The organism is Bacteroidota bacterium (assembly GCA_020161395.1).
In the GTDB taxonomy this organism is placed as follows: Bacteria; Bacteroidota; Ignavibacteria; order Ignavibacteriales; family Ignavibacteriaceae; genus UTCHB3.
Genome location: JAIUOE010000001.1, coordinates 1 through 57,671 on the forward strand (window position 1 = coordinate 1; position 57,671 = coordinate 57,671).

The 57,671-nt window shown below is 43.1% G+C and carries 51 protein-coding genes and 2 pseudogenes (1 of these 53 running past the window's edge); 27 read left to right on the forward strand and 26 right to left on the reverse strand.

Annotation, left to right across the window (positions count from 1 at the left end):
- Nucleotides 1-241: 241 nt before the first annotated feature.
- The gene (locus LCH52_00005) at nucleotides 242-1,126 is read right to left on the reverse strand and encodes a DMT family transporter (GenBank protein MCA0386854.1); all 885 of its coding nucleotides are present in this window, start codon (nucleotides 1,124-1,126) and stop codon (nucleotides 242-244) included.
- A 104-nt stretch (nucleotides 1,127-1,230) separates the two neighbouring features.
- Here LCH52_00005 and LCH52_00010 point away from each other — a divergent pair, with 104 nt between their 5' ends.
- Nucleotides 1,231-3,135 carry a T9SS type A sorting domain-containing protein gene (locus tag LCH52_00010; protein MCA0386855.1) on the forward strand — a complete coding sequence of 635 codons (1,905 nt, stop codon included), beginning with the start codon at nucleotides 1,231-1,233 and terminating at the stop codon, nucleotides 3,133-3,135.
- A gap of 7 nt (nucleotides 3,136-3,142) precedes the next feature.
- Here LCH52_00010 and LCH52_00015 read toward each other — a convergent pair whose 3' ends face one another.
- Nucleotides 3,143-3,577 (reverse strand): hypothetical protein, encoded by a 435-nt coding sequence (locus tag LCH52_00015; protein MCA0386856.1) that lies wholly within the window; start codon nucleotides 3,575-3,577, stop codon nucleotides 3,143-3,145.
- Nucleotides 3,578-3,922: 345 nt separating this feature from the next.
- Between LCH52_00015 and LCH52_00020 the strand changes: the two genes are divergently transcribed.
- The 14 genes from LCH52_00020 (at nucleotide 3,923) to LCH52_00085 (ending at nucleotide 16,536) form a co-directional block, all read left to right on the forward strand.
- The gene (locus LCH52_00020) at nucleotides 3,923-4,429 is read left to right on the forward strand and encodes a cytochrome c (protein ID MCA0386857.1); all 507 of its coding nucleotides are present in this window, start codon (nucleotides 3,923-3,925) and stop codon (nucleotides 4,427-4,429) included.
- A gap of 20 nt (nucleotides 4,430-4,449) precedes the next feature.
- Nucleotides 4,450-6,402, forward strand: coding sequence for a Sec-dependent nitrous-oxide reductase (nosZ, locus tag LCH52_00025; GenBank protein ID MCA0386858.1), 1,953 nt, complete (start codon nucleotides 4,450-4,452; stop codon nucleotides 6,400-6,402).
- Between the two features lie 65 nt (nucleotides 6,403-6,467).
- Nucleotides 6,468-7,046, forward strand: coding sequence for a hypothetical protein (locus LCH52_00030; protein MCA0386859.1), 579 nt, complete (start codon nucleotides 6,468-6,470; stop codon nucleotides 7,044-7,046).
- Nucleotides 7,043-7,483 carry a nitrous oxide reductase accessory protein NosL gene (locus LCH52_00035; protein ID MCA0386860.1) on the forward strand — a complete coding sequence of 147 codons (441 nt, stop codon included), beginning with the start codon at nucleotides 7,043-7,045 and terminating at the stop codon, nucleotides 7,481-7,483. The genes LCH52_00030 and LCH52_00035 overlap by 4 nt, the downstream gene beginning before the upstream one ends.
- A gap of 1 nt (nucleotide 7,484) precedes the next feature.
- Nucleotides 7,485-8,702: a nitrous oxide reductase family maturation protein NosD gene (locus LCH52_00040; protein ID MCA0386861.1), complete on the forward strand. Its 1,218-nt coding sequence runs from the start codon at nucleotides 7,485-7,487 to the stop codon at nucleotides 8,700-8,702.
- Entirely contained in the window at nucleotides 8,699-9,421 is a 723-nt protein-coding gene (locus LCH52_00045) for an ABC transporter ATP-binding protein (GenBank protein MCA0386862.1), read from the forward strand. Before LCH52_00040 ends, LCH52_00045 begins: the two co-directional genes overlap by 4 nt.
- Nucleotides 9,418-10,200, forward strand: coding sequence for an ABC transporter permease subunit (locus LCH52_00050; GenBank protein ID MCA0386863.1), 783 nt, complete (start codon nucleotides 9,418-9,420; stop codon nucleotides 10,198-10,200). The genes LCH52_00045 and LCH52_00050 overlap by 4 nt, the downstream gene beginning before the upstream one ends.
- 7 nt (nucleotides 10,201-10,207) lie before the next feature.
- The gene (locus LCH52_00055) at nucleotides 10,208-10,690 is read left to right on the forward strand and encodes an Rrf2 family transcriptional regulator (protein ID MCA0386864.1); all 483 of its coding nucleotides are present in this window, start codon (nucleotides 10,208-10,210) and stop codon (nucleotides 10,688-10,690) included.
- Nucleotides 10,691-10,704: 14 nt separating this feature from the next.
- The gene (locus LCH52_00060; GenBank protein MCA0386865.1) at nucleotides 10,705-11,253 is read left to right on the forward strand and encodes a DUF2249 domain-containing protein; all 549 of its coding nucleotides are present in this window, start codon (nucleotides 10,705-10,707) and stop codon (nucleotides 11,251-11,253) included.
- 1 nt (nucleotide 11,254) lies between these two features.
- Nucleotides 11,255-12,520: a hypothetical protein gene (locus LCH52_00065; protein MCA0386866.1), complete on the forward strand. Its 1,266-nt coding sequence runs from the start codon at nucleotides 11,255-11,257 to the stop codon at nucleotides 12,518-12,520.
- A gap of 7 nt (nucleotides 12,521-12,527) precedes the next feature.
- Nucleotides 12,528-12,833 carry a metal-sulfur cluster assembly factor gene (locus LCH52_00070; GenBank protein MCA0386867.1) on the forward strand — a complete coding sequence of 102 codons (306 nt, stop codon included), beginning with the start codon at nucleotides 12,528-12,530 and terminating at the stop codon, nucleotides 12,831-12,833.
- A gap of 62 nt (nucleotides 12,834-12,895) precedes the next feature.
- Nucleotides 12,896-13,213: a cupin domain-containing protein gene (locus LCH52_00075; protein MCA0386868.1), complete on the forward strand. Its 318-nt coding sequence runs from the start codon at nucleotides 12,896-12,898 to the stop codon at nucleotides 13,211-13,213.
- Between the two features lie 129 nt (nucleotides 13,214-13,342).
- Complete coding sequence (locus LCH52_00080; protein ID MCA0386869.1) at nucleotides 13,343-15,571, forward strand: TonB-dependent receptor; 2,229 nt, start codon at nucleotides 13,343-13,345, stop codon at nucleotides 15,569-15,571.
- Nucleotides 15,568-16,536 carry a DUF4249 domain-containing protein gene (locus LCH52_00085; protein MCA0386870.1) on the forward strand — a complete coding sequence of 323 codons (969 nt, stop codon included), beginning with the start codon at nucleotides 15,568-15,570 and terminating at the stop codon, nucleotides 16,534-16,536. Before LCH52_00080 ends, LCH52_00085 begins: the two co-directional genes overlap by 4 nt.
- 403 nt (nucleotides 16,537-16,939) lie before the next feature.
- On the opposite strand, the gene LCH52_00090 is transcribed toward LCH52_00085, so the two are convergent.
- A complete protein-coding gene (locus LCH52_00090) occupies nucleotides 16,940-17,344 on the reverse strand; it encodes a hypothetical protein (protein ID MCA0386871.1) in 405 nt (134 codons plus the stop codon).
- A gap of 208 nt (nucleotides 17,345-17,552) precedes the next feature.
- Between LCH52_00090 and LCH52_00095 the strand changes: the two genes are divergently transcribed.
- From LCH52_00095 to LCH52_00105, 3 genes are all read left to right on the forward strand, one after another.
- Nucleotides 17,553-17,972 (forward strand): DoxX family protein, encoded by a 420-nt coding sequence (locus tag LCH52_00095; protein MCA0386872.1) that lies wholly within the window; start codon nucleotides 17,553-17,555, stop codon nucleotides 17,970-17,972.
- Between the two features lie 201 nt (nucleotides 17,973-18,173).
- Nucleotides 18,174-20,264, forward strand: coding sequence for a T9SS type A sorting domain-containing protein (locus LCH52_00100; GenBank protein MCA0386873.1), 2,091 nt, complete (start codon nucleotides 18,174-18,176; stop codon nucleotides 20,262-20,264).
- Between the two features lie 77 nt (nucleotides 20,265-20,341).
- Nucleotides 20,342-20,911, forward strand: coding sequence for a hypothetical protein (locus LCH52_00105; protein MCA0386874.1), 570 nt, complete (start codon nucleotides 20,342-20,344; stop codon nucleotides 20,909-20,911).
- 8 nt (nucleotides 20,912-20,919) lie between these two features.
- Here the strand turns inward: LCH52_00105 and LCH52_00110 are convergent, their stop codons facing one another.
- Both LCH52_00110 and LCH52_00115 read right to left on the reverse strand, forming a co-directional pair.
- Entirely contained in the window at nucleotides 20,920-21,648 is a 729-nt protein-coding gene (locus LCH52_00110) for an esterase (GenBank protein MCA0386875.1), read from the reverse strand.
- 17 nt (nucleotides 21,649-21,665) lie between these two features.
- Nucleotides 21,666-22,349, reverse strand: coding sequence for a LytTR family DNA-binding domain-containing protein (locus tag LCH52_00115; GenBank protein MCA0386876.1), 684 nt, complete (start codon nucleotides 22,347-22,349; stop codon nucleotides 21,666-21,668).
- A gap of 254 nt (nucleotides 22,350-22,603) precedes the next feature.
- Here LCH52_00115 and LCH52_00120 point away from each other — a divergent pair, with 254 nt between their 5' ends.
- Nucleotides 22,604-24,901: a TonB-dependent receptor gene (locus tag LCH52_00120; protein ID MCA0386877.1), complete on the forward strand. Its 2,298-nt coding sequence runs from the start codon at nucleotides 22,604-22,606 to the stop codon at nucleotides 24,899-24,901.
- A 117-nt stretch (nucleotides 24,902-25,018) separates the two neighbouring features.
- On the opposite strand, the gene LCH52_00125 is transcribed toward LCH52_00120, so the two are convergent.
- Genes LCH52_00125 through LCH52_00145 form a run of 5 tightly spaced genes read right to left on the reverse strand, consistent with a single transcriptional unit; the run spans nucleotide 25,019 to nucleotide 30,756 of the window.
- A complete protein-coding gene (locus LCH52_00125) occupies nucleotides 25,019-25,513 on the reverse strand; it encodes an NADH-quinone oxidoreductase subunit I (GenBank protein ID MCA0386878.1) in 495 nt (164 codons plus the stop codon).
- 9 nt (nucleotides 25,514-25,522) lie between these two features.
- Entirely contained in the window at nucleotides 25,523-26,554 is a 1,032-nt protein-coding gene (gene nuoH, locus LCH52_00130; protein MCA0386879.1) for an NADH-quinone oxidoreductase subunit NuoH, read from the reverse strand.
- 16 nt (nucleotides 26,555-26,570) lie between these two features.
- Entirely contained in the window at nucleotides 26,571-28,241 is a 1,671-nt protein-coding gene (locus LCH52_00135) for a molybdopterin-dependent oxidoreductase (protein ID MCA0386880.1), read from the reverse strand.
- Between the two features lie 12 nt (nucleotides 28,242-28,253).
- Complete coding sequence (locus LCH52_00140; protein ID MCA0386881.1) at nucleotides 28,254-29,504, reverse strand: insulinase family protein; 1,251 nt, start codon at nucleotides 29,502-29,504, stop codon at nucleotides 28,254-28,256.
- 55 nt (nucleotides 29,505-29,559) lie between these two features.
- The gene (locus LCH52_00145) at nucleotides 29,560-30,756 is read right to left on the reverse strand and encodes an aminotransferase class I/II-fold pyridoxal phosphate-dependent enzyme (protein ID MCA0386882.1); all 1,197 of its coding nucleotides are present in this window, start codon (nucleotides 30,754-30,756) and stop codon (nucleotides 29,560-29,562) included.
- A gap of 201 nt (nucleotides 30,757-30,957) precedes the next feature.
- Between LCH52_00145 and LCH52_00150 the strand changes: the two genes are divergently transcribed.
- A complete protein-coding gene (locus LCH52_00150) occupies nucleotides 30,958-31,968 on the forward strand; it encodes an RNA ligase (ATP) (GenBank protein MCA0386883.1) in 1,011 nt (336 codons plus the stop codon).
- A 20-nt stretch (nucleotides 31,969-31,988) separates the two neighbouring features.
- The gene (locus tag LCH52_00155) at nucleotides 31,989-32,309 is read left to right on the forward strand and encodes a DsrE family protein (protein ID MCA0386884.1); all 321 of its coding nucleotides are present in this window, start codon (nucleotides 31,989-31,991) and stop codon (nucleotides 32,307-32,309) included.
- Nucleotides 32,310-32,429: 120 nt separating this feature from the next.
- On the opposite strand, the gene LCH52_00160 is transcribed toward LCH52_00155, so the two are convergent.
- The 7 genes from LCH52_00160 to LCH52_00190 all read right to left on the reverse strand — a co-directional run bounded on the left by LCH52_00160 (nucleotide 32,430) and on the right by LCH52_00190 (nucleotide 40,508).
- Entirely contained in the window at nucleotides 32,430-34,346 is a 1,917-nt protein-coding gene (locus LCH52_00160; protein ID MCA0386885.1) for a bifunctional serine/threonine-protein kinase/formylglycine-generating enzyme family protein, read from the reverse strand.
- 168 nt (nucleotides 34,347-34,514) lie between these two features.
- Entirely contained in the window at nucleotides 34,515-35,399 is an 885-nt protein-coding gene (locus LCH52_00165) for a hypothetical protein (protein MCA0386886.1), read from the reverse strand.
- Nucleotides 35,400-35,407: 8 nt separating this feature from the next.
- On the reverse strand, nucleotides 35,408-36,580 hold the full coding sequence (locus LCH52_00170; GenBank protein ID MCA0386887.1) for a serine/threonine protein kinase: 1,173 nt from the start codon (nucleotides 36,578-36,580) through the stop codon (nucleotides 35,408-35,410).
- An 18-nt stretch (nucleotides 36,581-36,598) separates the two neighbouring features.
- Complete coding sequence (locus LCH52_00175) at nucleotides 36,599-37,609, reverse strand: Stp1/IreP family PP2C-type Ser/Thr phosphatase (protein ID MCA0386888.1); 1,011 nt, start codon at nucleotides 37,607-37,609, stop codon at nucleotides 36,599-36,601.
- A 13-nt stretch (nucleotides 37,610-37,622) separates the two neighbouring features.
- Complete coding sequence (locus LCH52_00180) at nucleotides 37,623-39,230, reverse strand: VWA domain-containing protein (protein MCA0386889.1); 1,608 nt, start codon at nucleotides 39,228-39,230, stop codon at nucleotides 37,623-37,625.
- Nucleotides 39,231-39,281: 51 nt separating this feature from the next.
- A complete protein-coding gene (locus tag LCH52_00185; GenBank protein ID MCA0386890.1) occupies nucleotides 39,282-39,881 on the reverse strand; it encodes an FHA domain-containing protein in 600 nt (199 codons plus the stop codon).
- A gap of 186 nt (nucleotides 39,882-40,067) precedes the next feature.
- Nucleotides 40,068-40,508 (reverse strand): CoA-binding protein, encoded by a 441-nt coding sequence (locus tag LCH52_00190; protein MCA0386891.1) that lies wholly within the window; start codon nucleotides 40,506-40,508, stop codon nucleotides 40,068-40,070.
- 120 nt (nucleotides 40,509-40,628) lie between these two features.
- On the opposite strand from LCH52_00190, the gene LCH52_00195 reads away from it, so the two are divergent.
- The 4 genes and pseudogenes from LCH52_00195 to LCH52_00210 all read left to right on the forward strand — a co-directional run bounded on the left by LCH52_00195 (nucleotide 40,629) and on the right by LCH52_00210 (nucleotide 43,876).
- The gene (locus LCH52_00195) at nucleotides 40,629-41,156 is read left to right on the forward strand and encodes a hypothetical protein (GenBank protein ID MCA0386892.1); all 528 of its coding nucleotides are present in this window, start codon (nucleotides 40,629-40,631) and stop codon (nucleotides 41,154-41,156) included.
- 4 nt (nucleotides 41,157-41,160) lie between these two features.
- A pseudogene (locus LCH52_00200) lies at nucleotides 41,161-41,388 on the forward strand (hypothetical protein).
- Nucleotides 41,389-41,403: 15 nt separating this feature from the next.
- Nucleotides 41,404-41,661: pseudogene (locus LCH52_00205) on the forward strand (methylated-DNA--[protein]-cysteine S-methyltransferase).
- Between the two features lie 94 nt (nucleotides 41,662-41,755).
- Entirely contained in the window at nucleotides 41,756-43,876 is a 2,121-nt protein-coding gene (locus LCH52_00210) for a S46 family peptidase (GenBank protein ID MCA0386893.1), read from the forward strand.
- Between the two features lie 130 nt (nucleotides 43,877-44,006).
- Here the strand turns inward: LCH52_00210 and gatD are convergent, their stop codons facing one another.
- Nucleotides 44,007-45,395, reverse strand: coding sequence for a Glu-tRNA(Gln) amidotransferase subunit GatD (gatD, locus tag LCH52_00215; GenBank protein MCA0386894.1), 1,389 nt, complete (start codon nucleotides 45,393-45,395; stop codon nucleotides 44,007-44,009).
- Nucleotide 45,396: 1 nt separating this feature from the next.
- Nucleotides 45,397-47,316, reverse strand: coding sequence for a Glu-tRNA(Gln) amidotransferase subunit GatE (gatE, locus tag LCH52_00220; GenBank protein MCA0386895.1), 1,920 nt, complete (start codon nucleotides 47,314-47,316; stop codon nucleotides 45,397-45,399).
- 216 nt (nucleotides 47,317-47,532) lie between these two features.
- Between gatE and LCH52_00225 the strand changes: the two genes are divergently transcribed.
- Nucleotides 47,533-50,616, forward strand: coding sequence for a hypothetical protein (locus LCH52_00225; protein ID MCA0386896.1), 3,084 nt, complete (start codon nucleotides 47,533-47,535; stop codon nucleotides 50,614-50,616).
- Between the two features lie 5 nt (nucleotides 50,617-50,621).
- Here LCH52_00225 and trpA read toward each other — a convergent pair whose 3' ends face one another.
- The 7 genes from trpA to trpE all read right to left on the reverse strand — a co-directional run bounded on the left by trpA (nucleotide 50,622) and on the right by trpE (nucleotide 57,141).
- Nucleotides 50,622-51,404, reverse strand: coding sequence for a tryptophan synthase subunit alpha (trpA, locus tag LCH52_00230; GenBank protein ID MCA0386897.1), 783 nt, complete (start codon nucleotides 51,402-51,404; stop codon nucleotides 50,622-50,624).
- A 109-nt stretch (nucleotides 51,405-51,513) separates the two neighbouring features.
- A complete protein-coding gene (trpB, locus tag LCH52_00235) occupies nucleotides 51,514-52,704 on the reverse strand; it encodes a tryptophan synthase subunit beta (protein ID MCA0386898.1) in 1,191 nt (396 codons plus the stop codon).
- Nucleotides 52,704-53,330: a phosphoribosylanthranilate isomerase gene (locus tag LCH52_00240; GenBank protein MCA0386899.1), complete on the reverse strand. Its 627-nt coding sequence runs from the start codon at nucleotides 53,328-53,330 to the stop codon at nucleotides 52,704-52,706. The genes trpB and LCH52_00240 overlap by 1 nt, the downstream gene beginning before the upstream one ends.
- On the reverse strand, nucleotides 53,315-54,103 hold the full coding sequence (trpC, locus tag LCH52_00245) for an indole-3-glycerol phosphate synthase TrpC (GenBank protein ID MCA0386900.1): 789 nt from the start codon (nucleotides 54,101-54,103) through the stop codon (nucleotides 53,315-53,317). The genes LCH52_00240 and trpC overlap by 16 nt, the downstream gene beginning before the upstream one ends.
- A complete protein-coding gene (gene trpD / locus LCH52_00250) occupies nucleotides 54,103-55,119 on the reverse strand; it encodes an anthranilate phosphoribosyltransferase (protein ID MCA0386901.1) in 1,017 nt (338 codons plus the stop codon). Before trpD ends, trpC begins: the two co-directional genes overlap by 1 nt.
- Nucleotides 55,116-55,685, reverse strand: a complete 570-nt coding sequence (locus LCH52_00255) for an aminodeoxychorismate/anthranilate synthase component II (protein MCA0386902.1) — start codon at nucleotides 55,683-55,685, stop codon at nucleotides 55,116-55,118. Before LCH52_00255 ends, trpD begins: the two co-directional genes overlap by 4 nt.
- A complete protein-coding gene (trpE, locus tag LCH52_00260; protein ID MCA0386903.1) occupies nucleotides 55,666-57,141 on the reverse strand; it encodes an anthranilate synthase component I in 1,476 nt (491 codons plus the stop codon). The genes LCH52_00255 and trpE overlap by 20 nt, the downstream gene beginning before the upstream one ends.
- A 377-nt stretch (nucleotides 57,142-57,518) precedes the next feature.
- Between trpE and pepF the strand changes: the two genes are divergently transcribed.
- On the forward strand, nucleotides 57,519-57,671 hold the 5' end (the start) of the coding sequence (gene pepF, locus LCH52_00265) for an oligoendopeptidase F (GenBank protein MCA0386904.1). It continues 1,758 nt past the right edge of the window; the window shows 153 of its 1,911 coding nt (coding positions 1-153); its start codon is at nucleotides 57,519-57,521; its stop codon lies off the right edge, out of view.

The following is a 57,671-nucleotide window of genomic DNA, read 5'->3' on the forward strand; positions in this document are numbered from 1 at the left end:
ATTTTGGGCATCCTTTTGACTGTTTGTGTTGGTTGTTTAATGATACACAAATTACTGAATTTTAGTAATATGCAGCGAGGATGCCCCTTATTATTTTAAATTAACTTTTTAAACATACCTTCTCATAGCTTTTTCACATGTCGCCACAAGGGCTCAAAATCCAATCCGTGGAATCTGTGCTCAATCCGTGACATCCGTGGAACTATTCAAACCTCTGACATCAAACCTCAAACTTCAAATATTATCCCTTGCTCACAAACCAGATACCCGAAATGATCAGGATCAGTCCCCCGATGTGCATTACCGAGATCGTCTCACCATCCAGCAAGCCCCAACCTACAGCAACAATCGGTATCAGGTAAGTCACGGTGGATGCAAATACCGCTGAAGTTGATTGTATCAGTTTGTTGAACAGGATGAGCGACATGGCGGTTCCAACAATGGCAAGAATAACGACATATCCCAGTGATTGAAGAGCGAGTGGATGTGTCGTTACAGTACCCGCAAATCCCGACAAAACAAGAATAATGAAAGCTACAGGAAGCACGGTCATAAAGGATACTGCGGTAAGTGCTACAGGAGGAATTCCCATGAAATATTTTCTAAGGAAGTTGTTGCCGAGTCCGTAGAACATCGTAGCGAGCACGACAAAAAATGCATAGTAATTAATATCGCCGAGTCCCCCGCCACTGAAAAGAATCAACATCACTGAACCTGCTATTCCCATTATAAGTCCGGCTGCCTGATTTACTTTGAATGGTGCGGCGAAAAAAATTATTCCGATTCCGAATGTAAATATGGGTGACATGCTGTTGAGAATTCCTGCGAGAGAACTTGATATCTGTGATTGTGCCTGTGCGAAAAGAATTGCAGGCAGCAGATTGGTCACACATGCGAAAAAGAGGAAGTGTTTCCAATACTTTTTAAGATACAAATGATAATGTTTCCAGGCTACAGGCAGTAAGACCAAAGCGGAAAGAACAACCCTGAGGGCACCAACCTGGATTGGCGAATACGCCTCAAGTCCCCTTTTCATTAAAATAAATGAACTGCCCCAAATGACTGCCAGAACAATAAGGGAGAGAAAAGGGAAAACTTTACTGTCGGTACTGAGATGTTTTTTCATTACACTTCTAAAATTTCAAAATGCAAAACTAACCATTTCGCCTTTTATATAGTGTAGAAATTTAGTATTTATACAGTCAATATTTTTTGAACCTTGGCGCCAAAATGAAATCCTTAAAATCCCTTAAAATTATCTTCCTGCTCTCACTTCTTTTTTTACCTGCATCACTTCGCTCACAAACACCCGGAAACTGGTGGAACGATGCTGTCTTCTATGAAATATTTGTAAGAAGTTTCTATGATGCAAACGGAGATGGTAAAGGTGATTTCCGTGGACTGATTCAAAAGCTCGACTACCTGAACGATGGCGACCCGAATACAAAAACCGATCTTGGGATCACCGGTATATGGCTGATGCCAATAAATCCTTCCCCAAGTTACCACGGCTACGATGTGAATGACTACAGGGGAATTGCCTCAGATTATGGAACAATGAACGATTTCAAGGAATTTCTTGTAAAGGCACACCAGCGGGGAATAAAAGTAATTATCGATCTGGTTATGAACCACACTTCGCGGCAAAATCCCTGGTTCGCAGCTTCAACCGATCCTTCCTCACCATACAGAAACTATTACATCTGGCGAAACACAAACCCGGGCTATACAGGTACCTGGGGACAGACTGTCTGGCACCCCTTCAACAGCTACTACTATTTTGGTATGTTCTCAAGCGGAATGCCCGACCTCGACTACAGCCATGCCCCCGTTAAAAATGATATGTTTAACATCGTCCGTTACTGGCTGGATACCCTGAATGTTGATGGATTCAGACTTGATGCCATTAAACACCTTTTTGAAAACGGACAGATTATGGAGCATGTGCCGGCAACATTTTCTTTTCTTCAGGAGTTCAGGACTTACTATAAAAGTGTAAACCCGAATGCTTTTGTGGTGGGTGAAGTGTGGTCTTCAACTGCCCAAATTGTCCCTTACTCAAACGGTACACGACTTGATGCGTGCTTCGAATTTGATCTTGCCACAGCAATCATCAATGCCGTAAAAAATTCCGCCCCTGCCGGACTCGCTAACAAGGTCTCTTCTGTTGTTTCATCGTATCAGCCATTGCAGTATGCTACATTTCTTAGCAATCACGATCAGGACAGGGTCTTTGGTATCCTCAATCAGAATGAGAAATGGATGAAACTTGCCGCATCGGTGTACCTTACACTTCCGGGAATTCCTTTTATTTATTACGGTGAAGAAATCGGTATGAATGGATACGGTCAGGATCAGAACAAAAGACGACCCATGCCGTGGACACCGGGTACAAACGGCGGATTCACAACAGGCACTCCCTGGTACGCCCTTGGGACACCCTACACAACAAACAATATTCAGACGATGTCTGGCGATCCGGGATCACTCCTTAGCCGCTACAGAAATTTGATCCATCTGCGAAACAAGGAGGAAGCTCTTCGCAGAGGTGGATACCGTGCCGGTACATCATCAAATGCAAATATTTACTCGTTCGGAAGAGACCTTGAAAACGAGGTTGTTTATGTAATCCACAATTTCAGCGATTTTCCTGTCTCAGGCTTTACTGTTTCGATGAATCAGTCAAACCTGGATCAGGGAAGTTTCTTTGTTTACGATCTCGAGTCAGGCGCAAGTCTTGGTCAGATAACCGTTAATTACCAGGGCGGTTTTGCAGGTCTTGCAATTCCTGGTGAGCTGGCAGGAAAGGGATCGATGATCATTAAACTTCAGACGAATCCTTCAGGCATCGAAGATGAATCGAAAAATCCCGGTTCCTTCAATTTATATCAGAATTTTCCGAATCCATTTAATCCTTCTACAACGATTAACTACACAATAGCCAGGCAGGCTTCAGTGGATGTGTCGGTTTACGATATCAGAGGAAATTTTGTTAAGCGACTCTTTGCTGATACTCAGGAGGCGGGAAACCATACAATTGAATTTACATCAAAAGATATGGCTTCCGGCATATATTTTGTAAGAGTAACTGCAGGTTCCGAGACAAAGACGATAAAAGCCACTCTTTTGAAATAAAAGAGAGTCAGGCGTCCTTATCTCTCATAAAGGCTTTTAACTGTCTTTCTTTGTTTTCCTGATTGCTCTCTGTGAATCTGATGATTACATAAGCCACGAGTCCAAAAAGAAATACGAAGAGAAGCATCCACGCATTTGCCTCGAGAGTACCCATTATCGCTCTGTAGATCTCGAGTGCCCACCTCTCATCGGTCAACAAATATGTGTATGCACCTGTTTTTTCGTTTGTGTTCAGATATTTTTCCAGATCCCAGATGCGAACTCCACCCGAGATACCAACCACAAAGATCGTAAAAAGAATGTACCTGCTCCATGCTATGTAGATGTCTTCTTTCACCAGCCGGTTGAAAATGGTATCCAATGGTTTCCTGAATGCATATGCAATGATCGCGCAGGTTAGAAAGCTGACGAGAAAATTGAAGATTAAAAGTGTGATGAACATTTTGTTTCTCAAAGGTTATTGAATTGTCTGTCGTATTTTACGGAAAACTATTGAATAATGTTCCATGTTTTAATCTAATAATGCAATAATTCAGTAATTCAATAATCCAAAAATCCCCCGCCTAAAAAAATATTTTAAATAATCCTTGACATTGGTAAACAAAAACCCTATATTTGAATCAGACTTTTTTATCTGATTATAAATTCAACAGGAGATTCTTTGAAAACAGCTCAAAAGATGAGAAATCAATTTCTGATTTTGTCGATTTCCTTCTTTACCCGATCTGTTTGAAAAAATTTTGAAGTATAATCAGACTTTTTTATCCGTTTTCATAAAGGAGACAACATGTCCACTAAATCAATTTACTCAGTATTCTTTTTCGTAATGTTTTTGGTAATAGTTTCAGGAATCACCGGCTGTGGTGGCGGAGATTCACAGGCTAAAAAGAAATCAAATGCTTCAGGAAGTGACGGAGCGGCTGCAACAAACACTTCGGGTCTTTCCGAATTTGAAATGGAGAATGGAATTGGGCCCATAAAGGAAAAACTCACCCTTGGAGAGTTGGACCTCGCAAAAGCCTCAAAAGGCGAAAAGATATTCAACGAAAAGTGTGCTGCATGCCACAAACTTGATGAAAAATATACAGGACCTGCCCAGCGGGATGTAACAAACCGCCGGACACCTGAATACATCGTAAACATGATGTTAAATCCCGAAGAGATGTTGAAGAAACATCCTGAAGCTCAGAAGATGCTCGCGGAATACATGACACAAATGCCTTCACAAAATCTTACAAAGGATGATGCCCTGGCAGTGCTGGAATACTTCAGATCAGTAAACAAACCCAAATAACTTTAACCGAAGGCAATATCATGAAAAAGATGATCCAATTTTTGCTGCTTGCAGCTTTTATCCTCCCGGTAATACTGATTACAGGTTGCGGGAAATCCTCATCAGCACTCGACACAGGCGATGCTCCTCAGCGTGTTTATGTAAAACCCGGTGAGTATGATGAGTTTTATACCTTCATGTCGGGCGGGTTTAGTGGCCAGGTTTCGGTGTACGGAATACCTTCAGGAAGACTGTTCAAAATCATTCCCGTTTTTTCCCAGAATCCTGAAACGGGATACGGTTATTCCGAAGAAACCAAAGCAATGTTGAATACCTCACATGGATTTATTCCCTGGGATGATGCCCACCACCCTTCACTCTCACAGAAAGAGGGAATGGCTGACGGCAAGTGGCTCTTCATCAATGCAAACAACACCCCGAGAATAGCCAGACTCGACCTGAAAGATTTCGAAACTGCTGAAATTATTGAAATTCCGAACTCAGCGGGCAACCATGGTTCACCTTTCACCACTGAAAACTCAGAGTATGTGGTCGCTTCAACAAGATTTTCACTTCCCATCCCTAATGAAGATGTGGATATAAAGTCCTACAAAGAAAACTTTAAAGGCACCATCTCATTCATTAAAGTGGCTCCCGAAAATGGAAGAATGAACCTTGAATTTCAAATTCTTGCTCCGGGATTCAACTATGATCTCGCCCGTGCAGGAAAAGGTCCTTCACACGGCTGGGCATTTTTCACTTCCTACAATTCTGAACAGGCAAACACACTGCTCGAAATCAATGCTTCCAAAAACGACAAGGATTTTATCGCAGCAGTAAACTGGAAAAAAGCGGAAGAATATCTGAAAGCCGGAAAAGCCAAAGATATGCCGGCTGACTACTACCACAACTTCGTTGATGAAAAAACAAGGGTTGCGAAGTCGGAAAACATAAAAACGGTAAAAATTCTCGACCCGAAAGACTGTCCGGGTATGATCTATTTTCTGCCGACTCCTAAATCACCTCATGGCGTTGATGTGGATCCGACAGGTGAATATATAGTAGCCGGTGGTAAACTCGCAACCGTTCTACCGGTTCATTCCTTCACAAAAATGATGGATGCAATCAATAACAAAAAGTTCGATGGCGACATCAACGGTATCCCTGTTCTGAAATATGCAGACATCAATGCAGGTGAAGTAAAAAATCCGGGTCTGGGACCTCTCCATACCGAGTTCGATGACAAAGGATTTGCCTACACTTCCGCATTTATCTCCTCTGAAGTGGTGAAATGGAAACTTGGCACATGGGAAGTGGTTGATCGTATACCCGTTTACTACTCGATCGGTCACCTTCTTGTTATGGGTGGCGATACAAAAAAACCATTCGGAAAATATCTGATTGCCCTGAATAAAATCACAAAAGACAGATATCTCCCCACAGGACCTTCGCTTACACAGTCGGCTCAACTGATCGATATAAGCGGTGACAAAATGAAATTGCTGCTCGACTTCCCCACCACAGGTGAACCTCACTATGCTCAAGGGATTGAAGCCTCGATACTGAGAAAAGACTTCATGAAAATTTACAAAAACGAGGACAACGGCAACCCTCACGCAACAAAGTCGGAAAAGGATGCCAAAGTCGTCAGGGAAGGAAACACGGTCAGAGTTTACATGACAGCTTCCCGAAGCCACTTTAATCCCGACAATCTCGAGGGAATAAAGGTTGGCGACAAGGTTTACTTCCATGTCACAAACCTCGAACAGGACTGGGATGTTCCTCACGGCTTCGCAATTAAAGGGATGACAAATTCCGAACTCCTTATCATGCCGGGAGAAACAAGAACGATACTGTGGGAACCAAAACAACCCGGAATCTACCCGTTCTACTGCTCTGATTTCTGTTCGGCTCTTCATCAGGAAATGTCGGGATATGCAAGGGTTTCGCCGCAGGGTTCGAATGTACCTTTGTCATTTGGAACAGGAAAATAAACTTCTCCGGGAGGAGTCAACTGACTTGTTAAGTTGTCTCCTCCCAAACTATTTAAGACATTACAATGAAAACTAAATCAAAATATTTATCAGCTTTCGCCTCACTGCTTCTTCTCGGGACTTTCCTTTTTCCGATCTGGAAGATTGACATTCAGGCTCCGCAGTATCCCGAGGGAATGGGGCTGTATATCTGGATAAATAAAATAACGGGTGAGGGACCCAACGATCTGAACACACTGAACGGACTGAATCACTACATCGGGATGAAAACCATAGATGAAGAGTCGATCCCTGAACTCCATATAATGCCTTACATAATCGTGATACTCACAATTTCAGGATTGCTCGTTGCATGGAAAGGCGGTTCAAAAACTCTCCTTTTTCTCTCGATAGCCATAATTCTGCTGGGTTTGGCAGGCATGTATGACTTTTACATGTGGGAATACGATTACGGACATGATTTGAATCCCAACGCACCGATTAAAGTGCCCGGAATGAGCTACCAGCCGCCATTAATCGGCAGCAAACAGCTCCTTAATATCAACGCCACTTCTCTCCCTTGGACAGGGTCACTTTTTATAGCAATTCCTTTGATTATGTTTGCATTTGTTATTTATTCAGAAAGAAAAGGCAAACTAAAATGAAATATGCAACACTCCTCCTGGCTCTCCTTTCCCTCGTTGTTTCGGGCTGCTCTGGAAAAGACCCTGAACCAATTAGTTATGGCAAAGACAACTGTACATTCTGCCAGATGTTGATTACCGACCACAGATTCGGAAGTGAACTTATCACCCCTAAGGGGAAGGTATTCAAATTTGACTCAATCGAGTGTCTCGTCGGATATTGTCAAATGCCGGGTAATTATGATGAAAAAGAAAGTGCTGTTTTTGTCACATCAATGATCGAGCCCGAAAAACTCTTTGATGCAAAAACCGGGATGTTCGTGGTAAGCAATGAAATAAACAGCCCGATGGGTGCACATCTCGCAGTCTTCAGATCACACGAAAAAGCCATTGCCACGGTCAAAGATAAAAACGCTGTTCACTACAACTGGGCAAAACTTTTGAAAGAGTTGAAATAAAATGATCAGACTATTCCTTTTTTTGGTTGTTTCTGTTGTCATCAACGCCTCTTCGATAGTTGTTTCGAAAGAGAATGGTATGAGTCTTGAAACAGCTCTCACCAAAACAAAAGCTGATACAATCGTGATAAAAAAAGGTGTTTATCATTGGCGAAATATAATTATATCCCGTAAAGTTGTCATAGTAGGCGAGGATCTGCCTGTCATTGATGCAGGTGGGAAGGGCTCCATTTTCTTCATCAGAGCCGGAAATGTCACCATAAAAGGTCTGAAACTGATCAATTCCGAAGTCAACTACAAATTCGAAAACGCTGCAATCCGTCTGGAAGAAGTAGCTGACTGCTCAATTGTCTCAAACGACCTTTACAACAACTTTTTTGGCATCTATCTGCAAAAAACAAACAGGATTACTCTCTCCGGAAACAAAATTCTCTCATTTGCGAAGCAGGAGACCAACTCAGGGAACGGAATCCATTTGTGGAATTGTAACTTTACCACCATTTCCGGCAACACTATCTCGGGTCACAGGGACGGGATCTACCTCGAATTCAGCAAAAACAACCAAATAGAAGGCAACTCTGCAAAGAAAAACCTCCGCTACGGGCTTCACTTTATGTTCTCTGACAGCAGCAGATACTATAAAAACAGGTTCTCTGAAAATGGTGCCGGTGTGGCAGTCATGTATTCCTCCCGAATCGAAATGACAGAAAACATCTTTTTCGACAACAAGGGACCTGCCTCCTTCGGATTGTTACTCAAAGACATTAACTCTTCAACCATTCGTAAAAACACTTTTTCCGGAAATACCAAAGGTATCTACCTGGAGGCGTCAGGCAGATCAATAATCGAAAACAACATTTTCGTAAACAACGGATGGGCTATTGAACTGCTGGCAAATTCGATGGACAACGAATTTACAGGAAACAATTTCTATACCAATAATTTTGATGTCGCCACCAATTCCCGACAAAATTTCAACAAATTTGCAGGTAACTACTGGGACAACTACAGTGGATATGACCTAAACAAGGATGGGTACGGCGATGTCCCGTATCCTCCCGTTTCTCTTTTTTCGGTGATTGTGACAGAGTATAAACCTGCACTTATTCTGATGAGGGGTCTCTTTACACGATTGCTCGATTTCGCGGAAAGAGTGTTCCCATCACTTACACCAAAGCAGCTTATTGATGAAAAACCGCGGATGAGGAGTTTGACATGATAAAAACCATTGGGCTTTCAAAGTTTTACAAAAAGCAGACCGCTCTTTCCGATGTCACACTCGAGATCGAAAAAAGAAGTGTAACTGCCATTGTTGGTCCAAACGGTTCGGGGAAAACCACCCTTCTGAAATCGATTCTTGGACTTGTCATCCCGAATGATGGTTCCATTCTTTTTGAGGGCACCTCTGTTAAGAACAACACAGACTACAGAAAAAAGATCGGGTATCTTCCGCAGAATCACGGTTTCCCTGCAAATCTTATGGTAAAAGAGTCAATCAGACTGTTGAAAGATCTTAGAAGCGATATTGAAGATTACGACCTTGAACTCTACGAAAAGTTCGGACTGGAAGAGCATCAAAACAAACAGATAAAGCAGCTTTCAGGTGGTACGCTTCAGAAACTTTCCGCAGCCATTGCATTCATGTTCAAACCGGAACTGTTGATTCTCGACGAACCTACTTCATCACTCGATCCGGTAGCATCAGGTATACTGAAAGATAAAATCCTGCAGGTTCACAAGGCAGGGACAACGGTCATCCTCACTTCACACATTATGCCCGAGGTGGATGAACTGGCAGATCAGGTAATTTTTCTTCTCGAGGGGAAAGTCAGGTACAGTGGCAGCATCGACAATCTGAAAATTTTGAACGACACACCCAGCCTTGAGAGAGCCGTGGCAAGTATCATGACAAAGGGATTTGTACCATGCACGATATGATTAAGATCTTTAAATATCAGATAAGAGATGTACTGAGATCGAGACTGGTAATTTTCTATTTCCTCTTTTTCCTCCTTTTCACTTCTTTGATTTTTCACTTTACGAGTGAACCATCAGGAGTAATAGCCAATATCCTGAGCATTAATGTTTCGTTTGTGCCCTTGCTTACACTCCTGCATGGCACCACTTTCTACTACAACAGCAAGGGATATATTCTCTTTATGCTTACACAACCCGTTCGCAGGATCAACCTCGTTACCGGAATATGGTTCGGTGTTTCCATTCCACTTGTACTTGCTCAGTTTCTCGGAATACTGATTCCATTTCTCCTGTTTTCTGATATTACGATGGCATTGGCGGCACCTCTCGGTTCACTTCTTGCTACGGGAGCATTTATCACATTCATTTTTCTTGCGATAGCTTTCTTAATCGCAATTTTTCAGGACGACAAGGCAAAGGGTTTTGGACTCTCTCTTTCCCTCTGGTTTTTGCTTGCATTGCTCTATGACGGAATCATTCTGGCAATTTCGGTTTACTTTGCCGACTGGCCTCTCGAACTTCCCCTGTTGATGATCAGTTCTTTCAATCCGATTGATCTCGCAAGAATTTTCTGCCTGATCCACCTCGATTCCGCCGCACTCATGGGTTATACAGGTGCGATATTTCAGGAATATTTCCAGTCGGCAACAGGAACAGTAATCTCTGCCTTTGCCCTCTGTTTGTGGATGGTGCTCCCTCTTGGTGCGGCACTTCTGAAATTTAACAGGAAAGATTTTTAGGTTAATTATGATTTTCTCAAAGAAATGCGAATACGGATTGCAGACTGTTCTGCTCCTCTCTACCCTTCCATCGGGAACGACAATATCCGCCGGAGAGATATCGGGCACCCTCAATATTCCAAAAGATTTCACGGGAAAAATCTTACAACAGCTTACCACATCGGAGCTGATTGATTCAAAAAGGGGAAATGGAGGTGGCTTCAGTCTTGCCCTTCCCGCTTCACAGATCAAAATGATCGATATCATCAATGCCCTCGACGGACTCGAGGTTTTCAACATGTGTGTCCTCGGATTCAACAGGTGCAATCCTGACGACCCCTGTCCTGTTCATCACCAGTGGAGCAACCTTCGGGCGACAGCTTATGAACTTTTCTCGAACACCAACCTTGAGGAGGTGAAGGAAAAATCGATCACAAAAATCAAAAATATATTCGACGATCAAATCAAACTCGCAATAATCCAAAAATCCAATAATGCAGTAATCCAATAATTTTGAGGCATAGAGTGTTAAACAATGAAATAAACGGGAATATCGTGGAATTTATAGCAAATTCCCCAAAACTTAAACTTGATGTAAGAGAGACTCTCGCAGGAGGTGTTGATCCTTTTCATCTGATTATGGACCACATTTCCATTCTGAAAGAGGGAGAAGTGTTTCACCTCCTCAACTCTTTTGAACCGATGCCTCTCTATACAGTACTTGCTAAAAGGGGCTTCGACCACTATACAGAGGTCCTCGATTCCGTCTTCCACATCTATTTTTTCAAGCCGGTTGATAAAGGGAACGCATCTGTGGATGACAACAAAACACCATCAGCACAAACAGAGCGCCCCGATGTGATCGAGATGGATGTGAGAGACCTTGAACCGCCTGAACCGATGATTAAAATACTCGGCAAGGTGAGAGAACTTGACGAAAAAACCATCCTCCTCGTTCACCACCACAGAGAACCAATGATGCTCTATGAGAAACTGGAGGAAATCGGTTTTCAGGCTGTCACGACAAAGATAAATGACAACTATTACAAAGTAGTTATCTCAAAGAAAGATTAGAATGGTTCCGGGTTTCGCAACAAAACTTTCGCCCTCTTTCAGACTTGTCTCGACCTATTTTATTACGGCAATTGTCTCTCTCATTGCAGTATGTATTATGCTGTTGTTGAGTTATGATGAAATCACAGGCCACCACTTCTCTCCAAAATTGCTTGCGATCACTCACATGACCATTCTTGGCTGGATTGCATTGACTATTTTTGGAGCCATTTTCCAGTTGATTTCGATCATTCTGAAGGTGAAACTCTTTTCGGAAAAACTTGCTTTTGCACAGTATGCTTTCCATATGTCGGGAATGATACTGCTCGTCTATTCATTTTGGGTATTTTCATTCGGTGCCCTAATGATAACTGGAGGATCACTGGTCGTGATATCGGTGGTTCTTTTTCTTATTAACATGGCAGTTACCCTGAGCAAACGAAAGAAAAACAACCTCACAGGGCTCTTTCTGATGGCTTCAAACATCCATCTGTTCCTTGTGGTGGCGCTTGGACTCCTTCTCGCTATAAATCTCGGTTTCCCCTTCATTCCGGGCGACCATCTTAGTCTCCTGACTGTTCATGCACATATCGGCATAGCAGGGTGGATCGGGATGGTAATTGCCGGTGTTTCATTGAAACTGATTCCGATGTTCACACTTTCCCATGGTTTTTCAGTAAAACCGGCATGGGTGGTGTTTATCCTTGTTAATTCAGGGGTTCTTGGTTTTTCACTTTTTAGGGTTGCAGGTTTCGGAAGTGCGGGTGACTATGTGTTTGTCCCCTTCCTTGCAGCAGGATTCATCCTTTTCTTTGTCCAGATCATTTTAATAATTAAAAAGAGGATGAAGAAAAATCTCGACCTCGGAATAAAATTTTCGATGTTTGCCTATTCTGCCCTCCTTATTGCTGTTTTGCTCAGTGCCACATTCTTTTTCGGACATTATGAAAGTGTCCGGAAGTTGAATTTTCCCGTTCTCTACGGTTTTATTTTGATCTTCGGGTTTATCACCCAACTGATTCTTGGGCAGATGTACAAAATTATCCCGTTTCTGATCTGGTTCCACTATTACAGCTCTCAGGTTGGTCTGAAGGATGTTCCCCTGCTGAAAGACCTTTACAACAGGAATCTCTCGAAAATGCAGTACTACATCACAAATTTTTCGATTCTTCTGATTGTTCCTGCTATTCTGATCAATTTACCATCATTGATTTTAGCGGGATTTTCCTTCTATTTCGTCGGGATAATCCTTTTTTCATACAATATTCTTTCAATCTACAAAAGGTGATGACTTGATACCATCCAATGAAGCCGTTCTAAAATCTTTGGAGAATGTAATTGACCCCGAACTCAATCTGAACATAGTTGAACTGGGGCTGATCTATGATGTGATCATTAGGGAAGATGTTATCCTCGTCAGAATGACCCTTACCACTCCCGGTTGCCCCATGCACGACAGTATTCTTCAATGGGTTGAAAGACAACTCCAGACAAGTTTCCCTAAATACAGAATATTCATAGACCTCGTTTGGGAGCCACAGTGGACCCCGAAGAGAATGTCTCCCGAGGCAAAAAACAAGCTCGACATGATGTTTGAGTGAATCCAATAATCCAATAATGCAGTAATGCAGTAATCCAATAATCCAGTAATTTGAGGCATAAAATGTTAAATATAGATATAAATGGTAATGTTTCCGGGTTGATTAACTACTCGGAAAAAGCGATTGTCAGCAGACAGTTGTTAAAAAATCCTTCCGGTAATGTCACCCTTTTCGCTTTCGACAAAGAGGAAAATCTGACTGAACACACCTCTCCTTTTGATGCTCTTGTTAATATAGTTGAAGGGAAAATGGAGATTAAAATTGGTGGTGAACCTTTCACTGTGGAAACAGGATCGATAATAAAACTTCCTGCGAATGTTCCTCACGGGCTGATTGCTCTCGAAAAAACCAAAATGATGCTCATTATGATTAAAGGATAATATTATTTCTACAAAAAAATATCAGCCAATTCCTTAATATTAGAGAAATAATTTGTCTTTTTATTGAACAACCGGTTGCGTTTTAATCATCGCAACCGGTTTACCGTTTCTCACAGAGGAGTTTTCCGTTTGAAATTTTTTCCTGTTCTGTTTCTGTTCTCTTCATTTCTTATTTTTTCACAAGCAAATCCCGAACCATACAAAGCCACTTTAAGAGGATTTGTCTCCGATTCCACAAACGGCGAGGCGGTCATCTACGCCAATGTGGTCATCAAGGGCACAACTACAGGTGCCACCACCAACACTTCGGGTTATTACATCATAACTTCTGTTCCTGATGGAAAACAGACCATTATATATTCGATGGTCGGCTACAAACCAAAGGAAATTACAGTCGATCTGCCTGCCGGTAAGATCACCCAAATAGATGTGAAACTGGTTCCGGCCTCTTATACTACCCAAACCCTTACCATTTACGGTGAAAAAACGGTCGAAGCGAATGCCACTGATCTCGGTCTCGAGAAAATTACCGCACAGGAGATAAAACTTCTTCCCAAGGGAGTGGAAGCCGATATTCTTCGTACCTTGCAATATACTGCCGGTGTCAGCACAACAGGTGATGTCTCTGCACGATACTTTGTCAGAGGCAGTGATAATGAACAGAATGTCGTTCTCCTGAACGGTGCCACCATTTACAATCCGTTTCACGCTCTTGGCATTTTTTCTGTCGTCGATCCCGAAATTGCCTCGGCACTCGAGTTTCATAAAGGGGGTTTTTCTGCCGAACATGGAGGAAGACTCTCCTCGGTGCTCGATATAATCACAAAAGACGGCAACAAGAACCACTTCAGTGCCGGTCTGAATGCATCGCTCCTTTCCGGAAAAGGTTTCCTGGAGGGACCGATACCGGGTGGAAGTTTTATTTTGACCGGAAGAAAGAGCTATTTTACAGAAACACTGAAGAAATTCCTGAACAACAAAACCTCCCCTTTCGATTTTTACGACTACTCTTTTAAGGTAAACTACAGCAATCCTGAGATTCTGGAGAACTCAAAATTTGTTTTCCACCTTTTTGGAAGTCAGGATGATCTGAAAAACAACAATCCTTTCAAAGAAGATTATTCCCTGAAAAACAATGTTCTCGGTCTGAACTGGTATCAGGTTTGGGCTGCTCCAATATTTTCTGAAATGACTTTTTCACTTTCATCTTTTGATGCTGCAGTCACTCCAAATCTTAGCAATGTGAAAGACAGGAAAAATTCCGTTACAGATTTCTCTTCGAAATGGAATTTCACTTACATTTTTGATTCAAGAGATGAACTTGGTGTCGGACTTCATACAACCATTTTCAATTCGACTCTCGATCAGGAAAATCTGCGCGGATCAAGGACCAAACTCGAGTCGAGTGGTGTCTCGATGAACATTTATCTCAAATACAAATTCCTCACCTTCGAAGATTTTGGACTTGATGTCGGTGCACGAATTCTGATGACTACCCTGACCAAAAACCGTGCAGGATTCATCGAACCCAGAATTAAATCGACTTACAAAGTAGCCGACTGGCTTACTCTAAAAGCCTCTTTTGGCAAGTATTCACAGGAAGTAACCACTCTTGTTGATGAAAATGACCTCCTTTCCATTTTTGAGCCCTGGATAGTTGTCCCCGATTATCTCACTACTCCAGAGGCTTATCATTACATCGCCGGAGTGAAAATCGCGCCACTTCCCGGAATTGTTCTCGAACTCGAAGGATACTACAAGGATATCAGGAACCTTACCGATTTTAATGACCGTAAATTCACTGCAGGTGACCCGGATCTGATTCAGTTAAATGGTGAATCATACGGTTTTGAAGCCGACCTGCTTATGCAGTCGGATATGTTTTACTTCAAAGCCGGTTATTCACTCGGATGGGCTTATAAGTTCAAGGATGGCGCCAGATACTCCCCAAGGTATGATACACGGCACTCACTTAATTCCATTCTTGGATTTAATCCGGGAGACGGCTGGAATATTTATCTCACCTGGAATTTCTCGACAGGAAGGCCCTACACACCACTCGCCGGATATCTCGACAGGTTTAGAATAGATGATTTTTGGACACAGTGGCTCGCTCTCGGGCAGTATGATCCCAAATCGCTCTATGGACTTCAGAATTCCGAGAGATTCCCTGTTTATCACAGGATGGATATCGGAGTCTCAAAAACACACTTTATCTATTATATGGCTTGCACACTCGATTTCAGCATAATTAATGTTTACGACAGAAGAAATATCTTCTATTTCGACGATAAAACGGGTGAACGGGTTGACATGCTCCCCTTCCTTCCATCCCTTTCCCTGAAGGTGCAAATATGAAAAATCTCTTTTTTAGTTTTACTGTGCTTGCTGTATTTCTTTTGTTCACTGGATGTGATTCTTCTTTCGATCCTAAAAAGAATTATGAGGAAAAGTACATTCTCAACCTGGTTATAAAAGGTGACTCTGTCAAACAGATTGCCATTGCCGCTAAAACCTATAATGTACCGGGATTTAACCCAAACGAAAATTCCGTCTCCCCGTTTATTTCCGGAGCTGCCATCTCCATCTACTCAAAATTTTACGATAATACATACACTTTTAAAGATTCTACAACCACAGCAATTGGACAAAAGTTTGGGGCACCGGCTCCTATCTATGTCCTGAATCAGATGAAAGCCCGTGTCAATGACACACTCACATTGACTGCTGTCATGCCCGATGGCAAGATTCTTAAATCGAAATGTGCTGTTCCTCGCGATCTGGATTTTAAGCTGTCAAAGAATTTTATCTCAACAATTACTCAAAATCCATCGGAAAAGGCTCTAACCATTCAATGGTCCGGTTCACCCGATAATATTTATGTTCCCAAGCTTGTCCTCTACTACGCTACCGATAAAAACGGTGTAGTTAAAGGTTATAAAAAGGAAATTCCGCTCAAGTTTGCTGATGTGTCGGGTACACAAAAGCCTTTGTACCCCGGGGTAACGAGAGATAAGATTTTAATTTATGAGTATGCGGCAATCAACAGGATAATGTCGGAGATTTCAGCCGGAGATCAGGACAAATATTCTTATGTTATTCAGGATGCCATACTCGAAGTGATGGTTATGGATAAAAACCTCGGTAACTATTACGGCTCGACCGAGGGATATCTCGATGACTTTTCAGTAAGGCTCGATGAGGTTATTTTCTCCAATATCGAAGGAGGCCTCGGAGTTTTTGGAGCTTACCTTGTGTCATCCCGAAAAATCAATGTGGAAGAAAATTTTGTGCAGTCGTTTGGCTACAGAAGCAGATTGTAAATTTTTTATATTATAATATACAAAATTTACAAAGTGGTCGTAACTTGTTTATTTTAAAAAAGTTATGAGTGTGATATAAGCGAGATTTCGTTAAAACAGATGTCGCCACAAGGGCTTTTTTGGTGATGGTTGCCATTCTTCTATCCATATGTCGCCCGGAGGGCTTTCTTGAGGTTGAGTATTTCTCCCCATATGTCGCCCGGAGGGCTCTAACAAAAAATCCATTTAATCCGTGGAAAATCCATGCCCTCTGTAACCATTTTCCCATCTGCGTTAATCCGCCAAATCAGCGTGCATCTGCGTCCTCTAAATAAAAAAACCGCCCTTGTTTAAGGGGCGGCACCGGGCTTGGCATTATTGAGGTAATGCGAAGGGGTAATGATTTATGCGAAATATCTTCTTTTTACTCTGCAGGTACTGAGTTTGTTCTGTCCATTTTGATTTGCTCGGTGATGGCATACATCATTCTGCGAGCCTGGTCGTCTTTTTCAATTTTTGCCATGGTCTCGATGACTCCCAGGAAATTTTCATCACCTGTTTTGAAGAGTGCAAGGGCTATCAGGATTTTGGTCGAAGGATCAAGTTCCTTTTTCATCTCTTCCGCAAGAAGTGGAGCGACTTCCTTTACTTCGTAGAGACCGGCCATATATATCGAGCTTTTCCTCAAGCCTGTGTTGTTCGAGGTGATACCGTTCTTTAACGATGTAATCGAATTCAAATTGAATCGATTTGTGCTCTGAGATTTAATCTCAGGTGTTGCTGCAATGAGCATTAAAACTACAACGATGGTGCTGGTTAAAGTTTTCATTGCTGTCTCCCGGTCGTTTGTGATTGAAAGTATTGTTAAATTCTGAGGTCAAGTTACTCCGCAAAATTGTAACATGTGCCACCGTCAGGTAAACCTTTGTAAAAGAATGTAACCGTTTTCGTTTTTTTGTTTTATTCCACGGGAACTCTTATAAAAAATTACATGTTATAACATATAATTCACACAACTTAAATACAGGAATAAAAAAATGAATGACTTAGGATTACTTCTCCTTAGAATTTTTGCGGGCGGTTTCATGGCATTTGGTCATGGTTACGGTAAATTTGTTAAGTTCTTTTCCGGGGAGGAAATAAAATTTCTCGATTTCCTTGGAATTGGTATGAAAGCGAGCTTTTTTCTCGCAATGTCAGCAGAGTTTTTTCTTGCAATATTCGTAATTCTGGGACTTTTCACCAGAACTGTAACAATTCCCTTGATTATTACAATGGTGGTTGCAGCATTTATTGCACACGGTGATGATCCGTTTCAGAAAAAAGAGATGGCTCTCCTCTACCTGACTGTCTTTGGAACTCTCTTCTTTACGGGTGGAGGGAAATATTCAATATCTGCACTTCTTGCAAATAAAATTCCTTCAGCTAATAAAGCAGTATCTTTTCTTGTAAAATAACAACCTGATACAGGTTATAAAACAAGATATCCCATGGTGGCGGAGAGTTGGATAGATAATTCAACCTCCGCTTTCTTTATTACACCTCCCTCTCGACATCTTCTTTCAATCAATGGTTAAATGTTTTGTAGTCTCCTCTCTAATGATTAATTTTAGATGCTGTTTATCTAATCATTGGATACAAACAAAAATGGAGAAACCATGAAAAATATCATCACAAAATTATCGTTATTCCTGTTTTTCCTCGGGCTTGGTGCATTAAACGCACAGGCACTCTCAGGAACATACTACATCCCGCAGGGAGCTAACCCTCAGGGTTATGCGACCCTTTCTGCTGCATGTGCAGCTATTTCAACAAATGGTGCAAACGGGGTTGTCACATTTATCATCGACGGTAACCTTACCGAAACCGCTCACTGCTTCATAAACAACAACACCTTTACTGCGACCAACAGACTGGTAATCAAACCTGCTGCAACAAAACAGCCTGTGGTCACCCTGACCGGTGTTAATGCCACGAATGAATTTTTTACTATACTCAACTCAAGCTATGTAACCATCGACGGTTCGAATGGCAACAACGCTGACGGCACAAGAGACCTTACATTCGAGGCAAACCTCGCAACCGGAAGATGGGCTCTCGAAGTACAGGATAATTCAGACTTTGTAACAATCCAGAATGTCAAAGTTCTTAATGTAAACAGCTCAAGAACCTTAAACACTGCGGGTATCGCAGTTGACGGATCAATTGGCACAGTAGGTCAGTGTCCTGACAATATCCTCATCTCCAACTGCCAGATCGGAAGTGATGCTTCTTCTTTTGAATCAGGTATTGGAATGTGGGGAAATGACCCTACATCACCCGTAACCGGAACGATTCAGGGATGCGACATCTACGCAGGCAGAAGAGCCATAACAACCTTCTACATTGCAAAGAATTACTATGTTGGTAACACCATCATAATTTCTGATCCAAGAGACCGTACATTCTACGCTGGTGTTTACCTTACAGGAAGTGTTACAAATGATACTACAGTAGTCGCAAACAACAAATTCCCCAAAATTGCCGTGAATACCGCTGCAAACAGATTCGCCGGTGCAATTGTGGTTTATGGAAATACCGGTGTTATCAATGTTGCAAACAACTTTATTGCTCCAAACTTCACAAATTCAGGCGTTTCCACAGCCAACAGATACTACGGTATCGTTTTCGGTTCGGCAACATGGAACGGAATCATCAATATTGGCCACAACTCTTTCAGAATTGATGCCCCTGCAACCACAGGTGTCAATGCATGCATCGGTTACGAATTAAACTCCGATGCTACAATGAATGTCGGTAACAACATTTTCCACCAGGGAAACAGCACTCCGAGCTCTTATCTTATCCATTTCCCGATGACAGCAAGTGCTACCAACATCATTAATTTCAACTGGAATGCCTACTATCTTGCCGGTATTGGTTCAAATTTCGGTTATTACGGGACCGGTGCTGTTGCAACTTTGAACGACTGGAAAACCGCAACTTCACAGGATCCACAGTCGATCTACAAAATGGTCAATTTTGTATCCAACACCGACCTCCACCTTACAGGTGCTTCAAACGGTGACTGGGATTTAAGAGGAATGCCGATGCCATCAGTAAAATTTGACATCGATGGCAATCCAAGAAACGCAATGTTCCCTTACAAGGGTGCTCACGAAGCTTCCATTTCACTTCCTGTGGAGCTGACATCATTTACCGCTATGCAGACAGGTGAAGCTGTGGTCCTTGACTGGACAACAGCCACCGAAACCAACAACCTCGGTTTCGAAGTTGAAAGATCAACAGACGGACTCGCATTCAACAAGATCGGTTTCGTAAAAGGTGCCGGTTCAACAACTGACAAACAGGCTTACAAATTTGTTGACAATTCGGCTCCAACAGGAACAATCTGTTACAGACTTCGTCAGATTGACCTCAACGGTGAATTTGCTTATTCAAACATTGTCGAAGTGGATGTCGCCGGTGTGAATTCTTTTGCATTGCAGCAGAACTATCCAAACCCGTTCAACCCTTCAACGACAATCAAATTCTCTCTTCCTGCAGCTTCCAGAGTTAACATCACTGTTTATGACATGATGGGTTCTGAAGTTACAAAGATTGCTGACAAAGATTTCGCAGCCGGTTCACACCAGTTGAATTTCAATGCATCAAACCTTTCCAGCGGAAGCTATATCTATACAATCACTGCCACCTCTGTTGACGGCAAATTGTATAAAGAAACAAGAAAAATGCAGCTTTTGAAGTAGCAATATTTCTCTAACGGGACGCGGACGCACTAAGATGTATCCGCGTCCCTTCTTTTTTTAAATTTATACACGACCCCATGACAGCAATTATTGATTACGGCGAGAGACCCGAATATCTTCTCTGGCAACTGGAGAAGCTTGGAGTAAACCTCAAATTTACATCTGTTGAAAGTGAAATACTGTCGGCAGAAAAAATCATCCTCCCCGATTGTCAAGACTTGAAAAAAGCCATCAAACGGCTCCACCTACTCAATCTTTTTTCGATGCTGCGCATGATCAAAAAACCGGTTTTGGGTATCGGGAACGGATTCTCGATAATGTGTGAAAACACTCATGAGGCTGGCAAAGCCGGGCTTGGGTTTTTCCCGCTGTCACTCACTGTTCCATCGGTGGCTCCACCACTTCCCGCAAAACTTAGTGCCGATATATGTGATACCGTGGTCTTTATGGATGCTGTAACTCTTGACGGGCTTTATTTCGAGAAGCTGTTTCTCCCCTCATCGAATGAATTTAACGCAGCAGTTCTCACTGATCACAATGAGATTCCTGCTGCATTCAAAAAGGGGAATTATATGGGCGTGGTTTTCAATCCTGCTTTTTCAGGGCAGGCGGGGAACCTGTTTCTCAATAAATTTATTGAGATCTGACCGTAAAATCAAAGTTTGCTGACAAAGTATGGAAGCATTTTTCTCCATGTAGGCCAGTCGTGCGGCATGTCGTGTCCCCAAATCTCAAGTTCATGGGGTATCCCTTTGCTCCGAAGAATATTGGAAAGATTGATTGACCCCTGTGGAGCCTCATATTCTCCCTGACCTGTAGCAATTATTATCCTCTTGTTGTGACGCATCTGATTTAACAGATTCTCGTCATTCAGGTTTGAGAGATAATCGACAGGTGAATTGAAATAAACATTCTCATCATAATACCCCTTTGTGTACGATTTGAGGTCATAATAACCACTCATCGGTATCGTACCGGCAAACAGGTCGGGTCTTCTGAAAAAGATGTTCGCTGCATGAAGTGCTCCAAGTGAAGCACCCGTAAGCATTATGGGTTGCAGTCCACCGCAGTTGTTGTGGATAAATGGCACCACTTCATCCGTAACATAGTAGTTGTATGTCATGTGTCGGAGTGCTTTATGGTGTGGCATCATCGAATTGTTCAACCAGCTCTCGTTGTTAATGCTGTTTATCGAGAAAACCTTGATCTTTCCCGATTCGATGTAAGGTGAAATGGCATTTATGAGTTGAAATCTTTCATACTCAAGGAAATCCGCACCGGCAGTGGGAAACATAAGCAACGGAATGCCCCAGTGCCCGTAAACAACTATTTCCATGTTCTTCTCCAGTCGCGGGCTCCACCATCCGTGTATTTCTCTTTTCATCTCTCTCTTTTTCCTTTTTATAATATGTTAAGTTTCTTTAAAAGATCATTTTTATACATCGCTCCAATGGGGATGATGTTTTTATCAACCATGAGATTGTTTTCCGTGATGTCGGCAATTCTGTCGATCCTGACAATAAATGATCTGTGAACTCTTACGAATTCCTTCTTGGGAAGTTTAGCCTCAATGTGCTTCATCGTCGAATAAATAAGATGCTTTCCTGTTTGTGTGTGCAACTGTATATAGTCACCTTTTGCTTCAATAAAATTTATGTCAGCAAGATTGAGTCGCAAAAGTCTTGAATCAACTTTTACAAAAATGTAGCCGGGTGCAGTCCCCTCCGCATATTTGTTGTATATCTCAATCGCTTTATCGACCGATTTTAGAAACCTTGCATAACTTATAGGTTTAAGAAGATAGTCAGTTACATTGTGCTCAAAAGCTTCAACAGCATAATTCTCTTTTGCGGTTACAAATATTATCTGGGGACTCTCTTTCAGGGTTTCTATCATCTCAATGCCGGTCATCTCGGGCATTTCAATGTCAAGAAAAACCAGATCAATCTCCTGATCTTTTAATATTTTTACAGCTTCTATGGCATTGGAGAAGGAACCTGCGAGTTCGAGATTCTCTGTCTGGGCAACGAACCTCTCAAGAATCTTCCGCGAAATTTCCTCATCATCTACTATTAAACAATTCATTTCTCTACCGGGTTTTACATGCCTGCGCGATTGGTCAATTTTCTGAATAAATAATCAGGGTTAAAGGGCGAATTTAGCTATTTTTTCAAAAATATTTAACAATTTTTTATTAATGTTTCGGCTTTCCCGGTCTCACATCAGGTTATTTTTCGTTTTTTTTGATATTTGCCCGATTCAGGTGTTCCAAAAGTTGTTTTTCGCCTCCCGTTTTAATATATATCAGATGTATTTTTGATTTATTTGGTGAAACAAGGATGAAAATAATCGTTCCGGTTCTGTTGCTGACTCTTTCAGTATTTGCTCAGAATGTAAAAATAACAGGAAAAATAACAGACGAAAAAACATTGACTCCCCTGGATAATGTCCTCGTTTATTCTGTCAGTTTCCAAAAAAGCACTTATTCCGACAAGACAGGTTATTTTGAATTAACTCATCCGCGAACTGAAAGGGCGACGCTACGCTTCCTTCTTGCCGGTTATTCACCCTTGAATATGGAAGTGTCGGTCAACAACGCCGGTTCGGTCTCTGCCGATATTTTGATGACACCGGTTGCAATCCATCTCGGTGAGGTGACAGTAACAAGCCCGCGGTATGTTTCTTCCCTGCAGGAGTCACCATATCCACTCGGCATTATCGGGAAAATCGACATCGACAACCACAGTAAATTGAGCCTTGCGGAGTTCCTGAAGGAGGAGCCCGGTGTTGCTCTAACCCGTGATGGAATCTGGGCTACCGATATCTCCGTCAGAGGTATCAGAGGGACAGGCATTGTACTGATGGTTGACGGAAACCGGCTTGAAACGGCTACGGAATTGAGTGCACGAATGTCGATGATTGACCAGTTCGACATCGAGAGAGTGGAGATAATAAAAGGCGCTGCTTCTTCGATGTATGGTACAGGAGCCTTGGGCGGAATTGTAAATGTAATCACCCAGAACCGGAAATTCAGGGACAATTTTTATTATACCGGTACAATCGGTGGTTTCTACAACAGCGTAAATACAGGTTTCGGTACAAGCGTTTCACTGAACACTGGTGGAAATCAATGGTTTGCAAAAGTCAGAGGCTCTTTCAGAGGAGCTTCAGCCACGGAAACGCCCGATGGTGATATTGCCAACAGTCACTACCACGACAACAGTCTGAGTGCAGCAGTAGGGTTCAGACCTGTATTAAACCACGAATTTGAATTGAGTTATCAGAGATATGGCGGTGACGACATTGGGCTCCCAGGAGGGTCTGCTTTCGCTGCCGCTGCCATTGCCCGATATCCCACTGCAAAAAGGGAGTCGTACTCAGCCGAATACAAATTCTCTGAAATTTCATCCACCCTCTCGAATATAGGTATCAAATACTGGCATCAACTGATAGTAAGAGATGCTGAAGTGGTGCTGCCAACTGCACGGTTGCTCCCCTATGCCGATCACACCAGCGATGGCATTCAACTGGTTTCAAACTGGCTCTTCAACAGCAACTACAGGTTTGTTCTTGGTGTCGATGCATGGCAAAGAGAAATGGACAGCAGAAGACAACGCATCACCCAAAACAGAACTAAGGATACCACAACCATTATTGGTGAGAGACCTGTTCCCATCTCCAAATTCAGAAGTGGTGGAATCTTCTTTCAGAATGAAATCGACAATATCGCACAAAACCTGAATATTGCCATCGGCGGCAGATTTGACCTGATCAATATCAAAAGTGAAAGCTCGTACAATCCCGAGTATATTTCTGTGAATGGTGCGGTAAACAACAACCCACCTTCAAAAAAGATTTTGTGGGAAGCAAAAGATGAGAACAATTTTTCCTGGAGTTTGAATATCGCCTCTCTCTACAAAATAACGAAAGAGCAACAGGTGAGTTTTAATTTTGGGAAGTCTTTCCGCTCCCCTTCACTCGAGGAGAGATTCCAATTCCTCGATCTTGGCGGTCTTGTGAAACTCGGCAATCCTGCTCTTGATCCTGAAGAAGGCTGGTTTTACGATCTCGGATACCGGTTTTATTCCTCCGGAGCCATGTTTAAGGCAAACCTTTATCTGAATACTCTTACCAATCTCGTGGTTGAGACCCCCGGATATACTTTTCAGGGAAGACCAGCCACACAGATGGTAAATTTCGGTGCTGCTAAAATCTTTGGTTTCGACCTTGCTTTCGAACTGAAACTGTTAAAGGAAGTGATTCTCTACGGAAATGCCTCCGCAGTAAGAGGTGAGGATTCAAAGAAGACGGAAGACCTTCCGTTTATGCCGGCAGACAATGCCACGATCGGTCTTAGAATAAAAGCAGTGGAATTTGCGGATGCATCAGTCGAAGTGACAGGTGTGGCAGACCAAAATAAAATTGCGGCTGCCGAAAAGCGGACACCCGGCTATGGTCTGGTCAATCTGAACATTTCTTCCAAACCGTTCAAACTCCCCTATGGCGAGATCAGACTGACCGTTGGTGTGGATAATCTCCTCAATCGCTCATACTTCAATCACCTCGCCACCAATCGTGGACTGATAAAAGGAGAACCGGGGAGAAACATCTTTATTAAAGCGAATATAACCTTTTAGTTCTTACTTATGAGTTATGAGTTATTAATTCTGCCCTTAGAAATCCGATTTTGGCATTAAAAAATCAATCTCTTGCAAGAAAATAATAACTTATAACTCATAATTCAAACCTAATACTTACTTGTTTCCTCTCAGAAACTCAATTCTGTCCTGAAGAACAGAGATTGGGGTGAGGAGTTTGTCTTTACCGTAGATGGCATCTTCACGGCTGGTAAAGGCTATTTCGTATTCCTTGCTCATGACGATTGCTTCCTCGGGACAAACCTCTTCGCACAGACCGCAGAAGATACAGCGGAGCATGTTGATTTCAAATTTTTCGGGGTATCTTTCTTTTTCTCTGTCAGTTTCGGCTGCCTGCACTTCAATGGCAAGTGCGGGACAGACTCGTGAACAGAGCCCGCAGGCTACACATCTTTCCGTTTTATCCTCTTCTTCCACCAGAACGGGGCGTCCTCTGTAGTGACCGGAAGGGATAAACTTGACCTCGGGATACTCCATTGTATATTTTGGTTTGAACATGTTTTTAAGTGTGATTGCCAAACCTTCCGCAATTGATGGAAGATATATTTTCTCCATCAATGTAAAATCTTTCATTCGTTTCTTGACTGCCATATCGATATCCTAATTGAGAATCATTGCTAAAACTGCTGCCCAAAGCACATTCAGAAGTGAAAGCGGGAACATAACTTTCCAACCGATATTCATTAGTTGATCATAACGGAAACGGGGCAGACTCCATCTGACCCAGATGAAAAAGAAGAGAAGCGCTCCCATTTTTATGAAGAATGCACCAACCTGTAACAATGCCTGAACTCCTGACGACAAACCGAGTTTTTCAATATACGGTACCTGCCATCCACCCAAATAGAGGGTGACGATAAGGGCTGAGGCAATTATCATGTTTGCATACTCTGCAAGGAAAAATGCAGCAAATTTCATACTGGAATACTCAGTATGGAAACCACCAACCAGCTCAGGTTCTGCTTCGGGAAGATCAAAGGGAAGTCTGTTTGTCTCTGCAAAAGCCGCTGTAACGAATGTGATGAAACCAATCGGTTGAATAAAAGCGTTCCACATCAATCCCGCCTGTGATTCCACGATCTTCTGTGGTAACAACGATTCCGAGAAGATTAAAACACCGGCAATGGAGAATCCCATCGATATCTCATAAGATATCATCTGTGCCGAGGATCTGATTCCGCCAATAAGCGAATATTTTGATCCTGAAGACCAGCCCGACATCGTGATTGCATACACACCTATTGATGTGAGTGCCATTACATAAAGAATCCCGGCGTTGATGTTCGAGACTACCGAAAGGTTTATTGTCCTTCCGAACATTTCCACATCGGGTCCTATCGGAATGACCGCATATGTGGCAAAAGCTACAAACAGTGCGAGAAATGGTGCCAAAGTATGAATTGGTTTATTTGCCTTGTCGGGAACAATATCCTCTTTCAGAAGGAGTTTGAACACATCGGCAAACGGCTGGAGAAGCCCTGCGGGTCCTACCCTGTTTGGTCCGACCCTGCTCTGTGCCCAGGCAGATATTTTCCGTTCAAAATAAACCAAATAAGAAACCGTTAGCAGCATGATATTTGCTATTATAAGCACTTTTACCAATGCAATGCCGGCAATTATCCAAGATTCCATTTAATCTGTCTCTTCTTTAAACTTTAAGTAATTCTTTTTCAACTGTAATTCCCGACTCTCCAAGTTCATCATAAGTGATACCATGGAAACCGGGGTGGTGCTTTGTAAATTCTTCCCAGACATCCTCTGCCATATCGAATTTGCCTTTTAATCCGAACAGGTGACCAAGATCGAGAAGTATCTTCCATGACGGTTTGGCATCATATTTTTTGTAGTTGCCCCAACGGTCATATTTCGTTCCAAACTTGTCGAGTCTGCTCATCGCAAGACCGTCAAGACTGCGATCCATCTGCTCAGTTGTAACCGCAGGACGAATTCGCTGTGCTCTGTTTTGGAAATTGATGAATACACCATTTTTTTCTGTCCAGGTGGCTGCCGGGAAGACAACATCTGCAAACTGAGTTGTTGCGTTGAAATTGGAAGCAAGAACTACTAAAAAGTCGAGCTTTTTCAATGCTTCAGCCCATGCCGGATCGAATGCTGCCAGATCCTCTTCCACCACAACCAGAGCTTTTATTTTTTTCTCATTGATGGCAACAAGAATACCTGCCAGGTTCAATCCATCTTTAACAGGTTTTACGCCTGCCTTGAGGGCACCATTATCATTCGGTGATTTTTCATCGCGTATCAGGATGTCATCACCGCTGCCGGGAATTGTGTGTCTCGGGAAATCAAGATTATTGCAGTGAAGGTGATTTGCAACTTTCGAGAGAATAAAATTATCCTCAACCGTAATTCTTCCTGAACCGATAAGGGCGATTTCACCCGGTTTGTAACTGTGCAGGTCGGAAGCAGCTTTTGAAAGTGCCTCATCCCATGTTGCTTTGCTCAATCCGGCTTCCCTTTTGATGTGACAACCGTCGACTCTGTCTTCAGCGTTTACATTTTTCCAGGTATTCAAACGACCGTTGTCGCACATCCAATAGCTGTTTACATCATCGTTTTGACGCGGAGTAAGTCTTAATATTTCATTGCTTCTTACCCAAACATCAACATTACATCCTCTGGAACATCCCGGACAAACCGAGGAAGTATTCGACATGTCCCAGACTCTCGATTTGAATCTGAAGTCCCTGTTGGTTAAAGCACCTACAGGACAGATATCTGTAACATTTAGTGAATATGGATTATCAAGTTCTTTTCCGGGGTAGGTTTGAATTGTAACCCTGTCACCCCTGTTTACAAAGGTGAGCTGGGTTTCCCCGGCAATTTCATCACAGAATCTGATGCAACGCGAGCATGAGATACAACGGTCACCATCAAACATCACATGAGGTCCCAAAGGAACCCTTTTTTCTTTGTGCTGTTTTTCTTCCGTGAACCGGCTTTCACCGATGCTGTGACTGTAGGTGTAGTCCTGCAACTTACACTCACCGGCTTCGTCACAAATAGGACAATCAAGCGGGTGATTTATAAGCAGGAACTCCATAACAGCCTGACGGGCGGAGAGGGCTTTCGTGGATTCTGTATGTACAACCATACCTTCAGCAGCTTGTGTTGCACATGCAATCGCGAGCTTTGGCATTCTTTCAACTTCGACTAAACAAACACGACAGTTGCCGGATACGGTAAGTGAAGGGTGCCAGCAAAAGTGGGGTATATCCACTCCGACTTCCTTGGCCGCCTCAATTATCGTTTGCCCCGGCTTAAAATCTATCTCCTGTCCGTCCAAAATAAACTTTCCCATTCAGGTCTTCTCCTATGCTGCGGTAGTTATCAGTTTGGTTTGCGGTTTAATAAACACTTTTGTAAAATTTTCGAACCTAAGCAGATCGTCGGCGAGAACTTTTATCTCTTCCGCAGTTACTGCATCTATTTTTTGTATCACTTCTTCAACAGGGATTATTCTTCCATGATTCAGTAACAGATTTGCCATTCTGATCATTCTGTTGGAAGTGCTTTCGAGTGTAAGAAGGATGCTTCCTTTCAAATACTCTTTTGCTCTTTTCAGTTCACGGTGATCGATTTCTCTCTCTCTGAACTTGTTGAGCTCTTTTTCTATATTCTTCATAGCCTTGTCAAAATTACCTGTATTTGTCGAGAAATAGATCCCAAACGAAGAGGCATCTTTGTAAAAATTGATAAAGCTGTTAATCTGATATGTAATTCCGAGTTTTTCTCTAATGTTCTGATAGAGCCGGCTGCTCGTTCCTTCCCCGAGAATCAGGGAAAGAATGTTTAGAGGCAACCTCTGTCCACTGTTGTAGCCGACACTTTTTGCCCCCATAATGGAATAAACCTGCTCGGTCTCTCTCAGCATCACATGCTCGATACCCGGATGAGTTCCTGCGTAATCCCTCTTTATTTCAGCACGAATCGTCGATTTGTGCAGATGCTTCTGAGCCAGCTTCACAAGCTGATCATGAGTAATGTTACCCGAAGCGGAAATCAGCAGATTCCCCGGTGTGTAATGATTAGCGTGATGTGCAGTCACCATTTCATGATTAAACGACGAAATGGTCTGCTCGGAACCCAGTATTGAGTATCCGAGTGGCAGACCCGGGAAAACCAGCTCTTCGAATTTGTCGAAGATCAGTTCATCAGGATTGTCGTTTAAATCGTTTAACTCGTCAAGAATAACACCAATCTCGTTTCTGATATCCTTCTCACGCATGAGTGGATACTGTACCATGTCAGCTATTACATCAAATGTCTTCCCGAGATTGGAAGCCATCCCTCTGGCATAGTAGCATGTATGCTCTTTGGCAGTAAAAGCATTGATGTAACCGCCGAGGGATTCGATATCGTCGGAAATCTTCTTTGCAGTACGCCGCTTTGTGCCTTTAAATAGCATATGCTCCAGGAAATGTGAGATACCACTCGTTTCAATGGTCTCATCACATGAACCCGTATTGTACCAGAAGCCCAGCGAAAATGACTGTACATAAGGTACATGCTCGGTGACAACTGTTGTGCCACCGGGTAGTGTTGTTATGTTAATGTTATCCAAACTTGTCCGTGAAAGTACGATAAATCAAACTTTAAATATAGATATATTAAAGACTTTAAGCAAACTTGCCGTAGAATTCGCCAATCTTTTTATATGCTCTTCTTAATATATCATCCTCAGGTAAAAACACCACTCTGAAGTGTCTTGTTCCCGGAACCTGACCAAATCCGCTGCCGTGTACCACAACCACACCCGTCTCTTTTATCAATCCCGTCACAAATTCGAAATCTGTTTTGTCCGTTTCTATCTTTGGGAAAGCATAAAAAGCACCTTCAGGTTTAACGCAACTGACTCCTTCGATCTGATTCAACATTTCGAAAGTAATGTCCCTTCTCACCTGAAGCTTTTTCATTGCGTCCACGAGGTGTGACTGGTCACCTTCAAGAGCGATCTTGATTCCGTATTGTTCAGGGTGGTTTGCCGATAGTCTGGATCTTAAAATCCTGTTTATGGCTCCAAGATAATCTTTCAGTTTGGCTTCATTTCCGCTTACAATTCCCCAGCCTATTCTGAAACCGGGGACCATGTAATTCTTGGAAAGTCCACCGAATGTAATCATTGGAACTTCCGAATTGAGCGAAGCGATGGAGATGTGCTTCTGACCATCGAAAAGGAGTTTATCGTAGATTTCGTCGGCAAAAATCACGAGATTGTTCTCTTCAGCAAGTTTTATGATTTCTTCCAGAATCTCCTTTTTGTAAAGTGAGCCTGTCGGATTGTTTGGATTAATGAGGACAATCGCTTTTGTTTTACTGTTTATTTTTTTCTTTATGTCATCAATGTCGGGTTGCCAACCGTTTGATTCATCGAGATAATAAGGATTTTCGTAGGCGGAAAGTTTCGCAGAAATAGCTGTATAAAGGGGGTAACCGGGTGTCGGTGTGAGGACATTCTCGCCATCATTTACAAGTGCTGTCAGACAAATGTCAATAGCTTCACTCGCTCCGTGCGTAACGAAGACATCACGGATGTTTTTGATTCCTTTTTTTGCACCTTCATCCCTGATTGCCTGAACGGCTTCCTTTATCCCCGAAGAAGGAGCATAACCGTTTTTATTCATCAACATTGCCCGGTAAGAGGCTTCAACGAGGTGACGGGGGGGTTCGAAATCGTAAATATTGGGGTCACCGATATTTAAATAAAGCATCTCTTTACCTGTTTTTGCCACTTCATCTGCCACAAGTAAAATATCTCTGATCGCATAGGTGATATTGTCGGTTCTTACGGCGGGTTTTATTGCATCTGATATCATAATACTGTTCCTGATTTCAAAAAATTGTATCTCCAAACTTACGGAAATTTTACGAGAGAATGCACTTCGGACACGACAGTCAGAGTTTTATGAACAGGTTGTTTTTGCGAAAAATTTTTTCCGGTTTTAAGTCTGTTCAGATTCGTTTTTAATGGATTGATGCTTAAATTAGAGAGGTGATTTTTAAGGAATGAGGACAGAATGAGAAAACTTGCAACAATACAGATTATTTCAGATGTGCAGCCGATAGAGGGTGCAGACAGAATCCAGGTAGCCTCGGTTCTCGGCTGGAAAGTCGTCATCAAAAAAGATGAATTCAAACCGGGAGATCCGGCAATCTATTGCGAAGTTGATTCCTTCCTCCCCGTACAGCCTGAATTCGAGTTTCTCCGCAAGTCATCATATAAAAAGATGTCCGATGGTACCGAAGGATTCAGACTGAAAACCATAAAATTGCGAGGTGTAATAAGCCAGGGATTGCTTCTGCCCGTGTCATCACTCCCCGGTTATCCCGAAGTGCCGCCTCCCGGAACTGATGTCACTGAAATTCTCGGCGTAGTGAAGTATGAGCCCCCAATTCCGGCACAACTCGCCGGCGAGGTTAAGGGTCCATTCCCCGGTTTCATAAGCAAAACAGACGAAGAAAGAATCCAAAATCTCATCGATTCACTCCCAAACTATAAAGATTCACTCTTTTATGTAACCGAAAAAGTGGATGGTACCTCTATCACGATATATCTGAAAGACGGTCAGTTTGGCATCTGTTCAAGGAATCTCGAACTGGTCGAAAATCCCGAAAACACCTACTGGCGTGTCGTAAAAGAGTTGGACATCGAGAACAAACTGCGTAATCTCGGAAAAAATATTGCTCTGCAGGGCGAACTGATCGGTGAAGGAATTCAAAAAAACATTTACAGGCTTCGCGGACAAACCATAAAATTCTTCGATGTGTTTGATATCGATAAATATGAATACTTCGATTACCCGTCGTTCAAATCGATCATCGATGAATTTGGTCTGGCAACCGTCCCTGTAATCGAGGAGGCACTTCAACTCCCTCAATCTGTCGATGAAATACTGACGATGGCAAACGGGAAATCTGCCCTGAATCCTGATGCAAACCGTGAAGGTCTGGTTTTCAGAACCACTTCAGGTAAAAGATTCTCATTTAAGGCGATAAGCAACAACTTTTTGCTTAGTGACGAAGAGTAACATTTTAGATTGGAAAAGAAATGAAAATCGGCGTAATAATCGAAACAAAAGAATTTGAAAAAGCGTGGAATGCTTTCCGTTTTGCAGTTACCTCATTGAAGCAAGGACATGAAACAAAAGTTTTTCTGATGGGTGAGGCGGTCGAGTGCGAGGGACTCACCCACGAAAAATACAATGTGGATGAACAGCTTAAACTCTTTGTCTCTATCGGGGGTGAACTTCTCGCATGTGGCACCTGCCTGAAATCACGACACCTTGAGAATACAACTTCATGCCCGATCTCCACAATGGTGGATTGTCTTAATATGGTGATTTGGGCGGATAAAACGGTGAGTTTTTAAGGGAAACCGCAAAGAACGCAAAGAGGGTTTGATTCATGATTTAGCGAATCCTGCTAATCTCCCGCAGGGATGCCTTCGGTACTTTAATCCCTCCCGATTCATTGGGATGAGTCAGACAGACTATTTTGTTCTCGCCAAACGGAATCCGATAAAGGTGCCCCCATACATAGGCGCGCTGAAAAAACGGCAGGCAACGCGACAATATTCCGGCTCGTAGCACCAACTGCCACCACGACTCACACGACCGGACCCCGAATTAGCTCCCTTGGGGTTCGTCTGACTTGAGGATGTGTATTTTGAGTACCAGTCCCAACACCATTCCCCTACATTTCCACTCATGTCATTTATCCCCAGTTCGTTAGGTTGCTTCCCGCCAACGGTATGGGTCTCTCTTCCTGTGTTATCTCTATACCAAGCCACTTCGTCTGCGTTGTTGCTCCCGATGTATGTATATCCTTTGCTCTTGTTTCCTCCTCTTGCTGCATATTCCCACTCTGCTTCTGTTGGTAGTCTGTATCCGTTTGCATTGAAGTCGCAGATTATATTTTCTCCGCTTCCCGCGTATGCCTTCTGTAATCCCTCCGTCTCACTCAATTTGTTGCAGAACTGAACTGCATCGTACCAGGAAGCCTGTTCAACCGGTTTTCTCTTCCCCTTGAAATTTGAGGGATTACTCCCCATCACACTCTCCCATAATTCCTGTGTAACTTCATATTTCCCAATCTGAAAGCTTCCTACCGTAACAAAATGTACCGGCTTCTCATCCGATTGTCCGTCATTACTTCCCATCTGAAAAACGCCACCTTCAACGACAATCATTTCATTTAAATGTTTTACAGATATTGCAGTGTCAGTGGTTGCGGCTTTAGTGGCTGGTGCAGATATCTCAACTGCGACAGAATCTGCGACTGCGGGTAGTGTTGGCACTTTTCTCACGAGCAATGACGGCAAAATATATAATGCTACTGCAGTAACCGCCATAACGACAAACCATATCCAATAATATCGGTTTTCGTTCGAAGTTAAACTTTGTTTTGAATTTGCAGCGGATGTTTCCCTGGATTTTGAATGTACTGATTCTGTTTTTGGTTTTGTTTCAGGTTCAGATTCAGGTTTTTTAGGTTCGGGTTTAGGCTGTCTTTGATATTCCACTTCACTCACCTTCGGCGGAACAAATTTCGGTATTTCCTGATAAACTGTCTCACCACTTCTTTCAAGTCTCTCGAGTTCTTTGAGCATTTCATTTGCACTTGGGAAACGGTATTCTCTCTCCTTATCGATCGCATTCATTACAAAATCTGACAGGGCATCTGAGATGCCGGGGTAAAAATGTGTCGGAGGAGGTACTTTCCCTGTCATTATTGTTGCGTAAACAGAGGTGGGTGTCGTATCTTTACTTGATTCAAACGGGGTGTGACCGCACAGCATCTCATAGAAGGTCATTCCAAGTGAATATACATCTGTACGGATATCTATTGTGGAGGGGGATATTATCTGTTCGGGACTCATATACACAGGGGTTCCCTTCACCACAGTGCTGGCATGCCCTCCGCCTCCTTCCAAAGCCTTCGCTATTCCAAAATCGGTTATCTTTACCGTATCATCAGCTGTCACCAAAACATTCAAGGGCTTTATATCGCGGTGGATTATCGGTTCATGCCGGCTGTGGATGTAGGATATGCCCTCAAGCATCTGCTTAAATAACTTGATGGCTCTCTCACGGTATATCGGACCGGTTTCCCGCTTTATGATTTCACTCAAGGTTCTTCCCTGAATGTATTCCATGACTATGTAGTAGTCTTCACTCACGCTGAACAAGTCGTAAACTCTGACGATGTTCTTGTGGGACAGACCCCTCAATGTCACACCTTCATTCAGGAACAGCTTTAATGCTGCAGGGTCTTTACTGTACTGCTCCCAAAGTCTCTTTAACGCATAAATCTCGTTGAAATGGATGTGTCTGGCTTTGTAAACCACACCCATTCCACCCTGCCCCAACTGCTCCAATAACTCGTATGTGTGAACGATTTTTCCCATCTTCTGCCTGAAAAGTGATGTATCAGTATATAGGGAGAATATGCGGAGGTTCGGAAAATTTTTGTGAATATTAATTACATCAAGTCCGAAACCTCTTTTAATATTGAGGGAGGGATTCAGCGTAATTGTTGACTATCTGTAATGAAGTTTTGCCGGTGAGCTTTGGACTTACTTCCCGAGTTCTATTAGTGAAATACTTCTTCGCCTGTTTCTCTCCATGTCGAGTACTTTGACCACAAGATTTCCGGTGATTTCAAATGACTTTGAGTGTTTGTTCTCATTGGACTTATCTTTTGATTTATCTTTGTCTTTTGTCGGCTTTTCTGTTTTGTGAGGGAACACGAATTTTATTTCTGCAGAATCCATAGGGTGAATTTCGACCGGAAGCGGTTTTTCGGTCACATTGATTGCGGTACCGGAACCTGTATTTAGAATAATTTTCTCATCAAAAGAAATTTTAACGGAATAGGAGAAAGGATTTTTTACTGAGACTGTTGCCTTCAAATTCCCACCCTCTTCTTTGTACTTCCCTTTAATGTGCTCGTTATTATCGGTGAAAGCCCTGATTGTCTCACTCATTATCCGGTCAAGGACTGAATCAGGTGAAATTTTGCCGGAGTAATTGATATCCCAGTTTCTGTAAAAAATCCCGGTTTCCAGAGAGATTGTGAGTTCAACTGGTTTATGGAGCAAGTCTTTCTCCTCCAAATCGAATACCAGGGGCAGCGAAATGGTATCCGATTCTCCGGCACCGACTGAGAAATCGGCGTTTCTTGGTTTTATATTTTTCCCGCCAAACCTGACTTCGAATTTACCGGGGGTAATAGCCAATGCAAGATGGTTTTTTATAATCAGAGGAATGGTGATTTTCAGAGTGGAATCATCAAACTCCTCGACACTAAGATCAGAGGTAACTATCGCTGCCTCCACACCCTTTTCTTTCGAGGAAAATGCAAGGTAATCGACAAGGAGAAAAAGCACCACAACCGTTGCAAAAACAATTGCTCCCAGTCTGATATTATTATAATATTTTCTGTCAACAGTTTCGAACATTGTCCACCTCAATTTTGGGTTGAGTCGGGGGGAATTGTCTCCTCATCGACTGCCGGTTTTTTCTTCTTCACGGTATCAGCCTTTGCGGCATCTATGGAATCTTTTTTGGCTTTCGCTTCCTTGTCTCTTCTCATTTTCTCTTTTTCCCGTTGCAGTTTGTCAAACTCAACCTTGTCAATTGAGTCCTTGTTTACCGTAACGGTATCCTTCACTATCTTACCTCCTTTGATCATTTTGGTAAGATCGTTACCAAAAATAAAGAGGAGAACCACAACCGCTGTCAGGGCAAGCAAAAGGAGGAATGAAGCGGAGCCACTGGATACCTTCTGTGACGGAGTTTGCTTTTCTTCATTTGCATTTCGAAGATGGAAATCGATATACTCCTCACAATGTCCGTATCTTGTTGACTTGTCCTTTGCGGTCATGTGATAAATCATTTTTACCACACCGGGGGAGATATGCGGATAGTAGTCGAGAGGATTTTTTATAGGTGTATTAACGATCTCGTTCATCAGATCATACTCTGAATCAAGCCCCGTGTTATAGGGGAGGTTCCCCGTTAACATTTCATAGAGAGTCACACCAAGCGAATAGACATCAGTTCTTTGATCGACCGCCTTCGGGTTCTTTATCTGTTCGGGAGACATGTAATAAACAGTTCCGAGTTTCGTCCCTGTTTGCGTCATCCCTTTGTCACCAAGAATCTTCGCTATTCCAAAATCGGTAATCTTCGGGTTACCGCTTTTACCATCAATGATGATATTTCCGGGTTTTATGTCACGGTGGATTATCCCCTGCGAGTGGGCATAAGCAAGACCGCGAAGGATTTTATGAAATATCGGCAGTGCCCTGTCTTCCGGAAGCAGCCCCGTTTTCCGGAGCATCTCTTTAAGAGTCATGCCGTCAACATATTCCATTACAATGAAATAGTCATCGCCATACTGAACCAGCCGGGTAAGTTTGACGATATACGGATGTGTCAGCTTATACTGTGCCTTGGCTTCGGTTTTAAACCTCTCGACGATTTCCGGATCAGTGGTAAGTGCCGGATGCAGCAGTTTAATTGCCACTTCCTGCTGCATGTGGATATCCTCGGCAAGATATACTGTACCCATTCCGCCTTCACCGATTTTACGGATTATTCTGTATTCGTCTTTTATAATCTGGTTTTCTGTGAACATAAAATCTTTGTCGTTGGGTTAGTTTCCATTGCCTTGCTTAGTATCGGTATTTCCAGTCTTATCCGCGTCCTGCTTCTTTTTTGACTGATTTGAAGTGTCGTCGGTTTTTTTCACCTGAGTGGTGTCTTTTGCCGTGTTTACGACTTCATTTGATTCGGGAATCACAACTTTCTGATTAAAGTTGCTTAAGACATACCACAGAATCAGAACCAGAAGTGCAACACCTGCAATTATACCTGCCTGCGTCAGTTTTGCTTTGTCCTTCAGACTTGCAGCTTTCCTTTTCCCTTCGGCGACTTTGATAACCTGGACGGTTATGTTGTCCTTGCCACCCCGGTCGTTGGCAAGATTCACGAGTTTGTTACATGCTTCGATGGGAGGATTCTTAAGAACAATGTCCCTGATCTCCCTGTCTTCCACATGACCTGTCAGTCCATCCGAACAGAGGACAATAATATCATCCTTGAATAAAACCTCATCTCTGGGGTCGACCTGTGGTTCAGAGTTGCCATTGGGACCAAGAGAGCGAAGAATCACATTTTTTTGCGGGTGATGTTCAGCCTGCTCCTCGGTGATAATGTTGCTGTCAACCATCTCCTGAACGAGGGAGTGATCCCGTGTCAGTCTCTCTATCTCATCTTCACGGATACGGTAAATTCTGCTGTCTCCGATGTGGGCAAAGTAGAGGTGATTGTTGTTAATAAGCACAACCACAGCAGTCGAGCCCATTCTTCCGAGTTCGGGATCTTCTTCCGCCTTAATGGTTATCTCTTTGTCAGCAAGCTTTAAGGAATTGAAGAGCTCCATTCTCAGGTCGGCTCCCGGTTTCACTCCCTCGAAGTGTTTCTTGATGGCTTCAACTGCGGTAGTGGAAGCCACTTTGCCTCCTTTATACCCGCCCATTCCATCACAAACAATGAAGAGTTCGCCAAACACACCGCTGTAGTAGCCGAAATAGTCCTCATTCGCCTTCCTTACCTGACCAACATCAGATCTGTTCCCAAACTCGAGTTTAATTTTATCTGCCATTTCCTTTTCCCGGCTATTTTATTCTGAAGTGACCTTCGCAGCCACCAATCTTAAATGAATTTCCATCCGATATCAGCACTGGTCCTGTTATCCTGTTCATATTTACAAATACACCGTTGGATGAATTAAGGTCTTCTATTACGAAGCCGGCATTGTTCCAGGAAATTTTTGCATGTCTTTTTGACACGGTTGATACGGGCAGCACCAGTGTGGCATCCGCCTGAGATCTGCCGATAATGGCTCCCGATTTTGTGACTGTGAACTGTTGTCCGGCGAGTTCCCCGACCTTCACATCCAGAAAGAGGGTGGAAACACTTCCCGATCCCTGACCGGGTCTTACTATCACAGTTCTGCCGGCATCACCCTGTTCGGTTACAGTCGGTGCAAACGGTTCATCCACCACGGTTTTCCCCGATGTTGAAACGGGACGGGCAGGAGTCTCGACGGGTGATTTAGCCTTTTCGAACTCTTCCTTTTCCCTTTGTAAAGCGAGTCTGGCAGCTTCGGCTTCCTCTTCCTGACGGCGGCGTCTTTCAACTTCCTGCCTTTTTTTCTTGTTCGAACTTGTTACAATGAGCACAATTCCACCAACAAGGAGGAGCACCCCGGCACCAATCAGCACATACAGGAGCGGGAATTCTGTGGTATCCTCCGGTTTTGCGGCAGCTTTGGAAGGAGGGAGATTCACCTTTCCGCTTACTTCACTTTTCAACTGATCTTTTTTTGCAGTAAAAACTCCATTCACATCCTGACCTTTTCCTTCAAGATCAAAGACCGAGTAGGAAAGGATGTAGATGTTCATGATGTTGTCACGCATCTTTCTGAAATTCTCGTCGAGCTGTTCCTTCCCGGGCGATTCATAATATCTGCCACCGGTCTCATTTCCAATTTTCTCAAGGTTCTGAAGGGAAATTCTGTCAGCGGAAGTGTACCCAAATGTGAAAACGGGGACACCAATTTCCTTGGCTTTTGCGATCACATCATCAATCGAGTAGGCGCCGTTGGGACTGTCGTTGTTGCCGTCACCGATGACTATAAGGTTTACCGGTTCATCGGCTTTTGCTTTGTCACGAAGTTTCTCAAGTCCTTTGTTGGCTCCATAGAAAAGCGAGGTATGGGGGTCTTTCGCAGAAAGTTTTTTCACCTGTTCGGTGAGATAACCCTTGTCGTTGCTGAAGTCTGCTACAAGATTTGCATCTTCTCCGTAACTGTAGATGGCAAGGTAATCCTTGTCGCCAAGTTCATTAATAAACCGGAGAACCGCAGCCTTCGAATCTTCGATCGGCTTCCCCTTCATCGAACCTGAAATATCGAAACAGAGGACTGTGTATATCCCTTTTCCGGTGGCTGCAAGAGTGGAAACCGAGTTGATTTTTCCTTCTTTCCCGTCGAGGAAGGCTGTAAAGTTACCCTTGTCGAGCCCCTTTACTGCTACTCCATAATTGTCGTACACGAGCAGGGAAGTGAGGGTATTCCTCGGAAATTCCTTTGTGTTACTCTTGATGTATCTTGCATTCAATCCCTGTCCATCTGCCTGAAATGGTGCCGAAAGAAGAAGAATGGCAAACAGCAGATTTGAAAACAATGCCCTTGTAAACGCAGAATGAATTACTTTTTTCATCTTAAGTTCTTTCTCAATTTATCGATAAAAAGTTTGAACTGCCTGTTCAGACTAAATAATGATGAATCTTGTTTTTATTTCTCCAAATTTCACCTCGTCACGGTCAGCGAGCTTCACTTTTTCCTCGATCATTTCACCATTTACAAAAGTTCCGTTAGTCGATAGCTCATCAGCAAGATAAAATTTTTCGTCTCTGTAGAGTATCAGGGCGTGTTTGTCGCTCACACTCGAGTTTGGAATGAGAACTGATGCCGGATGAATTCTGCCTATGAGATTTCTTCCTTCATAAAGATTGTAAACCATTCCGAGAGGGTCGATATCGTAACTGACGAGAAAACCGACTATTTTTCTTCCTGCCGGATTCACCTTCTCGCTGCCGAGTGGTGCGAGCATCGGCTGACCGGGTAATGGTTGCTTCGCGGGGGTTACGATTTCGGTTCTGTCTCCTGGTGAAGGGTATGACGCAGGTGACTGGTAGGCTGAAACAGAAGGGCCGCCTTTCTCGATAACAGTTCTGTCTTCTGACAATGGTGCCGGTCTCTCTTCCACTACCGTGGGGACTCCGCTTAACCGGTCTTCTGCCGGACAATAAGGACAGTAGTCACCTGAATATTGATGACCGTTTGCGCATGTTCTGAATTCTGTTTTCAATTTTGCTCCACATTCCTGACAGTGACTTTTATTTGACGGGGTTTCTTTTCCGCATTCGGGACATTTCATTTTCACATCTCAAATTTGTTAATTGATAAATGCAAGATTAACTGACATTTTTTTACGGGAAAATGTATAAACTCAACCTTAAATATAATATAATAATAAGTGCCCTCGGAAAATTAATCAATATTTCCCGAAAAGCCTGACTATACCTCTGTGAAATTTGTGTAATCCACCAACGGGTTCAGTGTACATGAGGATGCACTTTCCGGCGACAACCTCGAGACCGGCTTTTTCTGCTGCAGCCTTCACTTCCACTGTTCCGCAACCCTGCTGCAACCAGACCGATCTGAATCCTGCAGCCGCAGCTTCCTTTACTACAAAGACAGCATTATCGGGTTTTACACACACTATCAAAGACTGTGTGAATTCGACCACGAGATCGAGACTTCTGTAACACTTCACCCCTTCAACACTGTCAAGTGATGGATGAACAGGATAAACCGTAAAGCCTCTGCCTGCTAGTTCTTTAAGTATGGCATTTCCGAATTTCCGGGAATCTTTCGACACTCCTGCAAGGGCAAATGATCTTTTTGAAATAAATTTTTCTATCGTCTGATTCATATCTTTTTTCTCTTATTTTTAAATCAATCGAGTCGTAAACTTAATATAAGTTTATCATTTTTCATTAATTTTAACAATCAGTATACAATTTTTTTTACACAGTCCGGAATCTCCTGTTTGATGCAATGGTACATTGACATAGTAACACTTCACCCGATTATTTCAGCGATGATCCAGTTTGCCATTCTTGGTACCCTGGGTGACATGATTGCTTCATGGATTATCAATAAAAGACCATTCATGCCGTACAAGGCTCATGAACTTCTGCTGAAGTTTGTTGAATGGGCATTCCTGGCGGTATTGATTAAATATGCGTTTACCGGCTACAAGTCATTTGTGGAAGGCCTTGTTACTGCGGGACTGCTTCCTGAACTGAACAATTTCACGCACGCATTTGCAGTTTCATTTGCAATGAATGTGCAGTTTGGTGTACTGCTCGTCCTTTTACACCGGTTTCTTGATAATCTCATCGCAGGAAAAAGCAACTGGGCGAATATCGATAAAGGATTTTATTCTCTCATCTGGTTCTGGCTTCCGGCTCATACTGTCACTTTTATGCTGCCAAAACCGTATCAAATAGGGCTCGCAGCCCTGTGGTCTGTGTGCCTCGGAGCAATTCTCGGATTTTTTAACAAAAGAAAGAAGTAACATTATGATCTTTAAGACTACAATGAAGAGCCCTGTCGGGGAACTTCTTCTCGGTGCAAATGAGGAAGGCATCACTTTTGTGGAATTTGCCTCGGAAAAAGGAACAGTCCAACTCGAGAAGTTGAGGAAAAAACTGAAGGACGATATGATCGAAGGTGAAAATGAGCATCTCACCCGGTTGAAGGTCCAGCTTGACGAATATTTTAAAGGAAAGAGGACTGCATTCGATCTGAATCTGGTTCTGACAGGCACCCCATTTCAGAAACAGGTATGGAGAGCCCTGATGGAGATCCCCTTCGGTAAAACCCGTTCATACAAGGAACAGGCAACTGCAATCGGGAAACCTTCGGCAGTAAGAGCTGTTGCAAACGCAAACGGTGACAACCTGATAAGTATCGTAATCCCCTGCCACAGGGTTATTGGCTCCAACGGATCGCTCACCGGTTATGGCGGCGGTCTTGACAGAAAAAAATGGCTGCTTGATTTGGAAAACAGGACAGACTGATCTGCAACGGTCTTTCCCGGGGTAAATTCCGGAAGTTATATACAAACGAAGATTTTATTTATCTCAATAGTTTCAACTAACAAAGGTTCAAAGAATGTTCAAAAGATCTCTTGCACTGTTATTCACACTGGCATTTCTGTTTCAAAGCATAAATGCGCAATATTCATTCAATCCTGATACCGTAAAAGCCGGGAAATATGACACCGGCAAAATGTGGACATTTGAGTTCCCGCCGTATCAGTACCTGAAAGAAAAATATGGTTTCGAAGCGGCGAAGGAATGGTTTGATGATGTCCGTCTCTCCGCTCTCAGAATTCCGGGATGTACCGCATCCTTTGTCTCCGAAGATGGTCTTGTAATGACCAACAACCACTGTGCAAGGGGAGTACAAAGACAGGTACAAAAGGAGGGAGAAGACCTCGCAAAAACCGGATTCTATGCCGCAACTCTCGAGGAAGAAAGAAAAATCCCAAACTATGTGGCTGAGCAACTGGTCTTCCTTCAGGATGTAACCGAACAGATTACCGCCGAAATCAACAAAGGAAAGGATCTGAAAGAGAAAATTTCGATCCGTGAAAAAATGATGAAAGAGACCAAAGCAAAATACGAGAAGGAAACAGGACTTAAATGCGATGTTACCACCTACTATAACGGCAGTCTCTTTTTCGTTCAGGGCTTTAAAGTATTTAAAGATGTGCGGCTTGTCTTCCAGCCGGAGGAAGGGATTGGCTACTTTGGCGGAGATCCTGACAATTTCACCTTTCCAAGATACAACCTCGACTGCACTTTCTACAGAGTCTATGATGAAAACGGTAAACCCGTAAAAAGCAAAAACTTCTTCAAATGGAGCGAAAACGGCGCTGCCGAAGGTGAACTGGTTTTTACAGTCGGTAATCCCGGTTCAACCAACCGTCTCAGAACTGTTGCCCAGCTCGAATATCTGAGAGATATCCAGTACAGAAACAGTTCCTTCCTGATGAATACTCTCTATTTCAAACTGGATGAGCTGAAGAAAACCAACCCTTCAAAAGCTGAAGAGTATGAGAATCTCAGACTTGCTTTCTCCAACGGCTGGAAAAGTATAACCCATACTTACAAGGCTTTGTGCGACCCTTACCTGATTGCAAGAAAAAAGGATTTTGAGAAAAAAGCCCTTGAGTTTGTAAATTCCGACCCCGCTCTCAAAGCAACCTACGGTGATGTGTGGAAGAGTATTGCGACAACCCGTGCTGAAATGAAGGAAATTGATACAAAGCTGGCTGCTTTCTCCGTGAACAACACCTATTCAGCCCGTCACTGGGTTATTGCGTATGAACTTGTGAGATTCGCCCGCGAGATGCAGCTCCCCGAAGAAAAAAGGGATACAAACCTGCAATCGAAACGGTATAAGGATATGATTGGCAATATCTTCCCGAAAAACTTCGATCCTGTGCTCGAGGCAGCAAAACTCGTAATAAACCTCGACTTTATGGACCTGAATCTCGGTAAAAGCAATAATCTTGTTGCTAAAATATTCAACGGGAAAAATTCCGAAGAAGCCGCAAAAGCTCTTCTTGCAAAGACTCTCTTTAAGGATAAAGAAACTGTAAAGTCATTTTTCGCCATGAAACCGGAAGAAATTCTGGCTCTTGACGACCCATTTATAAAACATTTTGCCGAAAACTACGACCTGATTAAACAATTACGCGAAATACAGAAAGAAGTGAACGATACCGAAAACATCACTTTTGGTCTCGTTGGTCAGATTCTTTATAAAATGTACGGAACCTCCATCTCCCCTGATGCCAACAGAACACTCAGAATTAGCGATGGATTAATGGAAGGATACAACTACAACGGAACTGTTGCTCCCGTGAAAACAACATTTTTCGGACTTTATGACAGATTCTTCAGCTTCAACAAACAGTATCCGTTTTCACTCCCTGAAAGATGGGCTGATATTCCAAAAGACCTCGACCTCTCCACACAATTCAACTTTGTCTCAACCAATGACATAGTTGGCGGCAACTCGGGAAGTGCGATTATCAACAAAAATGCCGAAGTAATCGGGCTCGCCTTCGATGGAAACATTGAAAGTCTTGTTGGTAATTTCATTTATCTCCCCGAAGAAAACAGAACTGTCGGAGTCGATTCAAAAGGAATGTATGAAGCAATCCGTAAAGTTTACAAAGCCAACAAACTGGCAGATGAACTCAAAAACGGAAAACTTGATTAAATTTGAGGGCTGAGGGCTGAAAAAAGAAGGCTGAATTGCGAGGGCTGAAAAAAGATCCGTTCGCGATTCATCCTTCAGCCTTCGCGATTCACTCTTCAGCCTTCACAATTCATCCTTCAGCCTTGAATAATCATTTTCTATATTTCGAAATAAACTCCTCGACCTCGGGGATTCCACCCTGCAGGATAAGATACCCGTTGCTCGGTTCCCGCTCTGTGATTTCACCGTTTACGGGGGTGAGCATTATCTTTTTCACCACCTCGAGGTCCTCAGTCTGACCGAGTGCCCAACCGAGTTTCATGTACGCCACTTCAGGCAGCATGTTCGCACAAGGCACCACTCCGAGTTCCATCATATCCCTGCCTGTGTCATAAACATACATCTGCACATAGCCCCAAAGGGTCTGAACTGTCATGTAAACAGCCACATTTTTTTCTTTCGCTCTTTTTAACGCAGGGTAAAGAGGTTTGTTAACATGTCCAAGTCCCGTTCCCGCAATTACTATTCCACGGTACCCGTTGTCGATCAGAGAATCAATAATGTCGGGTTTCATGTTGGGATAGTAATAAACGATTCCCACTTTCTCTTCGAACGCAGTATTAATAATCACATTTTTATCGTGCCTTCGTCTTTTATAATCCTGCCGAAGAGGTGTGATCGTTTCCCGGCTCACCATTGCAATGGGAATGTCACCGATTGTCCGGAATGTGGATCTGTAGCTTGAGTGCATTTTCCTGACTCTGGTACCGCGGTGAAGCAGACCGTAATCATCGGAAGTGGGTCCGAACATGCAGACAAGCACTTCTGCTATATCACTTTCGGCAGCAGTCTTCACGCTGTGCATAAGGTTTAAAGCTGCATCGGAAGATGGTCTGTCACTCGATCTCTGAGAACCCACCATGACGATTGGGACAGGAGAATTCTGAACCATGAATGAAAGGATGGCTGCCGTGTGGTGCATGGTATCTGTACCGTGGCCGATTACGATACCCTGAACACCCTTTTCGATTTCACGCCCGATGGCTTCGGCAGTTCCGATCCATTGTTCAGGTCCCATGTTTTCACTGAAAACACCGTAAAGCTTTTCCGTTTCGAGATTGCATATATCTGCAAGCTCAGGGACGGATCCGTAGAGTTCCCCCGGAGAAAATGCCGGAATCACGGCACCCGTTCTGTAGTCGAGGCGACTTGCGATGGTACCTCCCGTTCCGAGCAGTTTTACTCTCGGCTTCCGGGGGTCATAGGGAAATTCTTTTTCGGGAATTTTGTAATGAGCTTCCTTCCTGCCGGTTACTTTTATATCAAGCACCCTTGAAGCAGCAATTCCGATGTTGTAACCAGAAACAAGCTTTATCACAATGTGTTTGTCATCTGCTGTTTCGGAACGGGGAAGTACTCTTCCGTAATATGTTCCATCTGATGTGAGCACTTCTATATCACTCCATATCATCGCAGAAAACTTCTGAAGTGTTGCAAGCGCTTCGCCTCTGTAACCTTTATAATCATTATCAGTTGCCATGCTACACCTCCCTCACAATTTCATTCATTATTTTTTCAACTTCACTTCCGCTTGCTTTAAGTCTTAGTTCCTCCATTATCATCCCCATCAGGATGGTTTTTGCTTTTTCGGACCTTCTGATTTTCATCGATTTCATTTTTTCGGCATGAATAAGGACAATGGCTCTGATCTCTTCAGAATTTGAAAGAGGCTGGATGACTGATTCAATATCCCTGCCTGATGCGAGAGATTCTCTCAAAATAAAATAGAGACTGTCTTTCACTATTTTCCCTTCGTTTATCAGCCGGAAAAGGGAATCATAGTTCTCACCGGTGAGCCTTTCCAAGGGAAGGTGCTCTTTCTTCAGTCTTCTTGGGTATTCGAGCAGCACTCTTGCAGCAAAACGGGGGTTGATATTTGATTCGTTTACGGCATCTTCGAAAATCCCGGCTAATGGTGACATCGCAAGTTTTTCGATGTGTTCGGCAGGGACACCCAGACTGCGGTATCTCGCTTCCCTTTCCCATACAGGTTCGGGAAGTCCTGCCCTGATTCTTGCAATTCTTTCCTGAGTAATTTTCTTTGGTGGAAGGTCGGTATCAGGATACATTCTGTCGGCTCCCGGAAGAATTCTTTCGAAGCCGTTTGTTCCGTCTCTGAGCGCCTGCCGGGTCTCTGACGGAATTCCGATTGTTGCTTCCTTCGCTCTTATTGCAATTTCTGCAGCTCCCGATTTTGCATCCTGTTCATCTCCCCAAACAAGAACTATTGTGTCGTCCTCTGAAGCATTCACTGCTTTTTTAAGTGTGTTCCATTCCGATGTTGCAATCGTTTCACTCGGACTGTCGGAATGAATGATGTTTGGAAGTGTAGTCAGGCACGAAATTACCCTTACCCTGTCGGAAATTTCTCTTGAAAAGTAGGTATCAGTTTGAGTCTCCCATCTGAGCAGTCCCTTAAACCCTTTGAGTGAAACACACAGAACTTTCATCCCGGCAAATATTGCACTTGTTATCGGTTGATAGCGGGTTTTTTTGAGCAGGCGGGTAACATCTGTCGTCACACTTTCGAAAGTGTCTTTTGTGATTCCCCTTCTGTTCAGCTCGTCCCTTAGACGGAGCAGGTTCCACTGTCTCATTGCCTCGTTATAAGTAAGAAGTGGTATCAAAGGAATCCTCGGAACCCCCTTTATTTCAATTCTTGTACCACCCGTAACGCTTACATTTACATCCTGACGGGCGGCACCTATACCGGAACGAACCTTGCCTGTGCTCCTTGCAAGTCTTCTCAGAATTTCCGCCACTTCTGCGACTTCCTGAGGGGTTCTCATGTCGGGACCGGTAACCGTCTCGACCAGTGGCATACCGAGCCTGTCGGTAAGATAAGTCCGGCGATGCCCGATGTCACTTACCTCGCGGCATGAATCTTCCTCAATCGAGAGTTGAATTACCTGAATGTGCCTGTCTTTAAAGGGTACCCTGCCGTCGAGACACACAATTGCAGTTCTCTGAAATCCGGTGGGAATACTTCCGTCAAGATACTGCTTTCTGGCGATATGTACCTCATCCACCATCGAGGAACCGTAGAGCATTCCAAGCCCGAACGCAATATCCAAAGCTTCATCGTTGATCTCGAAAGGAGGGGTGTCATCCATCTCGTAAGTGCAGACTGTTTCACGGCTGATCCGGTAGATAATCTCCTTCCTCGTCTTGAACTCCATTAGTGCAGTCCCGTCATACTCACCAAGTTCGGAGAGTGTGGGACGCATGTGCCTGAGAATCTCAGCGTTATACTGATCGCTGTACATCCCTGCAGGGCATCTGCAAAAGAGCTTTCTTTCTGTTAAAAGCTGTTGATGAACTTCAAGTCCCGACTTGAATCCGACTGTGCGGTAGTCTTCTTCCCGCATCTCGTTAAATGGTTTAAATTTAAATTCCGGCATTATCTTTCTGTCTCCCGAGTTGTAATCCGTTCTGCATGTAACGACTATTTAGAATAATCGTGACTTTAAAATTACTCTTTTAAAGAAAAATAACAGAAATTTTACTTCTTTTTGCACAATATTTGTTACTTTGGTTCAAGTTGTTTTCAAACATTTATTTTTTGTCTGATTAAAATCAAAAATATTAATCCTCTCATCCGTCTTTTCCTTCTCCTGTTGATTTCATCACTCCCCGTCCTTGGGGGTTATCACGGTGACTTCAATATTACCAACTATAATATTGGCAGCGGGCTCTCCACGAGTAAAATTCACGATTCGGCACAGGATACGCTCGGCAGAGTCTGGTTTGCGACAGCACTCGGTGCTTCCGTTTATGACGGATATAAATGGACGAATTATGACCTTTTGGATGAGACTAATAAATCCGGATTTAAGAACATCAGAATAGATCAAAAAGGTGTGGTATGGCTCTCTCCCATGGTAGCACCATGGAATATCCTCTTCTTTAAGGGCAATAAATGGGAAGTATTCTCCAAAGCACCTGAACTCTCCAATAAACTTCCATATACAACAGGATTTGATGTGATCTACATAGATGACAAACCTGTTGTGGTTATAGCGGCTTCAAATGAACTATTCATATGTTATGACGGCAAATGGCAAAAATTTGATAAATCAAATTCCCCCATCACATCTGAAATAAGGGGTCTGACTGCCTTTGAAACGATGTTTTATATCGCAACCGGCTCCGGGTTGTTCTCACTTGAGTTTGACAGGAACATAAAAGCAAAAATCAGTGGCGGTTTGTTCGATATCAAAGATCCGTTGTCCGCCGTGACTGTACATCGCCATCCGGGCTCATCTCCCCACTTCTACATTTTATCGACGAACTGGCTGGGCATAATTGAAAAGGATAAACTGACAAAAGTGGCTTTACCCTCCAAAATTGATGTAATGAAACAATTCCCGTATCATTTCATAGTATCTGACAAAGATGAAAAAATATATTACGGAAACAAGGTCAGCAAATACCTCTACGACCCGAACGGAAACAGTTTTTATGCCCTCGATAAAAATTCGGAGCTGACCTCGGATGGGGCTACTTCCACCCTGGTTGATGCAGAAAACAATGTCTGGTTTACTGATTTCAGAGGCGTTGATAAAATTACTTTTCATCCCTTTACAAATTATACTAAAAAATCGGGCTTGCTTGAAGATGAAGTAACTGCCGTTTTGGAGTATCAGCCCGGAAATTTTATTTTTGGTCATAACTCGGGATTTACCATATATAAAGATGGAATTTTTACTCCCGTCTATTTCACAGGTGCTCAAGGAACTAAAACAATTGTATCCCGCCTGCTCGATCTAACAATCGATGATAAAGGGAAAATCTGGGGGGCTGCCGGATACTACGGGCTGGTTTCTATCAATCCTGACGGCTCTCATATCCGGGAGATAACCACCCTTTCTTCGGTTACTTCAGTAATCTTCGACAAAAAATCAGGTTTAATCGTCGCTACTGACAGCGGTCTGTTTAAAGTGGAAAACTCGAAACTGGTGAAGATTGAGACAGGATTCAAAGATTTCAATTTTCGTAAATTTTTTAGATTTGGCGAGGAAATATTTATTGTCGGAACAAATGGAATTTACAAACTTGAGAATGGGAAAACAGTTAACCTTATATCTGAAGAGCCGGTCTTTAGTGCGAATGTCTTCTCTTTTTTCAAAGATGATGACGGGTCTTTCTTCGCCGGCACAGAGTCTGGTTTATATTCAGTTGAGAACAAAAGACTGAAAAAATTCAAAAAAAATGGTTTCTCTATCTCCAAAAGTGTCTATTTCATTGTGAAGAGTAATGACGGGAACTACTGGTTTGGCACAATCGATGGTTTAACAAGATGGGACGGTAAAAATACCGTCTATAACTACTCAACCGAGGACGGGCTTGCCGGTTATGAGATGAACCGCTCGGCTGCCGTGATTGACTCAAAAAATATTTTCTGGATCGGTACAAATACAGGTCTGTCTGCATACAGAATCGGAAGCAAAACAAACAAAGTATCTCCGCCGGGTGTTTTTCTCCTGAATGTTGAAACCAGTTCCGGAGAACAGTTCAGCCTTTATAAGGATGTGGTAATTCCCCATACTGACAACTCACTTGTCTTTTCGTTTCGGGGCATCAGCTATATCAGCGAATCAAGCATAGAATATAAAATCAAACTCGAGGGATTCGACAAAGATTTTTACACCATCAACCAGTCGCAATTGTTCAATATCCGCTATTCAAATCTCCCCTCAGGGTCCTACCGGCTTATTGTAATGGCGAAGAACCGGTTCAGCGAGTGGAGTGAACCGGTGTATTCTGCGACTATTGTGGTTGAACGGCCATTTTACTTAAAATTTTGGTTCATTCTTCTTTCCCTTTTTGTCGTTACCGGCTCAGCGGTTCTGATTTACAAGTATTTCATTGTGAGCAGGGAGCAGGCTGTTCTGGAAGCCATGGTATCAGAGCGGACAAAGGCACTACAGGATTCGGAGGAGAAACTGAAGATACTGCTAGAAAATCTGGAAGTAGAAGTCCAGGAGCGTACAAAAGAACTTGACAGACTCAACAAAACCAAGGACAGAATTTTTTCCATTATTTCACACGATTTGCGAAGTCCCTTTATGTCGATCCTTGGGTTTTCGGAAATACTCGATGAAGAAGTCGATGAGATGGATAAAGCGGTAATTAAGTCATATACCGAAAAGATACTTGCGGCTTCCCGAAATACGGTCTCTCTGGTTGACGGCTTACTCGAATGGTCAAGACTGCAAATCGGGGGTGTGGAGCCTGCTCATGAAGATGTTAATATGAACGCAGTTATCGAGGAAGTTCATCACCTCTTTAATCCACAACTTACAAAAAAAGGACTGGTACTGAATGTTGTGTTTGAGGAAGTGGTCCATTTAACGACTGATGCAAACATAATAAGATCAATCCTGAGAAACCTTGTCAGTAATGCCATCAAATTCACCCGAAAAGGAGGAAAAATTACCGTTTTTCTTGTGAAAAACAGTGATTCAATATCTCTTTCGGTCGAAGATACCGGTATCGGAATTCCAAAGGATATGCTTCCCGGACTCTTCTCACCCGAAAATATCCATAGCCGAAAAGGGACCTCAAATGAGAGAGGAACGGGTCTCGGTCTGAATATTACACATGACTTTGTTTCAAAACTTGGTGGTGAGATCACAGTCGAAAGTCAGGAGCTTAAAGGTTCGAAATTTACAGTAACATTGCCTTTGGAAATACCGTAACCTGCTCAATAAGAACAACTTTTTTTCAATTCCCTGACCAGTCCGAGAGTCGCATCCGGTCCAGCCAATCCTAACGAACGAATAATTGCACTTCCAACGATTACTCCGTCACAATAAGGAATAACCTGTTTCACATTCTCTGGTGACGAGATGCCGAATCCTGTCAGCATTTTATTGTTGTGGATCAGCTCCCTTGTTCGTTTTAGTGATGCCAGCTCCTCAGCAGAAAATCCGTTTCTGACACCCGTTGTTCCCGACACACTGACACAGTAAACAAAACCTGCACTTCTCCGGTCTATTTCCCCGATTCTTCCGGAAGCAGTCTCCGGAGTTGTGAGAAGTATAGTATCAAGAGGAACTTCCCTCTCCCCAAAGAATGAATCATATTCATCGAGAGGAACATCAGGGATAATCAAGCCGTCAGCACCTGCATCTTTCGCATCCCTTAAAAACGAATTCACGCCATAAAAATAAACAGGATTTGCGTAGCCCATCAGTATCAGGGGTTTATCAGTTCTCGCACGGATCTCCTTCGTAAATCCCAAAACTCTGTCAAGCGTCATCCCATGTTCCAAAACCGCCTGTGACGACTGTTGAATTACTGATCCGTCAGCAAGCGGGTCGCTGAAGGGAATCCCGATCTCGAGCATATCGGCACCGGCATCAAGTACCCTCAAGGCAAGCTCAACAAAATCCAACCCGACAGGAAAGCCCGCCGTTAAAAAAACCGAAAGGACTTTCCCGTTCCTGCCGTTTACTTCTTCAATTTTATTTCTAATCTTCGACATCTCATTCCAAATTTAAATAATCAAATATTTCTCAGGTCTCTCAAGTACTCAAGTCTCTCAAGTACTCAAGTCTCTCAAGTCTCTCAAGTCTCTCAAGTACTCAAGTCTCTCAACCCCTCATAATCGTCTCAAGGTCCTTGTCCCCTCTGCCCGAGACATTCACGACAACAATTTCCCCCTTGTTTGTTTTTGGCATCAAATAATCAAGAGATGCAATTGCATGTGCCGATTCCAGAGCGGGTATAATTCCTTCGAGCTTTGCCAGCAACCCGGTGGCAGAGAGTGCTTCGTTATCGGTAACCGAATAGTATTCTACCCGTTCCATGTCCTTCAGGAAACTGTGTTCGGGTCCTACACCCGGGTAGTCGAGTCCTGCTGAAATGGAGTGTACTTCCGCCACCTGTCCGTTTTTGTCCTGCAACAAATATGTAAGCATCCCCTGAAACACACCTGCCTGTCCGAGAGTAAGGGATGCACAATGTTTATCTGTGTCAATTCCGTATCCGGCAGCCTCCACACCAATCAGGTTCACCCCCTTGTTATTGATGAAAGGATGAAACATACCGATGGCATTGCTCCCTCCGCCAACACAGGCGACAATGTAGTCAGGCAGTTTTCGTTCGATACCATATATTTGTTCTTTCGTTTCCTTCCCTATGACCGATTGAAAATCGCGAACAATCATCGGATAAGGGTGGGGACCCACAACTGAACCGATTATATAATGAGTATCCTTCACATTGGTTACCCAGTCACGGATTGCTTCGTTGGTCGCATCCTTAAGTGTCCGGCTTCCAGATGTTACTGGCACCACTTCAGCACCGAGAAGTTTCATTCTGAAAACATTTGGTTTTTGCCGGGCAACATCAACTTCACCCATGTAAACCACACATTTAAGCCCGAATTTAGCACAGACAGTTGCAACTGCCACCCCGTGCTGACCCGCACCAGTCTCAGCAATTATCCTCTTTTTCCCGAGTTTTTGTGCAAGCAACACCTGACCGAGTGCGTTGTTTATTTTGTGGGCTCCTGTGTGGTTCAGGTCTTCCCTTTTCAGATAAATTTTTGCTTTCCCGTAGTGATCTGTCAGCCTCTCCGCGTATGTAAGTGGAGTGGGTCTCGAATTGTATGTCCTTTCAAGATCGATGAACTCTGCAATAAAAGTGGTGTCGTCCTTCAACCTGTTATAAACATCCTCAAGCTCAAGCAGTGCGGAAGTAAGAGTTTCAGGCACAAATTTTCCGCCGTACTTGCCAAATTTTCCTTTAATATCGGGATAATCATAAATCATATTTGTCATTATCGTAAATTCTTTCTGTATAACAGTTCAAAAAAATCGTTTACTTGTCGCGGATCCTTTTTACCCGGAGAAAGCTCAAGCGAAGAAGAGAGATCAACTGCAAACGGTTCCAGTTCATTCACAGCTTCTTCGATGTTGTCAATTGAAATCCCGCCCGAGAGAAAATACTTCCCGCTAAATTCCCGCGGGATTATTCCCCAGTTGAATTTCCTGCCGGTACCGCCGTACTCCCTTTCTGAAAATGAATCAAAAAGTGGGATTGCAGGTTCATAATCGCGGACCATGTCAAAATCGAACCCTTCTCTCACCCGGAATGCTTTTATCTTATTTACCTTTATTCGCTCCAGTAATGAGGGTTGCTCGTCTCCGTGAAGCTGTACTGTGTCAATCCCGGCAATCGAAGCTGTTTCGTTGATTATCTCCGCATTGCAGTTCACAAAAACCCCTGCTTTTCTTGTTGTTGCAGGCAATCGTTTAACTATTTCTGCTGCCTTCTCCGGAGAAATATATCTTTTACTTTTTTCGTAAAATATAAACCCCAGAATGTCAGCTCCTGCATCTGCACAAAGCAAGGCATCTTCGGGATTTGTTATTCCACAGACTTTAACAATCATCTTCTGCACCATGATTTCATCTCATTAAGGCTTTCTGCAATCGAATTGCTCCTCATAAAGTGTTCTCCCGCGAGGATCGCATCACAGCCTGAATTCCTGATCATTTTAATATCATCTGCGCTGTTAATTCCGCTCTCGGAGACAAGCAGGATATCATCAGGAATCAGTTTTCTGATTTTTTCTGTCACTTTCAGATCTACCTTAAACGATTCAAGGTCTCTGTTGTTTACTCCAACGAGCGGGTGAATGGCAGGGTCAATTTTGTCGAGTTGTTTCGCAGAATGAAGTTCGAGCAGCACTTCCAGCCCCATGGATTGAGCGGTCAGAGTCAGTTTTCTGACTTCCGTTTTACTCAGGGCTTCACAGATTAACAGAATTGCATCGGCACCGTTCTCCTTTGCCTGAAGAATTTGAATCTCATCAATAATAAAATCTTTGCGGAGAAGTGGTTTTGTTTTTATCCGGGCAATATCAGCAAGATATTTTATGCTGCCCTGGAAAAACTTCTCATCTGTGAGTATGGAAATGGCATCTGCCCCGTTCGCAAGATAGGCTTTCCCGATCGCAAGATGATCAAAATCTTCATTAATCACTCCTTTTGAAGGACTTGCCTTTTTTATTTCTGCAATTATTGAGATATCGTTTGTGTTTTTTATCGTTTCAATCAAACTAATTGATGGTTTGTAGAAGAGATCGAGTTCATCATATTCTCTTACTCTTACCTCCTTTTTCAGGAGTGCAATTTCATCTCTTTTTACGGCTATTATTTTCTCGAGAATGTTCATCAGAGTGACTCCCCGAATTTCCGCAACTCTTCCATTTTTTGAAAGGCTTTTCCGGTCAGAATCGAATCTTCCGCAATTTCAAGACAGGTTTTTATCTCATCCGATACACCGGCACAGTAAAGCGCAAGAGCCGAGTTTGCAGCAACAACAAAAAACTTACCGTCCCTCTCGGGCTTCCTGAGGAGATTAAATATCAGTTTTGCGTTGTGTTCGGGTGAATCACCGAGCAGTTCCTCAATTCTCACAGCAGGATAACCCAACCCCTCGGCTGTTAGTTCATATTCTTTGACACCCGAATCTTTCCTGTATTCGTAAACCAAAGTTGGCTCATCAAGAGTGATTTCATCCCGCCTGTCACCGGTACAAATAAAGCAAACTCTTTCCATTTCGAGGTAACCAGCAGCTTCAGCCATGAGAGCCGCAGACTTGTTATTGTAAACACCGATCAACTGTTTTTTCGTACCTGCAGGATTGGTAAGTGGTCCCAGCAGATTGAAAGCCGTTTTCATTCCGAGTTCCTTGCGAACCAGTGCTGCATATTTCATGGCCGGATGATAGTGCGGGGCAAAAAGAAACCCGATACCGATTTCATTCAAAGCCTGTTTTGTTTGTTCCGGTGTCAGGTCAATCTTTATACCGAGTTCGCTAAGGACATCTGCACTTCCTGATCTGCTCGAAATTGATTTGTTACCATGCTTTGCCACACCGATTCCGGCGCCCGCAACAACAAATGCAGCAGCAGTGGAAATATTGAATGTCCCCGAGTCGTCTCCTCCCGTGCCGCAGACATCTATCAAATCTGTTCTACCTGTTTCAACCTTTACGCTCTTGCCCCGCATTGCCTTTGCGAATCCCGCGATTTCAGAGGCAGTTTCGCCCTTGCCTTTAAGAGCAATCAGAAGTGCTGCGAGTTGTGAGTTGTTCACTTCGCCCGACATAATGGTATCCATCACGAAGAAGGCTTCGTCAAATGAGAGGTGTTCCCTCTCAAGCATTTTTTCAATATATGTTTTCATCTTGCATCTATCCAGTTTTTAAGCAGTTTTTCGCCGGCAAGTGTAAGTATCGATTCAGGGTGGAATTGAATCCCCTCGATCGGATATTCCCTGTGCCGTACACCCATGATAATGCCATCTTCTGAAGTGGCGGTCACTTCCAGATCGGCACCGAGCGATTTTCTGTCAACAATCAACGAATGATATCTTGTGGCTGTGAACCCCTGCTCAACTCCGGCGAATATCCCTTTCCCGTCGTGTGCTATCTGTGAAGTTTTTCCATGCATAAGAGCGGGGGCGTGCACCACTTCACTACCAAAGGAAATTCCGATTGCCTGATGTCCAAGACAGACACCGAGAACGGGGATCGTTTTCCCAAGTTCCGATATTACCACCGGAGAAACCCCCGAATCTTCAGGTCTGCCCGGTCCCGGGGAAATCAAAATCCTGTCGGGATTCATCCCGCGAATCTCTTCAACTGTGGTCTCATCATTTCTTTTTATCACAATGTTATCTGTAAACCTGCCGACAAGCTGAACCAGATTATATGTGAACGAATCGTAATTGTCAATCACCAATATTTTCATCTATCACCTCTGCATGTTCCAATGCGTTGCGTAAAACTGCCGATTTGTTTTTTATTTCTTTTGCCTCCAGCCTCGGTTGACTGTCAGCTACTATTCCTGCACCCGCCTGCCAGTGAATTTTTTGATCCTTCGCAAAGAGCGTCCTGATTGCGATGCAAACATCAAGATTCCCCGAGAAGTCGATGTATCCTACGGCTCCGGCATAAATATTTCTCCGAAGCTTTTCATATCCTGAAATCAGTTCCATTGCCCTGATCTTCGGTGCACCCGTTACTGTTCCCGCAGGAAAACATGATTTCAGGGCGTCGATGCAATCCTTGTCGCTTCTCAACTTTCCCTGAACCTTCGAAACTATGTGCATAACATGCGAAAAACGGTGTATTTTCATTTTTTCCGTGACTTCCACGGAACCATATTCGGCAACCCGCCCTACATCATTTCGTCCGAGATCAACCAGCATTACATGTTCGGCTATCTCCTTTGGGTCGTTCATCAGGTCTTCTTCGAGTTTTTTATCGGCTTCCGGAGTTGCACCCCGCTTCCTTGTTCCGGCTATCGGCATCACTTCCACAAATCCGTCTTTCACTTTTACAAGATTTTCAGGTGAAGTACCGATGATAGTGAGTCCATTTTCAAATTCGAGAAAATACATGTAGGGTGAAGGATTGATTATCCTTAACGCCCTGTAAACATTGAACAAATCACCTTCATACCCGGCAGTGAATCTCTTTGAAAGGACTATCTGGAAGACATCCCCGTTTATAATATTCTGTTTGCTCGCCTCAACCAGTTCACAAAATACTTCATCACTCAGGCTCTCTTCCACATTCCGGTCAAATGTAAAATCCGACTCAAATGAAAGAGGCACAGAAAGGGTTTTCCTCAATTCCCGGATTTTCTTCTTTGCGTCTGCATACAGAACTTCAAAGGCATCCCCTTTTTTGATTTCCACATTTGTGATTATAATAAGCTGGTGTTTATAATGATCAAATGCCAGAACTGTATCATAAACCCCGAGGATCGAGTCGCAGATGTCATCCTCAACCGTTTCAAATTTCAACCTGTTCTCGATCAATGCGATATTTTCATAAGCGAGATAACCCACCGTCCCTCCAGTAAAAGAAGGAAGCTCCTCAAGAGCAGGGTGATTCCTTGTGTGGAGTTCGTCCTTCAGGTAATCGAAAATGTTTTGATTCCTGGTTTCATCGAGACCTCCCTTCGATATCGTAAGCGACATCCCTTTGTTTGAGATTGTCTTCAGCGGGTCAATCCCGATAAAAGAATACCTTCCCAGACTCTCTTTTCCCTCAACAGTCTCGAGAAGAAAACTCTGTTTCCCTGCTTTTCGTAATTTCAGATAAGCCATCACAGGCGTAAACAAATCCGCTGTTATTTTCTCATAAACAGGAATGTAGTTGTAGTTTTCCGACAGACTTGCAAATAGTTCAAAATTCATTTATTACTCATTGATTGATGGTTTGGACATAAAAAAAGCCCTTCTCGGTGAAAGAAGGGCTTTTTAATTGTTTATCCCTTTACGCAGGGATCAAAAAAGACATATCACCGGGTACTCATTGGAAGAGGTGCCACCACCACCAATTTGCCCGGACGGCTTTTGCAACTGTTGATACGCTTTTTTCTGTATTTTTTAAATTCATGGAACCAAGATAATCTATTTTGACTATTTGATGCAAGTTCATTTTATTTTGACCTCACAAAATTGCAGACTGTAATTACACGCTGTTATTCATTAAATTGTTATTTTTCATATCGGTTTATAAATTTTGTTATAAAAACCACAACCCTAACAACAACACACGCGGAGAAATATATATGAAATTAAGAAATATTTTAATTTCAACTCTTCTTGTCGGTTCGTTCTCTTTTGTTGCTTCCGCTCAGGAAGGTACAATTCCGGACTACTCGACAACGCCCCGGGATCAGGTGCCCAATGAATTTAAATGGAAAGTATCTGATATCTATGCT

Bases quoted from the DNA above. Each gene is read 5' to 3' on its own strand.
- LCH52_00065 (MCA0386866.1), top strand. From the start codon at position 11,255: ATGGTTCCGGGTTTCGCAACAAAACTTTCGCCCTCTTTCAGACTTGTC.
- gatD (MCA0386894.1), bottom strand. From the start codon at position 45,395: ATGGCAACTGATAATGATTATAAAGGTTACAGAGGCGAAGCGCTTGCA.
- LCH52_00195 (MCA0386892.1), top strand. From the start codon at position 40,629: ATGCAATGGTACATTGACATAGTAACACTTCACCCGATTATTTCAGCG.
- LCH52_00035 (MCA0386860.1), top strand. From the start codon at position 7,043: ATGAAATATGCAACACTCCTCCTGGCTCTCCTTTCCCTCGTTGTTTCG.
- LCH52_00180 (MCA0386889.1), bottom strand. From the start codon at position 39,230: ATGAAAAAAGTAATTCATTCTGCGTTTACAAGGGCATTGTTTTCAAAT.
- LCH52_00090 (MCA0386871.1), bottom strand. From the start codon at position 17,344: ATGAAAACTTTAACCAGCACCATCGTTGTAGTTTTAATGCTCATTGCA.
- LCH52_00110 (MCA0386875.1), bottom strand. From the start codon at position 21,648: ATGAAAAGAGAAATACACGGATGGTGGAGCCCGCGACTGGAGAAGAAC.
- LCH52_00100 (MCA0386873.1), top strand. From the start codon at position 18,174: ATGAAAAATATCATCACAAAATTATCGTTATTCCTGTTTTTCCTCGGG.
- LCH52_00145 (MCA0386882.1), bottom strand. From the start codon at position 30,756: ATGATATCAGATGCAATAAAACCCGCCGTAAGAACCGACAATATCACC.
- LCH52_00005 (MCA0386854.1), bottom strand. From the start codon at position 1,126: ATGAAAAAACATCTCAGTACCGACAGTAAAGTTTTCCCTTTTCTCTCC.
- LCH52_00075 (MCA0386868.1), top strand. From the start codon at position 12,896: ATGTTAAATATAGATATAAATGGTAATGTTTCCGGGTTGATTAACTAC.
- trpA (MCA0386897.1), bottom strand. From the start codon at position 51,404: ATGTCGAAGATTAGAAATAAAATTGAAGAAGTAAACGGCAGGAACGGG.
- LCH52_00105 (MCA0386874.1), top strand. From the start codon at position 20,342: ATGACAGCAATTATTGATTACGGCGAGAGACCCGAATATCTTCTCTGG.
- LCH52_00050 (MCA0386863.1), top strand. From the start codon at position 9,418: ATGATTAAGATCTTTAAATATCAGATAAGAGATGTACTGAGATCGAGA.
- trpC (MCA0386900.1), bottom strand. From the start codon at position 54,103: ATGAACATTCTCGAGAAAATAATAGCCGTAAAAAGAGATGAAATTGCA.
- LCH52_00135 (MCA0386880.1), bottom strand. From the start codon at position 28,241: ATGGGAAAGTTTATTTTGGACGGACAGGAGATAGATTTTAAGCCGGGG.
- LCH52_00240 (MCA0386899.1), bottom strand. From the start codon at position 53,330: ATGGTGCAGAAGATGATTGTTAAAGTCTGTGGAATAACAAATCCCGAA.
- LCH52_00010 (MCA0386855.1), top strand. From the start codon at position 1,231: ATGAAATCCTTAAAATCCCTTAAAATTATCTTCCTGCTCTCACTTCTT.
- LCH52_00095 (MCA0386872.1), top strand. From the start codon at position 17,553: ATGAATGACTTAGGATTACTTCTCCTTAGAATTTTTGCGGGCGGTTTC.
- LCH52_00015 (MCA0386856.1), bottom strand. From the start codon at position 3,577: ATGTTCATCACACTTTTAATCTTCAATTTTCTCGTCAGCTTTCTAACC.
- LCH52_00210 (MCA0386893.1), top strand. From the start codon at position 41,756: ATGTTCAAAAGATCTCTTGCACTGTTATTCACACTGGCATTTCTGTTT.
- trpB (MCA0386898.1), bottom strand. From the start codon at position 52,704: ATGACAAATATGATTTATGATTATCCCGATATTAAAGGAAAATTTGGC.
- LCH52_00255 (MCA0386902.1), bottom strand. From the start codon at position 55,685: ATGAAAATATTGGTGATTGACAATTACGATTCGTTCACATATAATCTG.
- LCH52_00040 (MCA0386861.1), top strand. From the start codon at position 7,485: ATGATCAGACTATTCCTTTTTTTGGTTGTTTCTGTTGTCATCAACGCC.
- trpE (MCA0386903.1), bottom strand. From the start codon at position 57,141: ATGAATTTTGAACTATTTGCAAGTCTGTCGGAAAACTACAACTACATT.
- LCH52_00190 (MCA0386891.1), bottom strand. From the start codon at position 40,508: ATGAATCAGACGATAGAAAAATTTATTTCAAAAAGATCATTTGCCCTT.
- LCH52_00155 (MCA0386884.1), top strand. From the start codon at position 31,989: ATGAAAATCGGCGTAATAATCGAAACAAAAGAATTTGAAAAAGCGTGG.
- LCH52_00125 (MCA0386878.1), bottom strand. From the start codon at position 25,513: ATGGCAGTCAAGAAACGAATGAAAGATTTTACATTGATGGAGAAAATA.
- LCH52_00175 (MCA0386888.1), bottom strand. From the start codon at position 37,609: ATGGCAGATAAAATTAAACTCGAGTTTGGGAACAGATCTGATGTTGGT.
- LCH52_00170 (MCA0386887.1), bottom strand. From the start codon at position 36,580: ATGTTCACAGAAAACCAGATTATAAAAGACGAATACAGAATAATCCGT.
- LCH52_00020 (MCA0386857.1), top strand. From the start codon at position 3,923: ATGTCCACTAAATCAATTTACTCAGTATTCTTTTTCGTAATGTTTTTG.
- LCH52_00055 (MCA0386864.1), top strand. From the start codon at position 10,208: ATGATTTTCTCAAAGAAATGCGAATACGGATTGCAGACTGTTCTGCTC.
- LCH52_00165 (MCA0386886.1), bottom strand. From the start codon at position 35,399: ATGTTCGAAACTGTTGACAGAAAATATTATAATAATATCAGACTGGGA.
- LCH52_00045 (MCA0386862.1), top strand. From the start codon at position 8,699: ATGATAAAAACCATTGGGCTTTCAAAGTTTTACAAAAAGCAGACCGCT.
- LCH52_00150 (MCA0386883.1), top strand. From the start codon at position 30,958: ATGAGAAAACTTGCAACAATACAGATTATTTCAGATGTGCAGCCGATA.
- nuoH (MCA0386879.1), bottom strand. From the start codon at position 26,554: ATGGAATCTTGGATAATTGCCGGCATTGCATTGGTAAAAGTGCTTATA.
- gatE (MCA0386895.1), bottom strand. From the start codon at position 47,316: ATGCCGGAATTTAAATTTAAACCATTTAACGAGATGCGGGAAGAAGAC.
- nosZ (MCA0386858.1), top strand. From the start codon at position 4,450: ATGAAAAAGATGATCCAATTTTTGCTGCTTGCAGCTTTTATCCTCCCG.
- LCH52_00085 (MCA0386870.1), top strand. From the start codon at position 15,568: ATGAAAAATCTCTTTTTTAGTTTTACTGTGCTTGCTGTATTTCTTTTG.
- trpD (MCA0386901.1), bottom strand. From the start codon at position 55,119: ATGAAAACATATATTGAAAAAATGCTTGAGAGGGAACACCTCTCATTT.
- LCH52_00120 (MCA0386877.1), top strand. From the start codon at position 22,604: ATGAAAATAATCGTTCCGGTTCTGTTGCTGACTCTTTCAGTATTTGCT.
- LCH52_00115 (MCA0386876.1), bottom strand. From the start codon at position 22,349: ATGAATTGTTTAATAGTAGATGATGAGGAAATTTCGCGGAAGATTCTT.
- LCH52_00160 (MCA0386885.1), bottom strand. From the start codon at position 34,346: ATGGGAAAAATCGTTCACACATACGAGTTATTGGAGCAGTTGGGGCAG.
- LCH52_00030 (MCA0386859.1), top strand. From the start codon at position 6,468: ATGAAAACTAAATCAAAATATTTATCAGCTTTCGCCTCACTGCTTCTT.